Source organism: Kitasatospora sp. McL0602 (assembly GCF_052076145.1).
In the GTDB taxonomy this organism is placed as follows: Bacteria; Actinomycetota; Actinomycetes; order Streptomycetales; family Streptomycetaceae; genus Kitasatospora.
The window spans coordinates 2679437-2735362 of sequence record NZ_CP197246.1 but is presented as its reverse complement, the minus strand read 5'-3'; the positions used below and the strand labels follow the sequence as shown (position 1 = coordinate 2735362).

General features: G+C 71.4%; 52 protein-coding genes and 4 pseudogenes (2 of these 56 only partly in view). 28 read left to right on the top strand and 28 right to left on the bottom strand.

The annotated features are described in order from the left end of the window. From ACR68M_RS12320 to ACR68M_RS12295, 6 genes are all read right to left on the bottom strand, one after another. Positions 1-1410, bottom strand: the 5' portion of a protein-coding gene (locus ACR68M_RS12320; RefSeq protein ID WP_441250503.1) for an AfsR/SARP family transcriptional regulator. 375 nt of this gene lie to the left of the window's left edge; only the first 1410 of its 1785 coding nucleotides appear in the window; it begins with the start codon at positions 1408-1410; its stop codon lies off the left edge, out of view. Positions 1411-1535: 125 nt separating this feature from the next. Further along, complete coding sequence (locus ACR68M_RS12315; RefSeq protein WP_441250502.1) at positions 1536-2531, bottom strand: helix-turn-helix transcriptional regulator; 996 nt, start codon at positions 2529-2531, stop codon at positions 1536-1538. A 68-nt stretch (positions 2532-2599) separates the two neighbouring features. Then, positions 2600-3007: a hypothetical protein gene (locus tag ACR68M_RS12310; RefSeq protein WP_441250501.1), complete on the bottom strand. Its 408-nt coding sequence runs from the start codon at positions 3005-3007 to the stop codon at positions 2600-2602. A gap of 178 nt (positions 3008-3185) precedes the next feature. Further along, a complete protein-coding gene (locus ACR68M_RS12305; protein ID WP_441250500.1) occupies positions 3186-9806 on the bottom strand; it encodes an RHS repeat-associated core domain-containing protein in 6621 nt (2206 codons plus the stop codon). Positions 9807-9915: 109 nt separating this feature from the next. Beyond that, positions 9916-10089, bottom strand: coding sequence for a hypothetical protein (locus ACR68M_RS12300; RefSeq protein ID WP_441250499.1), 174 nt, complete (start codon positions 10087-10089; stop codon positions 9916-9918). 107 nt (positions 10090-10196) lie between these two features. After that, positions 10197-10523 (bottom strand): hypothetical protein, encoded by a 327-nt coding sequence (locus tag ACR68M_RS12295; RefSeq protein WP_441250498.1) that lies wholly within the window; start codon positions 10521-10523, stop codon positions 10197-10199. Between the two features lie 216 nt (positions 10524-10739). Between ACR68M_RS12295 and ACR68M_RS12290 the strand changes: the two genes are divergently transcribed. Beyond that, the gene (locus ACR68M_RS12290; RefSeq protein WP_441250497.1) at positions 10740-11045 is read left to right on the top strand and encodes a copper chaperone; all 306 of its coding nucleotides are present in this window, start codon (positions 10740-10742) and stop codon (positions 11043-11045) included. On the opposite strand, the gene ACR68M_RS12285 is transcribed toward ACR68M_RS12290, so the two are convergent. Genes ACR68M_RS12285 through ACR68M_RS12270 form a run of 4 tightly spaced genes read right to left on the bottom strand, consistent with a single transcriptional unit; the run spans position 11015 to position 13636 of the window. Continuing rightward, positions 11015-11176, bottom strand: coding sequence for a hypothetical protein (locus ACR68M_RS12285; RefSeq protein WP_441250496.1), 162 nt, complete (start codon positions 11174-11176; stop codon positions 11015-11017). The genes ACR68M_RS12290 and ACR68M_RS12285 overlap by 31 nt on opposite strands. Before the next feature lie 32 nt (positions 11177-11208). Then, positions 11209-12132 carry an ABC transporter ATP-binding protein gene (locus ACR68M_RS12280; protein WP_441250495.1) on the bottom strand — a complete coding sequence of 308 codons (924 nt, stop codon included), beginning with the start codon at positions 12130-12132 and terminating at the stop codon, positions 11209-11211. Further along, positions 12129-12941 carry a hypothetical protein gene (locus tag ACR68M_RS12275; RefSeq protein WP_441250494.1) on the bottom strand — a complete coding sequence of 271 codons (813 nt, stop codon included), beginning with the start codon at positions 12939-12941 and terminating at the stop codon, positions 12129-12131. Before ACR68M_RS12275 ends, ACR68M_RS12280 begins: the two co-directional genes overlap by 4 nt. Next, complete coding sequence (locus tag ACR68M_RS12270) at positions 12938-13636, bottom strand: hypothetical protein (protein WP_441250493.1); 699 nt, start codon at positions 13634-13636, stop codon at positions 12938-12940. Before ACR68M_RS12270 ends, ACR68M_RS12275 begins: the two co-directional genes overlap by 4 nt. 190 nt (positions 13637-13826) lie before the next feature. On the opposite strand from ACR68M_RS12270, the gene ACR68M_RS12265 reads away from it, so the two are divergent. Next, positions 13827-14969 carry a sensor histidine kinase gene (locus ACR68M_RS12265; RefSeq protein ID WP_441251593.1) on the top strand — a complete coding sequence of 381 codons (1143 nt, stop codon included), beginning with the start codon at positions 13827-13829 and terminating at the stop codon, positions 14967-14969. Continuing rightward, complete coding sequence (locus ACR68M_RS12260; RefSeq protein ID WP_441250492.1) at positions 14966-15646, top strand: response regulator transcription factor; 681 nt, start codon at positions 14966-14968, stop codon at positions 15644-15646. Before ACR68M_RS12265 ends, ACR68M_RS12260 begins: the two co-directional genes overlap by 4 nt. 42 nt (positions 15647-15688) lie before the next feature. Here ACR68M_RS12260 and ACR68M_RS12255 read toward each other — a convergent pair whose 3' ends face one another. After that, a complete protein-coding gene (locus ACR68M_RS12255) occupies positions 15689-16039 on the bottom strand; it encodes a DoxX family protein (protein WP_441250491.1) in 351 nt (116 codons plus the stop codon). A 101-nt stretch (positions 16040-16140) separates the two neighbouring features. Here ACR68M_RS12255 and ACR68M_RS12250 point away from each other — a divergent pair, with 101 nt between their 5' ends. From ACR68M_RS12250 to ACR68M_RS12240, 3 genes are all read left to right on the top strand, one after another. Continuing rightward, positions 16141-17061 carry a LysR family transcriptional regulator gene (locus ACR68M_RS12250; protein WP_441250490.1) on the top strand — a complete coding sequence of 307 codons (921 nt, stop codon included), beginning with the start codon at positions 16141-16143 and terminating at the stop codon, positions 17059-17061. A 71-nt stretch (positions 17062-17132) separates the two neighbouring features. Next, positions 17133-17678, top strand: coding sequence for a Uma2 family endonuclease (locus ACR68M_RS12245; RefSeq protein WP_441250489.1), 546 nt, complete (start codon positions 17133-17135; stop codon positions 17676-17678). Between the two features lie 409 nt (positions 17679-18087). Beyond that, positions 18088-18468 carry a hypothetical protein gene (locus tag ACR68M_RS12240; protein WP_441250488.1) on the top strand — a complete coding sequence of 127 codons (381 nt, stop codon included), beginning with the start codon at positions 18088-18090 and terminating at the stop codon, positions 18466-18468. A gap of 121 nt (positions 18469-18589) precedes the next feature. Here ACR68M_RS12240 and ACR68M_RS12235 read toward each other — a convergent pair whose 3' ends face one another. The 4 genes from ACR68M_RS12235 to ACR68M_RS12220 form a co-directional block, all read right to left on the bottom strand. Next, positions 18590-18985 (bottom strand): DUF2267 domain-containing protein, encoded by a 396-nt coding sequence (locus ACR68M_RS12235; RefSeq protein WP_441250487.1) that lies wholly within the window; start codon positions 18983-18985, stop codon positions 18590-18592. Then, positions 18982-19395, bottom strand: a complete 414-nt coding sequence (locus ACR68M_RS12230) for a DUF2267 domain-containing protein (RefSeq protein ID WP_441250486.1) — start codon at positions 19393-19395, stop codon at positions 18982-18984. Before ACR68M_RS12230 ends, ACR68M_RS12235 begins: the two co-directional genes overlap by 4 nt. An 89-nt stretch (positions 19396-19484) precedes the next feature. Continuing rightward, the gene (locus ACR68M_RS12225) at positions 19485-19802 is read right to left on the bottom strand and encodes an STAS domain-containing protein (RefSeq protein WP_441250485.1); all 318 of its coding nucleotides are present in this window, start codon (positions 19800-19802) and stop codon (positions 19485-19487) included. 101 nt (positions 19803-19903) lie between these two features. After that, complete coding sequence (locus tag ACR68M_RS12220; protein WP_441250484.1) at positions 19904-20341, bottom strand: Hsp20/alpha crystallin family protein; 438 nt, start codon at positions 20339-20341, stop codon at positions 19904-19906. A 113-nt stretch (positions 20342-20454) separates the two neighbouring features. Between ACR68M_RS12220 and ACR68M_RS12215 the strand changes: the two genes are divergently transcribed. Both ACR68M_RS12215 and ACR68M_RS12210 read left to right on the top strand, forming a co-directional pair. Then, on the top strand, positions 20455-21147 hold the full coding sequence (locus ACR68M_RS12215) for a hypothetical protein (RefSeq protein ID WP_441250483.1): 693 nt from the start codon (positions 20455-20457) through the stop codon (positions 21145-21147). Further along, positions 21122-21445 (top strand): hypothetical protein, encoded by a 324-nt coding sequence (locus ACR68M_RS12210; RefSeq protein WP_441250482.1) that lies wholly within the window; start codon positions 21122-21124, stop codon positions 21443-21445. The genes ACR68M_RS12215 and ACR68M_RS12210 overlap by 26 nt, the downstream gene beginning before the upstream one ends. A gap of 392 nt (positions 21446-21837) precedes the next feature. Here ACR68M_RS12210 and ACR68M_RS12205 read toward each other — a convergent pair whose 3' ends face one another. Next, the gene (locus ACR68M_RS12205; protein WP_441250481.1) at positions 21838-22062 is read right to left on the bottom strand and encodes a hypothetical protein; all 225 of its coding nucleotides are present in this window, start codon (positions 22060-22062) and stop codon (positions 21838-21840) included. Positions 22063-23017: 955 nt separating this feature from the next. Here ACR68M_RS12205 and ACR68M_RS12200 point away from each other — a divergent pair. The 3 genes and pseudogenes from ACR68M_RS12200 to ACR68M_RS12190 all read left to right on the top strand — a co-directional run bounded on the left by ACR68M_RS12200 (position 23018) and on the right by ACR68M_RS12190 (position 26640). Further along, positions 23018-23299, top strand: a complete 282-nt coding sequence (locus ACR68M_RS12200) for a helix-turn-helix domain-containing protein (RefSeq protein WP_441251592.1) — start codon at positions 23018-23020, stop codon at positions 23297-23299. A 381-nt stretch (positions 23300-23680) separates the two neighbouring features. Continuing rightward, positions 23681-25746, top strand: a pseudogene (locus tag ACR68M_RS12195) (thioredoxin domain-containing protein). Between the two features lie 51 nt (positions 25747-25797). Next, positions 25798-26640 carry a GNAT family N-acetyltransferase gene (locus ACR68M_RS12190; RefSeq protein ID WP_441250480.1) on the top strand — a complete coding sequence of 281 codons (843 nt, stop codon included), beginning with the start codon at positions 25798-25800 and terminating at the stop codon, positions 26638-26640. A 27-nt stretch (positions 26641-26667) separates the two neighbouring features. Here the strand turns inward: ACR68M_RS12190 and ACR68M_RS12185 are convergent, their stop codons facing one another. Next, positions 26668-27597, bottom strand: a complete 930-nt coding sequence (locus ACR68M_RS12185; protein WP_441250479.1) for a hypothetical protein — start codon at positions 27595-27597, stop codon at positions 26668-26670. A 282-nt stretch (positions 27598-27879) separates the two neighbouring features. Here ACR68M_RS12185 and ACR68M_RS12180 point away from each other — a divergent pair, with 282 nt between their 5' ends. The 3 genes from ACR68M_RS12180 to ACR68M_RS12170 all read left to right on the top strand — a co-directional run bounded on the left by ACR68M_RS12180 (position 27880) and on the right by ACR68M_RS12170 (position 29910). Then, positions 27880-28548, top strand: coding sequence for a papain-like cysteine protease family protein (locus ACR68M_RS12180; RefSeq protein ID WP_441250478.1), 669 nt, complete (start codon positions 27880-27882; stop codon positions 28546-28548). Positions 28549-28558: 10 nt separating this feature from the next. Continuing rightward, positions 28559-29410 carry a hypothetical protein gene (locus ACR68M_RS12175; protein WP_441250477.1) on the top strand — a complete coding sequence of 284 codons (852 nt, stop codon included), beginning with the start codon at positions 28559-28561 and terminating at the stop codon, positions 29408-29410. 206 nt (positions 29411-29616) lie between these two features. After that, positions 29617-29910 (top strand): hypothetical protein, encoded by a 294-nt coding sequence (locus ACR68M_RS12170; protein ID WP_441250476.1) that lies wholly within the window; start codon positions 29617-29619, stop codon positions 29908-29910. Here ACR68M_RS12170 and trhA read toward each other — a convergent pair. Next, complete coding sequence (gene trhA, locus ACR68M_RS12165; RefSeq protein ID WP_441250475.1) at positions 29881-30570, bottom strand: PAQR family membrane homeostasis protein TrhA; 690 nt, start codon at positions 30568-30570, stop codon at positions 29881-29883. The two genes, ACR68M_RS12170 and trhA, sit on opposite strands and share 30 nt — an antisense overlap. 267 nt (positions 30571-30837) lie before the next feature. On the opposite strand from trhA, the gene ACR68M_RS12160 reads away from it, so the two are divergent. Continuing rightward, the gene (locus tag ACR68M_RS12160) at positions 30838-32664 is read left to right on the top strand and encodes a phosphoenolpyruvate carboxykinase (GTP) (protein ID WP_441250474.1); all 1827 of its coding nucleotides are present in this window, start codon (positions 30838-30840) and stop codon (positions 32662-32664) included. A gap of 86 nt (positions 32665-32750) precedes the next feature. Here ACR68M_RS12160 and ACR68M_RS12155 read toward each other — a convergent pair whose 3' ends face one another. Together ACR68M_RS12155 and ACR68M_RS12150 are read right to left on the bottom strand one after the other, a co-directional pair. Beyond that, positions 32751-33965 carry a pyridoxal phosphate-dependent aminotransferase gene (locus tag ACR68M_RS12155; RefSeq protein ID WP_441250473.1) on the bottom strand — a complete coding sequence of 405 codons (1215 nt, stop codon included), beginning with the start codon at positions 33963-33965 and terminating at the stop codon, positions 32751-32753. Between the two features lie 81 nt (positions 33966-34046). Next, entirely contained in the window at positions 34047-34190 is a 144-nt protein-coding gene (locus ACR68M_RS12150) for a hypothetical protein (protein WP_441250472.1), read from the bottom strand. 108 nt (positions 34191-34298) lie between these two features. Between ACR68M_RS12150 and ACR68M_RS12145 the strand changes: the two genes are divergently transcribed. Beyond that, positions 34299-35003, top strand: a complete 705-nt coding sequence (locus ACR68M_RS12145; protein WP_441250471.1) for a prepilin peptidase — start codon at positions 34299-34301, stop codon at positions 35001-35003. Positions 35004-35015: 12 nt separating this feature from the next. Here the strand turns inward: ACR68M_RS12145 and ACR68M_RS12140 are convergent, their stop codons facing one another. Further along, positions 35016-35630: a TetR/AcrR family transcriptional regulator gene (locus tag ACR68M_RS12140; protein ID WP_441250470.1), complete on the bottom strand. Its 615-nt coding sequence runs from the start codon at positions 35628-35630 to the stop codon at positions 35016-35018. Between the two features lie 37 nt (positions 35631-35667). Here ACR68M_RS12140 and ACR68M_RS12135 point away from each other — a divergent pair, with 37 nt between their 5' ends. Continuing rightward, on the top strand, positions 35668-36009 hold the full coding sequence (locus tag ACR68M_RS12135) for a rhodanese-like domain-containing protein (RefSeq protein WP_441250469.1): 342 nt from the start codon (positions 35668-35670) through the stop codon (positions 36007-36009). A gap of 105 nt (positions 36010-36114) precedes the next feature. Here the strand turns inward: ACR68M_RS12135 and ACR68M_RS12130 are convergent, their stop codons facing one another. Continuing rightward, positions 36115-37740: a chitinase gene (locus ACR68M_RS12130; protein WP_441250468.1), complete on the bottom strand. Its 1626-nt coding sequence runs from the start codon at positions 37738-37740 to the stop codon at positions 36115-36117. Between the two features lie 434 nt (positions 37741-38174). On the opposite strand from ACR68M_RS12130, the gene ACR68M_RS12125 reads away from it, so the two are divergent. The 7 genes and pseudogenes from ACR68M_RS12125 to ACR68M_RS12095 all read left to right on the top strand — a co-directional run bounded on the left by ACR68M_RS12125 (position 38175) and on the right by ACR68M_RS12095 (position 43959). Next, complete coding sequence (locus tag ACR68M_RS12125) at positions 38175-38969, top strand: isoprenyl transferase (RefSeq protein WP_441250467.1); 795 nt, start codon at positions 38175-38177, stop codon at positions 38967-38969. Positions 38970-39071: 102 nt separating this feature from the next. Next, positions 39072-39128 (top strand): annotated as a pseudogene (locus ACR68M_RS12120) (hypothetical protein); the annotation flags it as partial. A gap of 66 nt (positions 39129-39194) precedes the next feature. Beyond that, positions 39195-39287 (top strand): annotated as a pseudogene (locus ACR68M_RS12115) (undecaprenyl diphosphate synthase family protein); the annotation flags it as partial. Positions 39288-39389: 102 nt separating this feature from the next. Then, positions 39390-39446 (top strand): annotated as a pseudogene (locus ACR68M_RS12110) (hypothetical protein); the annotation flags it as partial. A 237-nt stretch (positions 39447-39683) separates the two neighbouring features. Further along, the gene (locus ACR68M_RS12105) at positions 39684-41018 is read left to right on the top strand and encodes a PhoH family protein (protein WP_441250466.1); all 1335 of its coding nucleotides are present in this window, start codon (positions 39684-39686) and stop codon (positions 41016-41018) included. 502 nt (positions 41019-41520) lie between these two features. Continuing rightward, positions 41521-42213, top strand: a complete 693-nt coding sequence (locus ACR68M_RS12100; RefSeq protein WP_441250465.1) for a transglycosylase SLT domain-containing protein — start codon at positions 41521-41523, stop codon at positions 42211-42213. A 414-nt stretch (positions 42214-42627) separates the two neighbouring features. After that, positions 42628-43959 (top strand): AI-2E family transporter, encoded by a 1332-nt coding sequence (locus ACR68M_RS12095; RefSeq protein ID WP_441250464.1) that lies wholly within the window; start codon positions 42628-42630, stop codon positions 43957-43959. Positions 43960-44032: 73 nt separating this feature from the next. Here ACR68M_RS12095 and ACR68M_RS12090 read toward each other — a convergent pair whose 3' ends face one another. Further along, positions 44033-44563, bottom strand: coding sequence for an alkyl hydroperoxide reductase (locus tag ACR68M_RS12090; protein ID WP_441250463.1), 531 nt, complete (start codon positions 44561-44563; stop codon positions 44033-44035). 3 nt (positions 44564-44566) lie between these two features. Next, positions 44567-45118, bottom strand: a complete 552-nt coding sequence (locus tag ACR68M_RS12085; RefSeq protein ID WP_441251591.1) for a peroxiredoxin — start codon at positions 45116-45118, stop codon at positions 44567-44569. 142 nt (positions 45119-45260) lie between these two features. On the opposite strand from ACR68M_RS12085, the gene ACR68M_RS12080 reads away from it, so the two are divergent. The 3 genes from ACR68M_RS12080 to ACR68M_RS12070 are packed head-to-tail and all read left to right on the top strand — an operon-like array spanning position 45261 to position 47933. Then, positions 45261-46226 (top strand): LysR substrate-binding domain-containing protein, encoded by a 966-nt coding sequence (locus tag ACR68M_RS12080; RefSeq protein WP_441251590.1) that lies wholly within the window; start codon positions 45261-45263, stop codon positions 46224-46226. 52 nt (positions 46227-46278) lie between these two features. Further along, the gene (locus ACR68M_RS12075; RefSeq protein ID WP_441250462.1) at positions 46279-47220 is read left to right on the top strand and encodes an AAA family ATPase; all 942 of its coding nucleotides are present in this window, start codon (positions 46279-46281) and stop codon (positions 47218-47220) included. Beyond that, positions 47217-47933 (top strand): hypothetical protein, encoded by a 717-nt coding sequence (locus ACR68M_RS12070; RefSeq protein ID WP_441250461.1) that lies wholly within the window; start codon positions 47217-47219, stop codon positions 47931-47933. Before ACR68M_RS12075 ends, ACR68M_RS12070 begins: the two co-directional genes overlap by 4 nt. A 24-nt stretch (positions 47934-47957) precedes the next feature. On the opposite strand, the gene ACR68M_RS12065 is transcribed toward ACR68M_RS12070, so the two are convergent. The 3 genes from ACR68M_RS12065 to ACR68M_RS12055 form a co-directional block, all read right to left on the bottom strand. Next, complete coding sequence (locus ACR68M_RS12065; RefSeq protein WP_441250460.1) at positions 47958-49802, bottom strand: SpoIIE family protein phosphatase; 1845 nt, start codon at positions 49800-49802, stop codon at positions 47958-47960. Positions 49803-49852: 50 nt separating this feature from the next. After that, the gene (locus ACR68M_RS12060) at positions 49853-50491 is read right to left on the bottom strand and encodes a class I SAM-dependent methyltransferase (RefSeq protein WP_441251589.1); all 639 of its coding nucleotides are present in this window, start codon (positions 50489-50491) and stop codon (positions 49853-49855) included. 587 nt (positions 50492-51078) lie between these two features. Continuing rightward, a complete protein-coding gene (locus ACR68M_RS12055; protein WP_441250459.1) occupies positions 51079-54054 on the bottom strand; it encodes an AfsR/SARP family transcriptional regulator in 2976 nt (991 codons plus the stop codon). A gap of 220 nt (positions 54055-54274) precedes the next feature. On the opposite strand from ACR68M_RS12055, the gene ACR68M_RS12050 reads away from it, so the two are divergent. Continuing rightward, on the top strand, positions 54275-54547 hold the full coding sequence (locus ACR68M_RS12050) for a hypothetical protein (protein WP_441250458.1): 273 nt from the start codon (positions 54275-54277) through the stop codon (positions 54545-54547). Between the two features lie 93 nt (positions 54548-54640). Here ACR68M_RS12050 and ACR68M_RS12045 read toward each other — a convergent pair whose 3' ends face one another. Then, positions 54641-55926, bottom strand: the 3' portion of a protein-coding gene (locus ACR68M_RS12045) for a fumarate hydratase (RefSeq protein WP_441250457.1). It continues 406 nt past the right edge of the window; the window shows 1286 of its 1692 coding nt (coding positions 407-1692); its start codon lies off the right edge, out of view — the gene reads right to left on this strand; the stop codon is at positions 54641-54643.

Genomic DNA, 55926 nt, shown 5'->3' with positions numbered 1-55926 from the left:
CAGCTGCTTCGCGTTGAAGGCGGCGAAGAGCATGGTGCGGTGCCAGTAGGTGTCCACGATGTCGCCCACCATGGTGTACGTGTTCCCTGCGGTGTCCTTCACCGCGACCTGGCCCGCGGTGGTCGCCGTCAGGGTGAGTGCCACCAGGACGACATCACCGCGCCGGGTCCGGGCCAGCACCGGGACGTTGACGCCGCTGGTGGTCAGGATCTGGTCGTCGAAGGCGATCCGCCCCCGGTAGCGCACCTGTCCGTCCGGGGAAGCCGTCCGCAGGCTGACCTGCTGGTCCGCCGGGGCGGCCGAGGTGGCTGGGGTCGTCGGCGAGCTCTTGGCCCCGCTGCCACCGAACGAGACCACCGCGCCGACTGCCAGCGCGCAGGCGAGGACGGACACCAGAGCAGTCCGGACGAACTGCGGGATGCCGCGCCACCGCTTCCGGACGGGCCCTGCGGCCTCCGTACCGGCAACCTCCGTACCGACCGCCTCCGTACCGGCAACCTCCGTGCCGACCGGCTCCGTGCCGACCGGCTGAGGGTCCGTCGGCGCGGGTGAGCCCACCGCCATCGAGAGGGCCGGGGGCTCGATCTGCTCCGGCAGGCCCGCGACCCGGTCCACGGTCGAGGGCTCCCCGGTGACCAGGGAGAGGAGTTGTGCCGTGGCCGCCTGCTGCAGCACCCCCTGCTGCAGCAGGTGCAGCTCCCGGCCCGGTTCGAGACCGAGCTCGTCGGCCAACTGGTCGCGGAAGGACCGGTAGATGCCGAGCGCCTTGGTCTGCTCGCCGCTGCTGCACAGGGCGATGACCTGCTGTGCCACCAGCCGCTCGTGCCAGGGATGCTCGATGCGCAGCCCGTGCACGCGCGCGGCGGCCTCGGCGAAACGGCCCAGGTGCAGGTCGCAGTCGATCTGGAGCTGCTCGGTCTGGAAGCGCAGGGCGACCAGGGCTTCGCAGTGCTCGTGGTGCAGCTGCTCCGAGGGGATGTCCAGCAGCGCGGGCCCGCGCCACAGCGCGAGGGCGGCCCGGGTGTCCTCCCCCGCGACGTGCCAGTCCCGGTCCGCCGTGGCCGACCGGGCGCGGCGGTACAGCCCGATGAAGGTCTCCGTGTCGAGTTCGCCGGGGCGCACCTCGATCAGCAGACCGGGTGCCCGGGTCCGGATCCGCTCGGCCGCGACCGGACCGAGGGCCTTGCGGAGCCGCATGATGTGGTTGTTCAACGCCTGCCGCGGTGCCTCCGGCGGGTTCTCCTCCCACACGACCGACACCAGTGTCTCCACCGACACGACTTGATTGGCCTTCAGCAGCAGCGCGGCCAACAGATTGCGCTGGAGTGCCGACCCGAGAGTCCGCACCTCCCCGCCGACCGTCACCGACAGCGGTCCGAGCACGCCGAATTCAACCCTGTCCGACGCCATGACGTCGTCCCCCCAAGAACGCCCACAACCCCCAGCTCACGGGGTCGTCCCCGGGTGAGCCCCACCGTGATCCCAGTGTGATCGGGATAGTAGCCGATGGTGTCAGGTTGCGCGACGGTGCGTGGTCAGCCTCCGCCGCCCAGCCAGCCGTTCCTGACGGCGTGGACGCCGGCCTGGAACCGGCTCCGGGCACCCAGCCTCTCCAGCAGCTCGGACGCCATCCGGCGGGAGGTGCGCGGGGAGATGCCGAGGCGATTGGCGATGGCCTGGTCGGTGAAGCCCTCGGCGAGGAGGCAGAGCGCGACCCGGTACTGCGAGCTGAGGCCGTCCTTGTCCAGGGTGCGCGGCTCGCCCAGCGGGTGACCGGTGGCCCAGACGCTCTCGAACAGGGCGCACAGGGCGGTCAGCGTGCCGTGCCCCGTCAGCACGACCGCACCCTGGGAGCTGTCCTCCCCGTTGGCGGCGATGACGGCGGTGGCGCGGTCGACGATGATCATCCGGGTGGGCAGCGCGGGGACGGTGCGGATCTCGCCGCCGCGCTCCGCCAGCCAGCGGGCGTACTCGACGGTCGCCGGGTCGTTGGCGACGCTGTCGAGGTAGACCGTGCGCATCCCCACGCCCCGGTCGAGGAGCCGCTGGTTGAGCGGTTGGGAGGCCCGCATGTTCTCCCTCGTCTGCGGCCCGCCGGGCGCGAAGGAGAGCACCTCCTCCTGCACCTGCTCGGTCAGCAGCGCCAGGCGGTCCCGGACCTCGCTCAGGCCGATGATCTGCTCGGCCCCGGCATGGCCGGCCCGCGGGTGCAGCGTGGCGTACTCGGAGATCAGGGCTGCGGCAGCGGCTCTGGACGCTTCGACGCGCTGCTGTTGCGCGGCCAGCTCCGACTGCTGACGGGTCAGCAGCAACTCCAGGCCGACCTGCGGGTTGACCGCCTCGGGCAGCGCGTCGGGATCGGCGGACGGGCGGACCAGGGCCAGCTCGCTGAGAGCTTCCAGCGCGTGTCGTACCTGCTGTTCGGTGAGCCCGAGGTGGTGTCCCAGGAGCGCCACCCCGGCTTTCGGGTAGGCCAGCATCCCTCGGTACACGGCCTCGGCAACCTGGTCCAGACCCAGGACGTCCAACATGTGTGGCCTTCCGCGGAGTTCCATGGCTCAGGGGGTCGGTTGCGGCAGCCGGGGCTGCCGCGCCACTGTCATCCCAGGTAGTCGGGGGACACCGGGTCGGTGCCGTAGGTGGCGGAACCGACGGTGGCGTACGTGGAGACCGGGTGGCCGGCCGTGTTGTGGAAGACGATGGCGGAGGTACAGGCTCCCGGGCTCAGGGTCACCCGGTTCGTCGGGTAGTTGACATTGGTGGTCCGGTCCCGCAGCCAGTAGCTGAAGGTGCTCGTGGACCCGCCCGAGTTGCAGATGTGGTACGTCCCGGTGGGGATGGAGTTCGGGTCCGCCGCGGCCACGGCGTAGTTGTTGACGCACATGATGACGCCGTGGGTGTTCCAGCAGTCGTTCCCCGTGGCCGCGGAGGCGGGGGCGGCCAGGGCCAGCAGGGAGCCGAGTGCCGTGGCGGCGAGTACGGCTGCCGTGGTCGGAGTTCTGCGCATGGTGTTCCTTCCGGAGGGTGGAGCGGTGGGCCGAGAATGTCGATCGGCGATCCCACCCGGATCGCAGGGGGATCACACTGCCGGTGACCTGCGGAATCCCCGAGAACGGCGACCGGCCCCACCCGCTGGAGCGGGTGGGGCCGGTCGCGTCGTGGGCTACCAGTGGGCTACCGGTGGGCTACCAGTAGACGTTGGTGCTCGCGTAGTAGAAGTACGGCTGGGGGATCCAGTAGTGCCAGGCGACTCCGTAGCGGAAGTTCACCCAGATCGTCCGGGGCAGCCACCCCCGGGGGATCGCTCGCTGGACCGCGCTGGCCATGAGCTTGCCCGCGTAGGAGCAGATCGGCCTGGCCAGCCCGTCGGTGAAGTAGTTGCAGGCCTGGGTGTAGATGGCGCCGGCCCCCTTGGCCAGGATGTTGATCATCTGCTGCCGGCTCATGCCGACCGAGATTCCGCCGCCGCCGCCGCAGAAGCTGGCGTACGCCTGGATGGTGTAGCACCAGGCCCCGGTGGTGTCGGCGTTGGTGAGCGGGTTCTGGTCGCCGTAGTCGTACGCGTTCGCGCTGCCGCCCGTGACGGGGTCGGTCTGCTGGAAGCGGCCGGTGTTGGGGTTGTAGTTGCGCACGCCCATCAGCAGCGTGCCGCCCAGGCCGGAGGCCGAGCGCTGGGCTCCGCCGAGCCAGCCGTAGCGCCCGGGGGTGCCGGTCTCCACGGCGCCGAACTCGCCGTAGGTGAACGAGGCCGTGGGGGCGGCCGCACCGGTGGGTGCGGTGGTGGCCATGACGTCGCCGTGCAGGTTGGTCAGGTAGAGGGTGTTGCCCGCCGAGGCGAAGGAGCCCGCCAGCTGTCCGTCGATGCCCGGCACGTAGCGGGTCCAGCCGCCACTGCTGTCACCCGTCCAGCTCGGGCTGTCCGAGCCGTCGGTGTAGTGGTTGGTGGTGGTGACCCCGGAGACGCTGTCGGCCGTGGTGCGGAACCGGTTCAGCTGGGGGTCGAGCGTGAAGGTGCGCAGGTCCGAGCCCTGGGTCTGGCTGGCGGTCAGGTCGGTGGAGAAGTAGGTCGCGGTGACGTCGCCGGTGTTCGCGGCGTCCGCCGAGGGGGTGGTGGTGGTCCGCCCGAGGGCGTCGTAGGCGTAGCCGGTGTTGGTCAGCCGGTCCGCGCCGTCGTAGCTGTTGGTGACGGTGGTCGCGGTGGCCGTCTGGCAGGCGCCGGTGCCGGTGGGCGCGGCGGTCTTCACCGAGGTGCGGTTGCTGTTGGCGTCGTAGGTGTAGTTGCGGGTGGTGCACTGGTTGGCCTGGGTGTCCGCGACGCCGGCCAGCCGGTCGGCCGCGTCGTAGCCGAAGGTCTGGGTGCTGTTGAGGGTGGCGCGGGTGGCCCAGTTGCCGTGCACGGTCGGCACGACCGAGTCGACCAGGGAACCGGACCAGTTGGCGTTGCCGTAGCCGAGCTGTACGGCCTGCCCGGTCGCGTCGTAGCTGTGCGTGCCGGTGGTGGCGTCCGGGTAGACCTCGCCGGTCAGTTGGCCGTCCGCGTTGTAACTGCCGCTGAAGGTGCCGGCCTGGGTGTCGTTCTCGCCGGTCGGCAGCCCGCGGCGCTCGTTGCCGCCGTTGTAGGTGAGGGTGGTGGTGCCCTTGCCGTCCGAGCGGGTGACGATCCGGCCCGCCACGTCGTACCCGGTGGCGGAGACCACGCCGTCGGCATCCGTGTAGGAGGTGCCCTGGCCCCACTCGTCGTAGCCGGCCTTGGTGTCGGCGATGACGTTGTTGCCCGCGTCGACCGTCTGGAGGTCGGTGACCTGGCCGGTCGCGGGGGAGTAGACGGTGACCTGGTCCGGCAGCGCGACGCTGCTGTCGCCGGTGGTGCGGACCGAGACCCGTGCCTGGCGGCCGGCGGCGTCGTAGCCGGTCTGCGTGGTGCGGACGACCGAGCCGGAGGTCTCCGTCTTGGTGAGCGGCTGCAGGTAGAGGTTGTAGGTGTACTGGGTCACCCGCAGGGCCGGCAGGCCCGTCGAGCCCGGCTGGGCGGCGGGGGAGACCTTGCAGACCAGGTTGGCCCAGTTCGGCTGGTTGCCGCAGGCCGCGTCCGCGGTGTTGGCCCCTGCGGTGTAGTAGACCGTGTTGGTGGTGCCGGCACCGGTGCCGGCGGTGTCGGTGGGCAGCGAGGCCGAGACGGCCAGCGGCTCACCTCCGTACAGGCCGGTGTCGGTGTTGTAGCGGGTGGTGCGGGTGATGCCGAGCCCGGAGGGGTCGGTGACCGTCTGGAGCGGGCTGCGCAGCGTCCAGCCGGAGGCGTCGGAGCCGATGGTGTAGACGTTCTTGGTGGTGCGGGTGTCGGTGTCCGTCGCGGCCGGGACCGCCGCGCCGAGGCCGGCCGATTCGGTCTTGGTGGTCACCAGGCGGAACGGGGTGCCGTTGGCGTCCTTGCCGCCGCCCGGCGCGCCCTCGTCGTAGGCGTTGTGGGTGTGCGTGCGCGCCTGCTGCGGGGTGCTGTAGCCGGCCACGGAGACCGAGCGCATCGGGCCGTAGCTGTCCAGCAGCTCGGTGCCGTCCGCGGAGTAGACGTTCTCCGTGTCCAACTGCCGGGCGATCGCCGCCGAGTTGACGCCGGAGCGGAAGGTGGCGACCGCGGCCAGCCAGGAGTGGGTGGCGGTGGCCGTCGCCGCGTACGCGCCGGTGGCGGACGTGGTCTTGTAGGCGGTGCCGAGCTGGTCGCCGGAGACGAGCAGGGTCGGGAGCGCGGTGAAGCCGCCCGTCCAGGAGGTGGCGGCGCCGCCCTGGATGCCGGAGGTGCCGAAGACGAGCTCGTTGGCCGTCGCGGTGGTCGGCGTGTTGCCGGTGTTGACGTTGGTGCCCGAGGCGCCGGTCGCCGAGGAGCTGACGTCGAGGCCGCTGGCGCCGGCGATCTCGTCGACCGCCACGTGGTACTCACTGGTGGAGGGGAAGTGCAGGGTGACGGTGTCGGAGGTGGACAGCGCGTGGACGCCGAAGGCGGCCAGCATCAGCGTGCGGTCCTTGGCGGAGCCGTCGTTGACGTCGGAGACGACCTGGAAGGTGTCGCCCTGGCTGTCGGTGGCCGTGACGTTGCCCGCGACGCTGTTGCTGACCGAGTTGGTCAGCATCGTGGACAGGACCAGCGCGTCGCCGGCCTTGACCGCCGCGGTGACCGGGACGGTGACGGAGGTCAGCCCGGTGCCGGTGCCGGTCTTGGAGCCGCTGCGGCCGACGTACGTCGGCGCGGTGGCGGACGGGCCGGAGGCCAGCGCCGCCTCGCGGTTGGCCGCGGTCAGGTTGCGCACCACGTTGCCGTTGGTGTCGTACTCGGTGGTGGTGACGTGCCAGCCGTTGCCGTAGCTGGCGGTGTTGGTCTCGTTGCCGGCCGCGTCGTAGTAGTGCAGCGTGGCCCAGGTGTAGTCCGGGGTCGAGCCGGGCTGGTGGTCGGCCGGGAACTCGGCTACCACGGAGACCGGTACGTCGGACTGGCCCCAGGTGGCCACCGTCGCGGCGTCCAGGTCCAGCGGGCCGCCCGCCGCCTTGGTGACCGGCACGTGGTAGAGCACCGACTGCACCGCGGAAGTCCCGTCGCCGTGCGCGCGGGTGACGTTGAGCAGCTTGCCGTAGTCGACGTCACCGGCGGTGTTGTCGTAGCTGAAGGTCCACGGCTTGAGGTTGCCGGTGGCCGGGTCCTGCGCCGGGGTGACCGAGGCGAGCCGGCCGCTGCCGTCGTAGCCGTACTGGTTCTTCAGCGCGGGGCTGATCCGCGGGTCCCACTCGGCGGTCAGCCGGCCGTTGCCGTCGTAGGCGTAGTCGGCGACGGGGATCTTCTGGAAGCCGTTGGTGTTGTCGACGGCCACGAAGTCGACCTCGGCGAGGTTGCCGGTGGCCGAGTCGTAGCTGAGCGCCAGGCCCCGGCAGCCGGCGGCCCAGGAGGACGCGGCGACCGGGTAGGCGCACGCCGCAGTGGTGGCGGCGTTGTCGGCCGCGGCCGGGTCGGGCGCGGTGATCAGGACCAGCTTGCCACCGGCGTAGGTGTAGCCGGTCGAGCGGTTGGTGCCCGGCTGGGTGACCAGCGAGGGCGCGTAGACGGACGGCTTGCTGGCGTCCGGCACCGCGAAGTCGACCTTCGTCCCGGCGGCGTCCACCAGGTGGAAGCCGGTCGAGGACTTGGTCAGCACCAGACCGGAGGTGGCGGTGGTGCCCTGGCCGTTGTACGCGGTCACGCCGCCGGCCGTGCTGCCGGCCAGGAAGGTGCGCACCGAGCCGTCGGCCGCGGTCAACTGTGCATAGCTGCCACCGTCGACCAGCGCTGACCAGGACGCCGAGGTGCCGAGCACCGGCAGCGACGCGGTCCAGCCGGGGCCGAAGATGGACGGGGTGGCCGGGGCGAGGGAGTTGAAGGTGCGCGAGACGCCCAGGCCCGCCCGGTAGGAGGCGACCGAGACGTCGGTGGCCGCCAGAGAGGCGTTGCCCGACTGCAGGCCGACCGAGACCGGGCCCAGCGAGGTCGAGGCGAAGTCCGAGCCGACTCCGTTGCGCTGCAGCGTGACGGTCACCGCCGGGGTGGTGGAGCCGCCCGCGAAGACCGCCTGGATCTGCAGCGGGCCGTCGCCGGCCAGGGTCTTGGACGCCTTCCAGACCAGCTCGGGCGAGGAGGTGCCGCCGGTGACCGCCGTGGTGGCGACCGGCCAACCGGTGAGCGCCGTACCCGCGTTGGTGACGTCGCCGGCCGGGATGGTGGTGTAGCTGCCGCTGGTGCCGACGCGGTACTGGAAGGTCACCCCGGTGGCGCCGCTGGGCGCGGCGGCCTTGAGGTTGAAGGTCGAGGAGCCGGTCGAGCCGTCGGCGGGCTCGGCGATGCCGGAGCTGCCGACGCCGAAGGTGTAGGAGGTGATGCCGGAGCGGTTCCCGGAGCTGTTCTGGGCCTGCACGTACAGGGTGTGGAGGCCGGGCCCGGGGTTCAGGGTCACCGAGGAGCCGGTGGTGAAGGCCGAGGGTGGGTTCTGGTCCAGGCCGTAGACGTAGCCGGTGACGTCCGAAGAGGTGTCCGCGAAGGTGAAGGACCCGCCGCCGGACGCCTGTGCGGTCCACGCGCCCGCCGGGTAGGCCGTCGAGGAGACGGTCGGCGCGGCGTCGATGTTCGCGTTGACGGTGAACGCCTGCGCGGCCGACCACGACCCGTTGTCGGTGCCGTCGTTGGCCCGCACCTGCCAGGTGTAGGCGCCGTTGGCCAGCGAGGGGGTGGTCCAGGAGGCGGTGCCGCCGGAGGAGACGCCGGAGGCGGTGCCGGTCGCCACCACGGTGGAGCCGGAGAGCACCTGGAACGAGTAGGTCAGGCTCCCGCCGTCGGCATCGGTGTCGGTGGCCGACAGCGTCGGCGTCGGGGTGTTGCTGTAGAGCGTGCCCCCGGTGGTGACGGACGGGCTGACGGCCTGTGCCGCAGGGGAACCCGGATAGGAGTTGTAGGTCACCGAGACCGACGGGTTGTTGTCGAACCACTTCCACTGCGTGGAGTCGGTCTCGCTGGTGGCCCGCAGGGCCATCGTCCCCACGGCGGCGTTGGTGGCCGCCCACCCCTGCACCTCGCCGGTGACGTCCCAGGCGACGTTCGCGGCCGGGCAGGAGGAGGAGTAGCCGTTCGCGACGGTCTGGGTGCCCAGCTTGGAGTTCCAGGCGGGCTGGTTGGACCAGTTGGACGCAGAGGTGAACGAACCGGTGTCCCACAGCTCGACCGGAGAGGCTGTGCAGGTCCACGAGTGCGTCTCGTTGGTGTTCAGCGTCGCGCTCAGGACGTGCTTGCCCCAGACCGCGGAGGGGTCGAAGGAGAAGAACGACCGGTAGGCGTGCGTACCGCCGTCCGGGGTGCCGACGTCGGCGTTGTTGTCCGAGTCGAAGTAGGTGCGGCTCGGCTCGTAGGCGGAGGCGAGCAGCCAGTGGTTGCGGCCCAGCGAGGTGGCCGGGTCGACGGTCACCGGGTAGGAGGCGGTCGCCAGGAAGGACCTGTCGGCCGTGTAGGTGAGGTAGACCACCCCGTCCTTGGTGGTGGTGGACAGGGCCACCGGCGCGGTGTGCGAGGGCTGACCCGTGTGCGGGTCGACCGCGCTGTCCCACATGGTCGGAGCCGGCATCGAGCCGACGACCTTGCCCTTGGCGTCGTGGAAGTCCACGCCCCCGGCCTTGTTCACGCCCGCCGTCAGGCCGTGGGCGCGCAGCGGCAGGGTGAAGGAGAGGGAGTTGTCGGGCCTGGCCCGCAGCACCAGGAAGGTCTCGAAGCCGGTGCGGGTGGCCTGGATCTTGAGGTCCACGCCCGGCAGCGCGTTCGGGTAGGTGGCGGTGGAGCCGGACAGCGTGGGCTTGGCCAGCTTGCCGTGCCAGGAGAGCGTCACCGCCGAGCTGCCGTCGCCCAGGGTCACCAGGGTCTGCTCGTTGTCCTGGGTGGAGCCGCCGGACAGCCGGAGCCCGCCCGGGTGGGCGACGGGGGAGACACTGCCGTCGGGGTTGGCGGCGAGCTTCGTGTCGACCGGGACCCAGCCGGTGGCGGTCTTGACCCGGACCGGCTGCTCCGACTGCTCCATGGTGAAGGTGCCGTCGGCGTTGGCGTAGGTCGTCGAGGTCTCGGTGCGGTCGTTGGTCACCTCCACCCGGTGGTGCTGCTTCCTGGCGGCCATCGCTGCGGAGAAGGCGTCCGGGCGCTCGGTGATCGACGCCAGGCTCTTGCCCGCCACCGGGGTCGCAGCCGCCGCCCCCACACTGAACGGTCCGGCGCCGATGCTGGTGGCCGTGATGCCCGCCAGGGCGAGCGTCACGGCATGCCGCAGAAGTGATCGGCGGCGTCTGCCCCCGAGTGGAGTTGATGTCACGTCAGTACCTCTGTCTCGATCTGGCTGGGGTGGTGGTGCTGCCGGTGAAGTCAGTTCAGGAGGCCCGGAGGGCAAGGCCGTGCGTCTGCCAGCCCATGTCGGCGGGCGAGGGCGCGGACGCAGGGGCGGCCGCAGCGGCGAGCGCGACGCGCGCCGAGGAGTGGGCATGGGCCGGGACGGCGCACGCGAGGATGAGGGCCGCCGACGCGGCGAGCAGGAACCGGCGCATGGCAGGGGTCCTTCCTTGAACTGGGGGCTGGGGTGCGGTCGATAGCTTTGTCGCGCCCCCGGCGTGGAACAAGGCGCAGCGGATGGACTGAAGCGGCCTTGGCATAATCAGTCCAGCGCTTCGTGCGGAGCCCCCGGCCAGGACAACACCATTGGCAGCAAAGGGACTTGGGCGGCAGCCGGAGTCCAGTCACGCAGCGCAGGTTCGGTTGCCACGGCGCGGGCGACGACCGCTCGCGCGGTCCGCCTGGCGGCGTCCGGGCCGCCGGCGCGCAGGAAGATGCCGATGACCGGCAGCGGCTGGGCCCCGGCGTGCACCGCGACATGCTCGACCGCTTCGTCCGGCGCGGCATTGCGGACCACCAAGGTTGCTGTCTCCGGAGGGAGTTCGAGGGCCGGAGTGTGCGGCTTGAGGTGGATATGGACCAGATGCATGCTCCGAACCTGCCACCGCCTCGCAGCACTTGGCGGTGCACGAAGGTGGACTCTTCCGGCCTTGGCCCTAAGCGGCCTGGTCCGGCGACGTGAGGATGCGGCACTGCCGCAGCCCGATGGCCCAGCTGATGCACTACGCCACATACCGGCCACCTGCCCGGGACCTGCGGGTGGCTGCACCACGGCGCGTACTGCCTGGGCTGCTGCTGGGCGCTGATGGTGGTGCTGATCCCGCTCGGGGTCATGAACATCGCGGCGATGGCCGGGCTGGCGGTGCTGATCTTCCTGGAGAAGCTCTGGTACCGAGGCACTCAGCCGGCCCGCGTCATGGGCGCACCCGCGCACTGGCGGGCTCCGACATCGCCTGCCCCCCGGTCGACCGAGCGGTCCTCGACCGCTACCTCGCCTGCTTCACCGGAACGGGACACCTGCCCCGCCCTCCCCGGATTCGGCAGCGCCGGTAGCGCACAGCCCGTGTGCCGAGGCGGTGCTCAACGATCTTTGCGGCGGTTGCGCACCTGACGGACGACGTAGATGGGAGTGCCGATGATGGCGCCGATGACGACGGCCCACTCCACGAAGAAGGCGAGGCCGGGGTGGAAGCCGGTGGTGTCGGCGGCGGCCAGGACGGCGGTGAACGGCTGCTGGGGCATCTGTTGCTCCTTGGGTGTTGACGCGGGCGGGGTCAGACGGCGCGGAGGTCGGGGCCGGGGTCCTGGGCCCGCTCAGGGGCGGTGTGGTGCATCAGGGCGATGTAGCCGTCCTCGACGGTGGCGCTGACGCGCTCCGCGTCCGGGGCGGGGGTGCCGGAACTGATGACCCGATAGGTGGTGCCGGTCATGCCGGGGGTGACGTTGACGGTGGGCAGGTCGGGCGGCGGGGCGGTGGCCGGCTGGGTGACGTGCCACGCCAGGCCCTCGGCGCGGGTGGCGAGGTCGCCGACGGCGCCCTGGAAGGCGACGTGCCCGCGCTCGATCACCACGACGTTCGGGCAGGTCTGCACGATGTCGTCGACGATGTGGGTGGAGAGCAGCACCGTCCGGTCGCCGGCCAGCCTGGCGAGCAGGCTGCGGAACCGCAGCCGCTCCTCGGGGTCCAGCCCCACGGTGGGTTCGTCGACGATCAGCAGCCGGGGGTCGTTCAGGATCGCCTGGGCGATGCCGACGCGGCGCTTCATGCCGCCCGAGTAGCCCTTCACCTTCCGGTTGGCGACATCGCTGAGCGAGACCAGTTCGAGGACCTCCTGGACGCGGGCGCGGCGGGCGCGCCGGTCGGTGATGCCCTTGAGCAGCGCCATGTAGTCGAGGAACTGGCCAGCCGTCAGATCCGGGTACAGGCCGAGCTCCTGGGGGAGGTAGCCGGTGCCGGCCTTGACCTCTCGGCGCCGGCTGCGCGACGTCAGGTCGGTGCCGTCCACCGCGACGGTGCCCGAGGTCGGCAGCAGCACCCCGGTCAGGACCCGCATGAAGGTGGTCTTGCCGGCTCCGTTGGGGCCGAGCAGACCGACCATGCCCGTGGGCAGGCGGAGATTGATGCCGTCGAGCGCGCGGACCTCGCCGCGCCGGAAGGTGACGGTCAGATCGGTGATGGTCACGTTGGGCGCGGTCATGACGGGCTCCTCCTGGTGAGCACGAGCTGGGTAATCACGAGGGCGGCGAGCGCCGCGAGGAGCAGGAAGGCGATGCTGAGGACGGCCTCGCTGCCGGTCGGGGTGATTCCCCGCTGCTTGGCGTCGAACATGACGCCGTGGAACCAGGCACCGGACGGGTACTCACCGATGGCTTCGAAGGGCGTTCCGGCGGGGGTGGGGATCCCGTAGCGCGGGCCGACCATGTTGCTCCAGATCCAGTAGCCGAACACACCGAGCCGGTACAGCACGGGCCCGGTCAGGTACGGGACGGTGACCGAGCAGGCCACGACGAGGACCAGCCCGGGAAGGATGATGGCGGCGAACGCCGCGAGGCCGACCGGGATCACCCCGGCCCCGCGCTGGGCGGTCAGGTGGCCGAGCAGGCCCACCCAGGCGACGGCGACCGGTGTGATGGTCGCCGCGCCGGCGCCGATGGCCTTGCCCCACAGGCGCGGGCCGATGCCGGTGGGCGTCGAGGTCAGGAGGTCGCTCAGCCCCAGCCGGGACTCCCGCCGGACGCGGTCGGCCAGGACGGCGCCGACGCCGATCGGGCACAGCATGATGAAGTTGAACGCCCAGTCGGCGACCAGCGTGGCCTGGTCCGTGGTGCTGGTGAAACCGGGCGGGAAGGGCGCTGCGCAGCGCAGCGCGATCAGCCCGATCACGACCAGCCAGACCGCCGGGCGGCGCACCTGCATCAGGTACTCGTAGCGGGCGGCCGCGACGGTCTTCGCCCACCAGCCCTGAGCTGTCGTCGGCGGAGCGGTTCGCTGAAGGACGGTGGTCATGCGGTGTCGCTCCCCACAAATCGTTCGGGACGCCCCAGCAGCAGGCCGGCCGCGATCACGGCGACGATGCCGACGGCGGGCAGGGCGATCCGGTTGACGGTCCATTCGTGCGCCGGGACCTTGGCGGCGACGCCCATGAACATGTACTGCGCCCGCAGCACCGGGTTGTCCCGGATGGCGGGCCCCATCAGGTACTGGGCCAGCCACAGGCCCCCGACCAGGCCGCTTGCGGCGGCCGGGCTGCGCAGGCCGATCGCGATGAGCACCGCCAGTGCGACCAGCCAGAGCATCGGCGCGGCCCACACCAGGACGTAACCGCCGGTGCCCTGCCCCACGGGCCATGCGTTCAAGGCGCGGAACACGACGGCGTCCAACAGCGTGACCAGGGCCGCTGGGGCCACCACCAGGCCGACACGAAGGAACAGCACCCGGCGGTAGACCGTGGTGGTCATGACCAGCTCGGCGCCGGGATCACGCCCCACGATCGAGGAGGCCGCGACGGCGGTGCCGAGCGGAGCGAAGCCCGCCAGGACCGCGCCGGCGGCGAGGTCGAGGTGCTCCGCATCGGCTCCGGTGGCATGCATGACGATCACCAGGATCGCGCCGCCCAGCGTTGCCGCCAGTGCCGTGACCGGCGGGGCGATGCCGATGACCCGCAGCTCCAATCGGAGGCGGGCCCAGATGGACCGGTTCACGTCCACCTGCCGGCTCGGGCAGCCCCCGCGTCGCCGCAGGGTGTGTCGAGGTCTCGTTGCATGCCGTCAAGCCTGCTCACGCCGACCGTGGCTCGGACCGGCCAAAAGTACTGATCGGGCGGATCGGAGCAGTCCTTTTGGCCGGTACGGCGGCCGCGACCGGTTCCGTAGCCTGAGCACCGTGAGTGTGATGGAACGGCTGGCCGCACTGGCCGCACTGGCCGCCAGACGAACCAACGTCCTGCTCGGGCTTGCCTTCGCGGCAGTGCTGGCGGCGACGGCCTACCGGCATGCCGATGCCGGCCGCCAGGGCTGGTTGCTCGACTGCGGTACCGGTGCGGTGGTGTGTGTCGCGGCGCTGCTCCGGGAGCGCAATCGGCTGGTCGCCGTGGCCGTGGGCCTCTCCGTCGCCGCTGCCGCCGTCCTCGCCTCCGGCGTGGGGTATCTGACCGACCAGCCCGGCGTTGCCGCGTCCCTGGCGCTGGCCGTCCTCGCCGGTTCCGTGGTCCGGGTCCTGCCGCTCCGGCGAGCGGCCGTGGTCGCCGCGGCCGGGTTCGCGGTCGTGGCATTCGGCTGGCTCGCGACCGCCTCACATGCCGCCGCCCATTTCCACATGGGCGTCCAGGGCTGGTTGGCCGGCCTCGGCACGGGGCTCGTCCTGCGCTTTCTGGAGCATCGCCGCCGGACCGCCGTCGAGGCGGTGCGACGGGACGAACGCCTGGCCCTGGCCCGGGAGTTGCACGATGTCGTGGCCCACCACGTCTCCGGAATAGTGATGCACACCCATGCCGCCCAGATCATGCTCCGCACGCAGTCCGACCAGCTCGGCGCAGCCCTGGCGGACATCACACGCTCGGGCACCGAAGCCATGGACGCCATGCGGTCGGTGGTCGCCCTGCTCCGCGACGCGGAGGACGGTGTTGCAGTCACCACGGGACCGGAGCAACTCATCGACCTGGTCCGCCGCTTCGAAGAGCACGGACCGGCCGTCGACCTCCGGCTGCCCACCGGGGCGCCGACCTGGCCACCCGTGGTCACCACCACCGTGTACCGGGTCGTCCAGGAATCCCTGACCAACATCGCCCGCCATGCCCGTGGCGCCCGCGCGGCCACTGTCACCATCTCCCAGGACAGCACGGACATCACCGTCGAGATCGGCGACGATGCTCCGTCGCACCCCCCGATCCGTGCCTCCCCGCTCGGCGGTTACGGCCTGGTCGGCATGCGCGAGCGCATCGAGGCACTGGGCGGTACGCTCGACGCCGGTCCGCTGCCCGGCACCGGCTGGTCGGTACGGGCCACCGTGCCCCTGCAAGCCGGAGACCGCCGATGAGCATCAGCGTGCTGGTCGCCGACGACCAGGCCATGATCCGCACCAGCCTGCGCCTCATCCTGGAGGACGAGCCCGACATCACCGTCGTCGCGGAAGCGCGCGACGGTGCCGAGGCCGTCGCCCTCGCCCGCCAACTGCGGCCCGACGTCTGCCTTGTCGACATCCGGATGCCCCGCCTCGACGGCATCGACGTCACCCGCGCACTCGCCGGCCCAGGCATCGCCGACCCGCTCCGGGTCGTCATCGTCACCACCTTCGGACTCGACGAATACGTCTACGGCGCCCTCCAGGCCGGAGCTCTCGGGTTCGTCCTCAAGGACGGCGACCCCACCCTGTTCACCGCCGCTGTGCGGGCCGCCAGCGTCGGGGACGCCCTGATCTCCCCGTCGATCACCCGGCGGCTGCTCCGTGACCTCGCCCCCGGTAGAACCTCCCCCGCCCTCCAGCCCAACCCCCCGCTCACCGACCGGGAGACCGACGTCGTCCGCGCCGTCGCCCGGGGCCGCACCAACCAGGAGATCGCTGCCACCCTCTTCATCTCCGTCAGCACCGTGAAGGGACACCTCACCGCGATCCAGAACAAACTCGGAGCCCGCAACCGCAGCGAGATCACCGCCTGGGCCTGGGAATCCCACCTCATGCCGGGCAGCGCAGATCAACGGAACAGCAGCCGGTAGCACGGACGCCGCAGCGGCTCACCGCACGGTCCGCCGCACGGCTCAGTGCAGGGCAGCAAGGACCAGGGAGCCCGCGGCGAGCGCCAGGTAGCCACCGGGGAAGGCGATGTTGTGGAAGACCCGCTCGCGGAGGTGGACGACGACGGCCCCGAGGAAGAACACGACCAGCCCGGCCGCTGCGGCGACGCCGAGAGACCGGACGCCCAGCAGGCCGGTCAGCAACCCGCCCGCGCCCGCGAGTTTGAGTGCCGCGAGCGCCGGCAGCGCGGAGCGTGACACACCGACCTCGGCCGAGTTGGCCAGGACGAAATGCGCCCCGGCGACGTCGGCCACGGCCATGCCGGCGTTCGCCGCGATCGTCAGGACGGTGACAAGCAGGTAGGCAGTGAACACGTAGCGCCCTCCGCATCGGATCGGCGGCCGTTCCGCCGGTGTCCTCAGCCTCGTTGAGGGTGGCCCGAGTCGGCCAATACCTGCGTCCATAACCTGGGGGCATGGATGTCGACACGCGATTGCTCCGCTACTTCGTCGCCGTCGCGCAGGAGGGAACCCTGAGCCGGGCCGCGCAGCGGCTGTTCGTCTCCCAGCCGGCGCTGACCAGACAGGTCAGACAACTCGAGGCCGTCCTCGGCGTCACGCTGTTCACCCGTTCCCGGACCGGCATGACCCTCACCGACGCGGGCCGGGCCCTGCTCGCGCGTGCGCCGGCGGTACTGGCCGACTGGGAGCATGCGGCGCGGGACGCCAGGAGTGCCGCGAGTCGCGCGGCCCGGGTGCTGCGGGTCGGCTTCATGGACGCCGGGGCGGCCCAGGCGGCCCCGAGCATCGTCGCGGAGTTCGGCCGCCGCCGACCCGGCTGGCGGATCGACATGCGGCAGGCAGCCTGGTCCGACCCGACCGGCGGTCTCGCCGAGGGTGAGGCCGACGTCGCCCTGGTCCGGCTGCCCGTCCCCGGACAGGCAGCGCTACGCATGGAGCTGCTGTTCACCGAGCCGCGCTGGGTCGTGCTCCCGCAGACGCACCCCCTGGCGGAGCGCCCGGTGATCGCCTTTCAGGACCTCTGGGACGAACCGTTCGTCGCCGCCCCGGCACAGGCGCAGGCCTGGCGCAACCACTGGCTGGCTGCCGACGAACGCGGCGGCACCCCGGTCCGGATCGGCGCCGTCACCGACCAGCCGGACGACTGGCTCAGCGCGATCGCCAACGGCTACGGCATCGCCCTGGCCCCGGAGTCGGCCGCCCGCTTCTACGCCCGCCCCGGGATCACCTACCGCCCCGTCACCGGCGTCAGCCCCAGCCAGGTAGCCGTCGCCTGGACGCCCACCGAAGCCGCCGACCCCGTGGTCCGGGACTTCGTCCAGTGCTGCCTGGATCACCACCCCCAGCGGGACCAGCTGGCCGGGACGCCCGACTGACCCTCTTCGTGGCCGCCCTCGTGCGGGGAGTCGGGGGCCATATGCTGAGGGACGACGGGAAGGAGCTGTTGATGAGCGTCGACGCGGTCATGCACACCGAGTTCCCCACGGGGTACGTGGTCTTCTTCGGTACCGAAGGGAAGGTGGTCATGACCCCGCAGAGCGAGGAGCACTCCAGCACCATCAGGTCGATGCAGATCGACTCCCTTGCCCTCGGTCGGCACGCGAAGGTCATCTCCGACGTGTACATCGACTTCCCGGCCGACGAGAACTCGGCCCCCGACTTCGCGATTCTGCGGGAGGACGCGCAGCGGCAGGGCAAGCGCTACGGCTTCGAGGACGTGCTGCTGATCGCCGAGGTGGTGTCGATCTCCTCCGCGCGCAAGGACTACGACGACTGCACCGCGAAGTACGGCCGCTACGGCATCCCGGTCTACGTGGTGGTGGACCCGTACGCTGCGGAGGTCGTCGTCCACACCCAGCCCACCGGTACTGGCTACATCGCGGCACACACTCATAAGTACGGCTCGGGCAAGCTGCCCATCGAGCTGGCCGACGGACGCACCTACACCCTCGATCTTGACGAACTGCCCCGGCCCGAGGCAGACGTTCGCTGACCGCACCGGTTCGCTGTCCGGTCTGTCGAGCTTCGTGGCTTGACGGTAGTGGCTAGCGTCGAGGAAGTCGGAAGTTACTTCCATTTCTGGTCGGCCGAGGCGGGTGATAACGGCCACCAATGCTGCGAACGCGCTGTCCGCCGGACGGGTCTCTGGCGTTGCTTCCTGGCGCTGACTCTTCCCAGTCACTCCGCTGCCTCTCCGCACCAGGCGTGGAGCGACACGGTCATCAGCTCGGCGGTGATGCCGGGTTCGGATCGCCCTCGTACGGTGTTTTTCCACGCCGTGATCACAGTTGGCGGAGATGCTGTGTCCCGGCGCGGCCGGTGGCGCTGCGGCCGCGCCGCGGGCCGGTCCCGCCCCGGGGTGTCCGTGCGGACGGGGACGGAGGGCACTATCCTCTGGTGGCATGTCGAACCCTGATGGGCTGCTCGTCGACATCGCCGCGATGGTGGAGTCCGAGCACAGTAACCAGATGCCCCTGACCGTCGTCGTCCCGGGAGCGGTCATCACCGGCCGGCTCGCGCCGCAGAGCCTGTGGAACGAGCGGGTCGCCGAAGTCCTCATGGCCTCGGACCACCTGAAGCCGTTCGCCGTGCTGTTCACCGCGCCCGGCGCGGACGGCGAAGGTGTGGCAGCGCCCGCCGTGCGGCCGACACATCTGCACCTGCACGTCGCCCGCATTCTGCAGGGCAGTTACGGCCTTCCGCACACCGGTGGCATGTACCGCATCGCCATCGCCGACGTGAGCAGCTGGTCGGTGGGAGACCTCAGCTACTCCGACCAGTGACACCGGCCGGGGCGGTGTCAGACCCGGGGCCGGTGACTGCGGGCGGCTGAGGTGGTCGGCCCCGGGACGGTGGTGGCGCGGGTGTCGGGCCGCGCTGGCCAGGTGGGCGCTGCGGGTGCTGTCAGGCTGCGGTGGCCAGTTGGGCGCGGCCGAACAGGAGTGCGTAGCCGTGGGGCAGTTGGGTTATGAGGCGGTCGGTGAGGCCCGGGTCGGCCAGGTCGGCGAGGGCGGTCAGGACGGTGGATGTGTCCCAGCGGGCGGTGGGGATGGTGGTGGCCAGTCGGCCGGCGACTGCTTCGACGAAGGTGGGTGCGCTCAGGGGCTGGGTGAGCGGGATCTGGCGGGTCATGAGGGTGCGGGCTTGGGTGGGGAGGGCGGCGGCGAGGTCGCACCGCTCGTCGCCGACGAGTTGGGCGCCGAGGACGGCCAGGACCGCGATCAGGGCACGCTCGGCCTGCCGGTCGTCCTGGTAGCGGCCCAGGACGCGGACGTGGTGGAGGAGTTCGTGCCAGGTCATGGCTGGGGTGGCCTTTCTACGGGGTCGGGCCGGCCGAAGAGGAGGTCGTAGCCCGGGGGGAGTTGGAGCAGGACACGGTGGGTGAGGTCCTCGCCCGCGGCGTCGGTGACGACGCTGAGGACGGCGCCGACGTCCCAGAGGGCGGTGGCCTCGCTCGCGCCGGGGATCCAGGCGGCGGTGGCCCGCACGAACCTTTCCGGGTCAAGTGGCTGGGCGGCCTGCAGGGGGTTGAGGAGGATCAGGGCGAAGGTTTCCGGAAGTCGTGCCGCCAGCTCGGCCCGGTCGCGGCCGGCGACATGGGCGCCGAGCAGGGCCAGGACAACGCGGGCGGCCTGCTCGGCATCGCTGGGGGTGGGGTACTCGCCGCGTTCCTGGACCTGAGTGAGGAACGCCTCGTGTCGAAGAGTCATCGGTTTGCCTCCCCGGATGGGTGGGCCGGTGGGCGGGGGCGGGGTGCTGTCGTGTCCGCCCGGCGGCGGCGCTGTGCCGCGCGGTGGTGTCAGGGTTCGCCGGTCAGGCGCCGTCTGAGGCCGGTGAGCTTCATGATCCGGGTGACCGGGGTGCTGGGGGCGCGTAGGACGAGTCGGTGGCCGGTGGCCTGGGCGTGGTTGCGGGCGGCGGCGAGGGCGGCGAGCCCCGAGCAGTCCATGAAGCTCACCTGGGACAGGTCGACGACGACGTGGGGGTGGCCGTGGACGGCGGTGAGGAGTCGGCGTCGAAGGGGTGGGGCGCTCGCGAGGTCGAGGCTGCCGTGGACCGCCACCACGAGGGGGCGTTCGCGGTAGCGGTGATGGCTTTTGCGCGGTTTCCTCGGCACGGGTCAAGCCTTCCACGGCTGGTGCCCTGGGCGGGCGCCGGAGGGGGTGCCGCCCTGCGCGACCCGAGGGGTTGGTTACGCAGGGCGGCAGCCCCAGGGGGTTAGGCGCGGATCTGCTTGCGGTCCGCACCTTGGGCGGTGACGGAGATCTTGCGGGGCTTGGCCTTCTCCGCGACCGGGATGCGCAGGGTCAGCACTCCGGCGTCGTAGTCCGCGCTGATGCCCTCCGGGTCGAGGGTGTCGGAGAGCATCACCTGACGGGAGAACACCCCCAGCGGCCGCTCCGAGAGCTCCATCCGAGCGCCCTCGGCCTCCGGGCGCGGACGCCGCTCGGCCTTGACGGTCAGCATGTTCCGCTCCACGTCGATGTCGATCGCCGCCGGGGCCACCCCGGGCAGATCGAACGCGATGACGTACTCGTCGCCGACCCGGTAGGCGTCCAGCGGCATCGGGGCGGGCCGGCTCCAGGTCCCGCTCTGGGCGAGGAACTGCTGGGTCAGACGGTCCAGCTCGCGGAAGGAATCAGTGCGCATCAACATCGCGAAACACCTCCAGTGGTCCAGGCAACAAGTGCCAATGCGCTTCACCTGGCACCGTTGTAGCATGTCATCCATTCGATGACAAACGCCGAGGTCTCCGAAAGAGTGACACCGTGAGAGAACGCCCCGACCCCACCGCCCCAGACGCCGCACAACCCGGTGAACCAGCCTCCCTCCCCGCCGCCGCAGCCGCCCTCGCCGCCATCGACACCGCCGTCCGCACCGCCCAGAACCCCCCGCCCCCCGGACCCGAGCAGGCACCGCCCGCCCCCGGCGAAAGCCCCGAACGAGCCCTGGCCGCCTTGCTGCTCCTACGTGAACTGCGCACCCAACTCGCCGCATGGGAGAGCCCCCTGGTCGAAACCGCCCGCACCGCCGGCGCCACCTGGGCCGACCTCGCCCACCCCATGGGCGTCGCCAGCCGCCAAGCCGCCGAAAACCGCTACCTCCGCCTGCGCCCCACCACCGCCGCCTCGACCACCGGCGCCCAGCGCGTCAAGGACATCCGCGACCGCCGCGCGGCCGATCGCGCCATCACCGCCTGGGCCCGCGACAACGCCACCGAACTGCGCATCCTCGCCGCCCAGATCACCGCCCTCACCGACCTCCCCGCCACCGCCCACCCTCACCTCGACGTCCTGCGCACCGCCCTCGGACACAACGACCCCGCCCAACTCCTCACCCCCCTCACCGACATCCGCCCGTATCTCGCCACCGGCCACCACCACGACGTCGCCACCCGCCTCGACACCCTCACCACCCACACCGACCGACTCCGCGATGACAGCAACCACCACCGCTCCTGACGGCAGCCGGTGCGACGCGCACCAGCCCGCCCCCGCGCTGCGCGACCTTCCGGGCGAGGCCGGCGCGAGCAACGTGCTGAACCACCCGGCCCTCGAAGCCGCCACCTACGCCGCCGACCGCAGGCAGCACCTGGAAGACCAGCTCGCCCGAACCCGGGCCCGCCTGCGCGCCGAAACCGGGGTGGCGATGAGCGATATCGACACGTGCCTGGCCAGGCTCCAGGCCATCCGGCAGGCCCTGGCCCACCAACGCGTCAGTGTGATGCCAAACCAGCCGGAAACGAGGGCCGCACCGTAGGCGCCCGCCGGCGCGACAGGAAGCCGCAGGGCCGCGTCGGTGGCTCCCGGCAAGGTCAGCCGCCCCTGGTCAGGAGCCGCCAGGCCAGCTTGGCTCGGGTCCCTCCCGAGCGCCGTCGACGTTGAGCCCGCCCCTGGACGTCGATCAAGAGGCGAAGCACATCCGGTTTGCGAGAATCCGGTCCACGACGGTCCGCCCTCGTTGGAACAACCTGCAGGCGGGCGACAAGACCCCCAGCCGAGCGAAGGGGCAGTCCCGCAGCGCACACCCGACCGTGCGCTGGCGCATCCAACGACATGACACTTCGCTCGAGGCGGCCGAAGCGGCCCCCTGGTCTGGTGATCGCACTGTCCGCGCGTGGCACCCGAGTAACGCGCCCGGTGCAGATGCGGCTAGCGGGGAGCCGACGGCCGGCCGAGACGACAGCGGGCGAGATCGAGAGCGTCACGCAGGGCTGGAAGGTCGGCGATGGCAGCCTGCTCGGCGAAGCGGGCCAGCAGCCTGCGCAGGCCCCGCTCGTCCCGGTCCCGGACCGCTTCGGCGATGGCCGCCACCAGCAACGCCTGGGTATTGGGGGCGGGGGCGCGCACCTGCGGCGCGGCCTGCGGCTCTTCCACCGCTCCCCTCCCATCCACTGTGTCCTGAGCCGCTGGGCGCGACGTTGTCCGACCTGGGCGCGGGTGCGGCGATCGGCGGCCCCCGCGTCGGGCGAAGACTACCTCTCCGACAGGCACCGAAAAATCTATGCTGACTGAAGTAGACATTGCCCGGCGCCGTGGTTAGTGTTTCTCTCGTAGACGCAGTCAAGCGGTACTCGCCAGACACGAACTGGCGGGCAGCAGTACAGAAGTTTGCAGGTCGGCACGGTTGCAGGGTCTTGAAGCCAGGGATGGTGCAGTAAGGCGACAGGACCGGTGGCCGGGCCGGGCGGCCCGCAGGTATCAGGGGCCGCCGCTGAGCGGTACCGCAGTTCAGCAAGTGCATGACCAGCAGGTGAAGTTGAGTTGGGCAGTGCCAGCAGTCGCAGGACGCGGTATCCCAGTGAAGGCGCCAGGACTGCGGGCGCGCGTGCTGGGAGGTCCGGGCAGTGGGGTTCCAAGCCGAGCAGTTGAGCAGGACGGGCGACGGGGCTGGCTGCCGGACCCGGCGGACCACCAGGACCGCCACAGCAGTACCGAGAAGTACCCGTGTGAGCAGTACCGAGCAGTTCGCAGTAATCGGTCAGTACAGAGGATGAACGGAGGGACAGAGCGCCATCAGGATCGCCCGGCCCGTGAGGCATTCACCCGGGCGGACTCCGTAGACCCCAAGGCAAGGACGGTGGTTTCCGGTCACGCATACGCGATCCCCGCAGGCCCCCTCACCCGGGGCGACGCGGATACAAGGAACCCGGCCCAAGGGCCGGTAGATGGTGTTAAACCCTTCGGGGCCCCGGTAGCCGCAACGGCACCGGGGCCCCTCAGCGCGTCCCCGGACACAATAAGAAGAGGTGCAGTGACCACGGCAACCATCCGACCCCATACTCCCGACGCCGCCAGCAACTTCGACGACGACGACTACCCCGCCTACACCATGGGCCGCGCAGCCGAGATGACCGGCACCACCGCCGGCTTCCTACGATCCCTCGGCGACCAGGGCCTCATCACCCCACTGCGCTCAGAGGGCGGCCACCGCCGCTACTCCCGCTACCAACTGCGCATCGCGATGCGCGTGCGCGACCTCGTCGACCAGGGCACCGCCATCGACGCCGCCTGCCGCATCGTCATCCTCGAAGACCAACTCGAAGAAGCCCTGCGCATCAACGACCAGCTCCGCCGCTCCCAGCACGGCCAGAGCCCCGACGCCGATACCTGACCCACCCGCCCCGCCCGGCCGACGAGACCGGCCCGCGGAACGCGGGCCGGCCCCCGCGATCGCGGCGGCCCGAGGCTTCCCCACATGCGGAGACCTGTCGAGCGCTGACCACTACGACGGTTTCGCTGCCATCCCCCGGTTCACGCCCAGCGCGTTCATCTACTTGTACGACCGTGTCCCGGCCGACTCCTTGCACGTTGACGGAGACGCAGGGCTGCTCGACCTGCTCCGTGCCTGGGAGCCGGAGGAGTATCGATATGACGAGCCAGCGCGTGAGTGGCCGGCACCTGGGCCCTGAGTGGCGAGTTCGAGGGGTAGCGCTCCTGGTCCGACTCGCGGAAGCTGCGGGCTGGGCGGTCCGGCTCGTGGGACGATGCCGGTATGAATCGACTCGCGAACGCGACGTCGCCGTACCTGCTCCAGCATGCTTCCAATCCGGTGGATTGGTGGCCATGGGGAGAGGAGGCGATGAATGAAGCTAAGCGGCGGGACGTGCCCATCCTCTTGAGTGTGGGCTATGCGTCCTGCCACTTATGCTTCTACTAATTCACTGGTGCCATGTGATGGCCCATGAGTCCTTCGAGGACGAGGCGATCGCCGCGTACGCCAACGAGCACTTCGTCGCGGTGAAGGTCGACCGCGAGGAGCGGCCGGATGTGGATGCGGTGTACATGGAGGCGGTGCAGGCGGCCACCGGCCAAGGTGGGTGGCCGATGACGGTCTTCCTGACGCCGGGGAAGGACCCGTTCTACTTCGGGACGTACTTCCCGCCCGAGCCACGGCACGGGATGCCCGCCTTCCGGCAGGTGCTGGAGGGGGTGTCGGCGGCCTGGCGGGACCGGCGGGACGAGGTCGGGGAGGTCGCCGGGCGGCTGCGGGCCGAGCTCGCCGAGCGGGCCGAGGTGTACGGGAAGGGCGCGTACCACCCGCCCGCGGAGGCGGACCTGCGGCAGGCCGTCGCCGGGCTCGCCCGGAGCTTCGACGAGAAGCGCGGCGGCTTCGGCGGCGCGCCGAAGTTCCCGCCGTCCATGGCGATCGAGTTCCTGCTCCGCCACCACGCCCGGACGGGCTCCGCCGTCGCGCTGGAGATGGCCGAGCGGACCTGCGACGCGATGGCGCGCGGCGGCATCTACGACCAACTCGGTGGCGGCTTCGCCCGGTACTCCGTGGACGCCGACTGGATCGTGCCGCACTTCGAGAAGATGCTCTACGACAACGCCCTGCTGCTCCGCGTCTACCTGCACCTCTGGCGCGCCACCGGCAGTGACCAGGCCCGCCGGATCACCCTGGAGACCGCCGACTTCCTGCTGCGTGAACTCGGCACCCCCGAGGGTGGGTTCGCCTCCGCCCTGGATGCCGACAGCCTCGACCCGGCCACCGGGAAGTCCGTCGAGGGCGCCTACTACGCCTGGACGCCCGAGCAGCTCACCGCCGTGCTGGGGGCCGCGGACGCCGCCGTCGCCGTCCAACTCTTCGATGTGACGGGCACCTTCGAGCACGGCAGCTCGGTGCTCCAACTCCCCGTCGACCCGGCGGACCCGGAGGACATGGCGGCGTACGAGCGCATCCGCGCCGCGCTGCTCGCGGCCCGCGCCGAGCGACCCGCCCCCGCACGGGACGACAAGGTCGTCGCCGCCTGGAACGGCCTGGCGATCGCCGCGCTCGCCGAGGCCGGCGCCCTGCTCGGCCGCCCCGAGCTCGTCACCGCCGCCGTCCGGGCGGCCGACCTGCTGCTCGCCGTCCACCTCACCGAGGACGGGCGGCTGCTGCGCACCTCCCGCGACGGCCGGGCCGGGGCCAACGCGGGTGTGCTGGAGGACTACGCCGACACGGCCGAGGGCTTCCTCGCGCTGTACGCCGTCACCGGTGACGCCGAGTGGCTCGGGTTGGCGGGCGGGCTGCTCGACACCGTCCTGCTGCACTTCACCGACCCGGAGTCGGGCGCCCTCTACGACACCGCCGACGATGCCGAGCAGTTGATCCGTCGCCCGCAGGACCCGACCGACAACGCCACCCCCTCCGGCTGGACGGCTGCCGCAGCTGCCCTGCTCACGTACGCCGCCTGTACCGGCTCCGAGCTGCACCGCACCGCCGCCGAACGTGCTCTCGGCGTCGTCGGGGCCCTCGCCGCCCAGGCCCCCCGCTTCATCGGCTGGGGCCTGGCCGCCGCGGAGGCCCTGGCGGACGGCCCCCGCGAGATCGCCGTCGTCGGCCCCGCCGGTGACCCGGCCACCGCGGACCTGCACCGGATCGCGCTGCTCGCCACCGCCCCCGGCGCGGTCGTCGCCCTCGGCGAACCCGGCAGCACGGAGGTGCCGCTGCTGGCCGACCGTCCGCTGCTGGACGGCCGCCCGGCGGCGTACGTCTGCCGGCACTTCGCCTGCGACGCACCGACCGCCGACCCGGCCGTGCTGGCCGAACGGCTGGGGGCCCTGCGCTGGAGTTGACCACCCCGTAATTCGCGCGCGTCAGGGCCGGGCGGCCGGGCACGATGGGGCATGACCTGGACTTTGAGCTCCTCCCTGGACGAATTCGATGCCGAGGCCGGTTCGTTCCTCGCGGCGCACCCGGCGCAGAACACCGTGCTGCTGACACTCACCCACAACCTCCGGCAGGACGGGCTGCACGCCTACGGCGAGCAGCTGCCCGTCTTCGGGTGGTGGCGGGCCGGGCCGGGGAAGCCCGTGGCGGGGGCGTTCGCGCGGACGCCGCCGCACCCGGTGCGGCTGGGGATGATGCCGCCGGAGGCCGCGGGCGAGCTGGCCCGGCTGCTGAGCGGGGCGGGCCAGGAGCTGCCAGGGGTCGGCGGCGGGGAGCACCAGGCGCGGGCCTTCGTCGACGGGTGGCCGGGGGAGAGCTCGGTGCAGGTCGAGGAACGGCTTTACCGGCTGGGTGAGTTGGTGATCCCCACCCCGGCGCCGCAGGGGCGGGCCAGGCTTGCGACCGCAGCCGACCGGGAGGTCCTGATCGGGTGGCACGAGGACTTCGTTGCGGAGGCGGAGGTGGGGGCCCCGATGAGGGACTTCGGGCCCCAGGTCGACAGCCGGATTGCGGCGGGTGTGCTGCACGTCTGGGAGGTCGACGGGCGGCTGGTCTCGTTCGCCGGGGTCAGCCCGGTGCTGGCGGGGATGTCGCGGGTCGGGCCGGTGTTCACACCGAAGGAGCTGCGGGGGCACGGCTACGCGAGCGCGCTGACGGCAGCGGGCTCGGCGCACGCCGTCGCGCAGGGTGCGGCCGAGGTGCTGCTCTACACCGACCTCGCCAACCCGACCAGCAACTCGATCTACCAGAAGATCGGCTACCGCCCGGTCGAGGACTGCCTGGTGGTCGACTTCCGGTAGGCGCGCATCGAATCCCTCAGGGGCCGGTCACTCCCAGTCCCAGCGGATGCCGAGCAGGCAGGGCCGTAGGCTGCTCGCCACCAGGTGGACGCAATGGTGCCCGTCGATGGTCAACTCCTCGGTCTCGTACGGTGGTTGGCCCGGCGAGTGGCTGGCGAAGCGGTGGCAGCGGACGGGCAGCGCGTCGGGGTGGAAGGTCACCTGGAGGACGTACTGCCCGGCGCCGGAGTTGAAGCCCCGGACGTACTCGCAGCTGGGGGCGGGTGCGGGGGCGTCGTCGAAGCCGTAGCCGAGCAGGTGGGTGTCACCGGCCCGCAGGCGGCGGTCGAGGAGGAGTTCAGCGAGCAGCAGGTTGGCGGCCGGGTCGCGGCGGACCCGGCCGGGGCGGCAGTTCTCCTCGCCCCGGACGGTGACGCGGGTGATGTCGCAGCCGGGGTCGCCCTGGTAGAGGGCGAGGTAGCGGTCGATGCCGTCGCGGTGGGCGCGCAGGGCGTGTTGCGAGTCCCGGCGCAGGAGTTGGCGGTCGGCGCCGACCCGGATGCGTTCGATGTGGGTGATGGTGTGCAGGCCGGTGTCGCGCGGCCCGGAGATGGTGGCGAGCAGGTCGTCGACGGCTGCGGCGGGCGCGATCAGGTCCCGGTAGGGCCTGGTGGCGGGGGAGTTGGCCTCGGCCGGTGACTGGCGCGGCCCGAGCAGCCTGGTCAGCGAGTGCGCGGGGAGGTCGAGCACCTCCTCCAACACCCGTACCGCGCGCAGGGATTCGGCGCGCTCGGGCCGTCGTCTGCCCTGCTGCCAGTAGCTGAGGCTGGTGACGCCCACGTGCACCCCGCGCTGGGCCAGGTGCTGCTGCACGCGGTGCAGGGCGAGCCCGCGCGCGGTGATGGCGGCCCGGAGCGCGAGGTGGAAGGGGCCGGTGCGTAGCACGGCCGCCAGATCGGGCTGGACGCTGTGCGGCATGGGCCCCTCGTTCCTGACGGTCTACCTGTCGGCTGCGCTGCCTGGTTGACCGTGAATATTCACACGTGGGCGGTGCATTGTCACCAGCCTGGGCGGCATACGTCCTGCGGACGGGCCGTTGACAGCAGCCGCGTTCACACCTCGACGGCCCGGTTCACAGCGCCCTGAGGGCTGCTCCGGGATCCGTTGACCGTGCTCCGTCGTGGGTCGATGCTCTGCCGTAACGCGTCCGGACGCGTCCCCCACACCCCCTCTCCTGCGGACTCGCAAGGAGGAGAACTCATGTCAGCTACCCGGATACCCCTGCGCAGAGCGGTCGCCGCTCTCGCCCTCGGCGTCCTCGCTCCCGTCCTCACCGTAGCCACCACGACTCCAGCCCAGGCTCAGGCCACCCCACAGGCCCAGGCCGGCACGCTGCAGCAGGCCCAGCAGCAACAGCAGCCCCGCACCGCGACGGCCTCCGCCGCCGCGACCTGGCGCAAGCTCAACATCACCATGCAGGCGCAGCAGCAGGACGAGTGGTGCTGGGCGGGCAGTGGCAACACCATCGCCACGTACTACGGCTACACCTACAGCCAGAACCAGTTCTGCAACGCCGCGTTCGGCCGCGCGATCAACTCGACCTGCCCCAACAGCCAGGCCGCGCTGGACGACGTGCAGAACGCGCTGCGCTGGATCGGCATCAACCCGGGCTCGTACGTGAACGGGTACCTGCGCTACACCACGGTGCAGAGCGAGATCGACGCCAACCGGCCGGTCGAGACCCGCATCCAGTGGAGCTCGGGCGGCGGGCACATGGAGGTGCTGTACGGCTACGACGTCAGCAACAACTGGGTGTACTGGGGTGACCCGTGGCCCTCGGACAACCGGTACAACTGGGCCGACTACTGGTACTACGTCAGCAACAACTCGTTCTCCTGGACCCACTCCCTGTACCGGATCGGCGCGTGAGGAGACGACCATGACCGACATCCGTAGCCTCACCCGCCGCGCCGCCGTCACCGCCGCGCTCGCCACCACCCTGGGCCTGGCCGTCGCCCCGCTCGCCCAGGCGGCCGACGGTGTCACCCCGGCAGCCCCGAGCGCGGCCGAGCTGGCCGCCGCCCGGAGCGCGGCCACCGCCCCGGCCACCCTCGGGCAGCTCGGGCACTTCTTCGCCCGCAAGGGCGTGCCGCCCACCCAGCCGCTGGCGATCAGCCCGGCGGACGAAGCACGGGCGGCGAGCCAGTCAGCCCCGAGGCTGACCGGCGCGACCGTGCCGGTCTACACCCTGGACGCTGGGTTCGTCGCCGGTCAGGCGGGCGCGCCCGTCGCCCGGCCGGATTTCGTGGCCAGCGAGGCCGTCGCGGCCGACGGGCAGCGGGCCTCCGTGTGGACGGTCGAGGACGGCGCCTCGTGGCGGGTGGTCAACATCGCCTCCGGCGCCGACGAGACGGACTACGCGGCGCGGGCGGCGAGCACCGGCGGCGGCACGGCCTTCCGTGAGCCGCAGCTGAACGCCTGGTACGTGCTGCGCGGTGGCCGGGTGCTGCCGCTGGACGACGAGGCCCGCCGCTCGGTCGGCGCGGGCGGGGTCACGCTGCCCGCGTACCAGAAGCTGGTGCACCAGCGGTACGGCGACAAGCTGCCCGGTTCGGCGTACGACAAGGCGGGCAAGGGCGGTGGCTTCCAGCTCGACGCGGCGCCGGCTGGCGACCGGGCCGTCACCGACGGGAGCACCACGCTGCCGCTGCTGACCGGGGCGGCCGCTCTGGGTGTGACCGTACTGGCGGGGGCGGGGCTGGCGCTGCGGCGCAGGACCGCCAAGAGCTAGCGGCACAAGGAAAGGGAGGGGCGCGCGACCCAGGCTGATCACCTGGGCCGCGCGCCCCTTACGTATGCGTCCGACCCTTGATCGGTAAGGGATTTCCCAGAATTGATGAAGCGTTGATCCCCTGTTCGCCCACCGCGCCGGTGGGCCGTGTCACGCTCGGTGCAATGATTGCGGCACTCGGCGCACGGCCGGGAGGGGGTAGCGCGGTGGCGGGCAAGGTGGCTCACGACGCCCAGTTCTGGGCGTCGGCTGCGGGGGTGACGGCGGCGCTGGCCGTGGTCGCGGCCTATCTGGCGGGCGGCCCCCGGTACGTCTGGGCGGTCGCGACCGTCGAGGTGCTGCTGGTGATGGCCCACGTCGGGCGGCGCTTCCGCGTCCGCGCGCACGTCCGGACGCCGGCCCGTGGCCACGACGCGGTGCACTGCGAGCGCTGCCGTCGGACGCTGGAGCGCCTGGACGGTCAGGCGGGCTCAGCCGGTCGCGCTGTAGGCGATGAGTGAGACGCCGACGTACTGCACGATGAACGCGCCGAGGGTGAAAGCGTGGAACACCTCGTGGAAGCCGAACCAGCGCGGTGAGGGGTTCGGCCGCTTCAGGCCGTAGATCACGCCGCCCGCGCTGTAGAGCAGACCGCCGACGATCATCAGGGTGATCACGGCGGCGCCGCCGGTCCGGAGGAAGTCGGGCAGGAAGAAGACGGCGGCCCAGCCGAGCGCGAGGTAGCAGGGCGTGTAGAGCCAGCGCGGCGCGCCGACCCAGAAGACCCGGAAGGCGATGCCTGCGAGCGCGCCGCCCCAGACCAGCCCGAGCAGGATGTCCCGGCTGCCGCCGTCGAGCAGCAGGATGGCGAACGGCGTGTACGACCCCGCGATGATCAGGAAGATGTTCGCGTGGTCGAGCCGGCGCAGCACCGCGTCGCCGCGCGGCCCCCAGTCGAAGCGGTGGTAGACCGCGCTGACGCCGAAGAGCAGCCAGGCGGTGACCGAGTAGACGGTGCAGGCGATCGTGGCGGGCGTCGAGTCGGCCAGGCAGATCAGCACGATCCCCGCGGCGACGGAGGCCGGGAACATCCCCGCGTGCAGCCATCCGCGCCACTTCGGCTTGAGGGGGGTCTCGGTCACTTCCAGGGCCGTGCCCTCGTCCGCAGTCATGGGCATCATGCTACCTACGCGAGCGTAGGTTACCGATAAGTAGGAAGTGGGCCTCATCACTTTTAGACGTTCTGGAGTGTTCGACTATGTCAATCGAGGGTCTCGACCGGGACCTGGGCGCCTTGTTACTCGTGAGTAATAGGACGGAGAGGAGTAAAAGATGCGTCAAAACCGCCAAGGTGCCGTGTTCTGGGCCAGGTGCCGGAGCTACGCTGCAATCACCCTCAACCCCCGCGACGCCGTCTCCTAGCCGAGATGGCGTGAAACGGAGCGATCGTGTCGTACGAGAACTCTGCTCTCAGCGCATCCGCGCCCACCCGCCACAAGCGTCTGCTGGCCTGGGTGAGCGAGATCGCGGAGCTGACCCAGCCGGACCGTATCGAGTGGTGCGACGGCTCGGACGAGGAGTACCAGCGCCTCGCCGACCTGCTCGTGGCCCAGGGCACCTTCAAGAAGCTCAACGAAGAGAAGCGCCCCAACTCCTACTACGCCGCCTCGGACCCCACGGACGTGGCACGCGTCGAGGACCGCACCTACATCTGCTCCGAGCAGGAGAAGGACGCCGGCCCGACCAACAACTGGAAGGCCCCCGCCGAGATGCGGGAGCTGTTCAGCGGTGAGAGCGGCCTGTTCAAGGGCGCGATGAAGGGCCGCACGATGTACGTCGTGCCCTTCTCCATGGGCCCCGTCGGCTCCCCGCTGGCCGCGTACGGCGTCGAGATCACCGACTCCGCCTACGTCGCCGTCTCGATGCGCGTCATGACCCGGATGGGCCAGGCCGTCATCGACCAGCTCGGCGAGGACGGCGAGTTCGTCAAGGCCGTGCACACCGTCGGCGCCCCGCTCGCCGAGGGCCAGGCGGACGTGCCGTGGCCGTGCAACAGCACCAAGTACATCTCGCACTTCCCCGAGACCCGCGAGATCTGGTCCTTCGGCTCCGGCTACGGCGGCAACGCCCTGCTCGGCAAGAAGTGCTACGCGCTGCGGATCGCCTCCACGATGGCCCGGGACGAGGGCTGGCTGGCCGAGCACATGCTCGTCCTCAAGCTCACCCCGCCGTCCGGCGAGGTCAAGTACGTCACCGCCGCCTTCCCGAGCGCCTGCGGCAAGACCAACCTCGCGATGCTCCAGCCCACCATCCCGGGCTGGAAGGTCGAGACGATCGGCGACGACATCGCCTGGATGCGCTTCGGCGCCGACGGCCGCCTCTACGCCATCAACCCCGAGGCCGGCTTCTTCGGCGTCGCCCCCGGCACCGGCGTGGACACCAACGCCAACGCCATCGACACCCTGCACAGCAACACGGTCTTCACCAACGTCGCGCTGACCGACGACGGTGACGTCTGGTGGGAGGGCCTGACCGACGAGGCCCCCGCGCACCTGACCGACTGGCGCGGCAACGACTGGACGCCGGACAGCGACACCCCGGCCGCCCACCCGAACGCCCGCTTCGCCGTCCCGGCCGCGCAGTGCCCGACCATCGCCCCCGAGTGGGAGGACCCGGCGGGTGTGCCGATCTCGGCCATCCTCTTCGGCGGCCGCCGCGCCACCGCCGTCCCGCTGGTGACGGAGTCCTTCAACTGGCAGCACGGCGTCTTCCTGGGCTCCAACATCGCCTCGGAGAAGACCGCCGCCGCCGAGGGCACCGTCGGCGAGCTGCGCCGCGACCCGTTCGCGATGCTGCCCTTCTGCGGCTACAACATGGGCGACTACTTCGACCACTGGCTGAAGCTGGGCGCCTCGGCCGACGCGTCGAAGCTGCCGAAGATCTACTACGTGAACTGGTTCCGCAAGAACACCGAGGGCAAGTTCGTCTGGCCCGGGTACGGCGAGAACAGCCGCGTGCTCAAGTGGATCGTCGACCGCCTGGAGGGCACCGCCGCCGGTGTCGAGACCCCGATCGGCGTGCTCCCCGAGCAGTCCGCGCTCGACCTCGACGGCCTGGAGCTCTCGCAGGAGGACCTCGACCTGCTGCTCACCGTCGACGCCGACATCTGGCGCCAGGAGGCGGCTCTGGTGCCCGCCCACCTGGAGCTGTTCGGCGAGCACACCCCCACCGAGCTGTGGGACGAGTACCGCGAGCTGGTCAAGCGCCTCGGCTAGGCACGACCAGGCACGACAGCTGAACGACCTACGGCCGGAGCGGAAGCTCCGGCCGTAGGTCGTTGTCGTTGTCGTCGTAGGTCCGGTTACGGCTGCACGTACCCGCTGAGGAAGTCCCCGATCCGGGTCACCGCGTCCGTGATGTCCTCCGGCCGGGGCAGCGTGACCAGCCGGAAGTGGTCCGGCTCGGGCCAGTTGAAGCCGGTGCCCTGGACGATCAGGATGCGCTGCGCCCGGAGCAGGTCCAGCACCATCTGGGCGTCGTCCTTGATCTTGTACACCTGCGGGTCGAGCCGGGGGAAGGCGTACAGCGCGCCCTTCGGCTTCACGCAGCTCACGCCGGGGATCTCGTTGAGCAGCTTGTACGCCGCGTCGCGGGACTCCAGCAGGCGCCCGCCCGGCAGCACCAGGTCCTTGATCGACTGCCGGCCGCCGAGCGCGGCGGCGACGGCGTGCTGGGCCGGCATGTTGGCGCAGAGCCGCATCGAGGCGAGCACCGTGAGGCCCTCGATGTAGCAGCGGGCCCGGTGCCGGTCACCGGACAGCACCATCCAGCCGGAGCGGAAGCCCGCCACCCGGTAGGACTTGGACATGCCGTTGAACGTCACGCAGAACAGGTCGGGGGCGAGCGTCGCCAGCGGGATGTGCTCGGCGTCGTCGTAGAGGATCTTGTCGTAGATCTCGTCGGCGTAGACGACCAGCTTGTGGCGGCGGGCGATCTCCACGATGCCTTCGAGGATCTCGCGCGGGTAGACCGCCCCGGTGGGGTTGTTCGGGTTGATCACCACGATCGCGCGGGTCCGGTCGGTGACCTTGGCCTCGATGTCCGCGAGATCCGGGTACCACTCGGACTGCTCGTCGCAGCGGTAGTGCACCGCGTTGCCGCCGGAGAGGCTGACGGACGCCGTCCAGAGCGGGTAGTCCGGCGCCGGGACGAGCACCTCGTCGCCGTCGTCCAGCAAGGCCATCATGGCGAGCTGGATCAGCTCGGAGACGCCGTTGCCGAGGAAGACGTCCTCGACCGTGAGGCCGTGCAGGCCGCGCTCCTCGTACTGCATGACGATGGCGCGGCGCGCCGAGAGCAGCCCCTTGGAGTCACCGTAACCGTGCGCGGTGGAGAGGTTCTTCAGGATGTCCTGAAGGATCTCGGGGGGCGCTTCGAAGCCGAACGCGGCGGGGTTGCCGGTGTTCAGCTTGAGGATGCGATGCCCCTGGTCCTCCAGACGCATCGCCTCGTCGAGCACCGGTCCGCGGATGTCGTAGCAGACATTGGCGAGCTTGCTGGACTGAATCACCTGCATGTCGGGCAACTCTACGGCGCCGGATCGTTGATCACCTCGTGCCTTTCCACACATTCGGAAGTCGGTGGTCCGGCCGACGGCTCAGCCCGTGGGCAGCGCGTACGTCCGGATGCCGAGCCGGGCGAAGGCGACACTGCCGTCGGTGCTCAGATGCCAGTCGTTGTAGGAACCGGGGTCGGAGTCGTCGTGGAACGTCCACTTCAGGGTGCCCGAGCGGGCGCTCACGGCGGGCATCCCCTCGCTGGTCCCACGGCGCTGGTGAGCGAGGGGCCCAGGGCGCCCGGAGGATGGTACGGGCCGTAGGCTCGGTTCGATCGGGCGGAGGGGGGCACCATGATCAGTGCGTGGGCGGGTGCGGCGGTCGGGCTGCTGACGGCGCCGGTGCTGCGGGCCGCCGTCGTCCGGTACGCCGTGCCGTACGGCGAACCGCTGCGGCTCTGCTGCCCGCACGGGCGCTACTGGCGGCTGCCGCACGGGGGTTGCCCCGGCTGCGGCGAGCGCGGCGGGCCGCCCCCCGGGCTGGTCGAGCTGGCTGCGGCGGCGGTCGGTGCGTCCGTCGGTGCGTCCGTCGGTGCGGCGATCGGGGTATCGGCCGGGTGGCCGGCGGTGCTGCTGCTCGCCTGGGCCGGGCTGTTCGGGGTGGTCCTCGGGTTCGTCGACGCCGCCGTGCACCGCCTCCCCGACGCCCTCACCCTCCCGCTGGCCGTCGGCACCGCTGCGCTGCTCCTGCTGACGGAGCATCACGGCCCGGTGCTGCTCCGCTGCCTGTACGCGGCGCTGGCCTTCGGTGCCGTCTACGGCGCGTTCGCACTGCTCGCCCCGATGGGCCTCGGCGACGCCAAGCTCGCCCCCTCGCTCGGCGCGATCCTCGGCTGGTACGGCTGGCAGACGGTCTTCGCGGGCTTCTGCGCCGGCTTCCTGCTCGCCGGAGCATGGGGGTTGGCGCTGCTCCTGGCGGGCCGTTCGAAGCGCGATGACTCGCTCGCCTTCGGGCCCGCGATGCTGCTCGGCGCGCTGCTGGCGGTCCTGAACGCCTGACCTGCGAGGGGGTCACATCGCCTGGCGGCCCAGGCGGCGTAGACCTGCGCGCATCCGCTGCTCGCCGAGCTCCGGCAGCAGCGCCGCGACGTGGTCGGCGGCCAGCGGGGCGAGCAGGGCGTGGGCGGTGTGCTCCGGGTCCGGCGCGGTGCTGAGCAGGATCGCCAGATGGCGGTGCCAGAACCGGTAGGCCCCGATCCGGTAGCGGGCGCCGGGCGTGGCGGTCTCCGACATCCGGACCAGCGGCAGGTGCTCCAGCAGGTAGTCGAAGTAGGCATCGAGGAAGGCGGCGATGCGCTCCTCGGCGGGGACGCCGGGCCCGAGCGGGGGCGGCCCGTGCAGGACGGCCTCCTGGAGGACGCGCTCGCGGGCGTCCAGCAGCGCGACGGCCAGCCCGGACTTGTCACCGAACCGGCGGAACAGCGTGCCCTTGCCGACGCCGGCGGCCGCGGCCACCTGGTCCATGGACACCGCCTCGACTCCGTGCTCGGCGAACAGCCGGGCGGCCGCCTCCAGGACGGCGGCCCGGTTGCGCGCTGCGTCCGACCGCTCCTTGGGGGGCGGAGTGCGCAGCAGCTCCAAGGGGATTGCCGAACCGGACTGCGGTCCGTTAATGTCCTGAGTCACAAGAGGACTATAGTCCGATTTCCTGGAGGGCAGTGGCATGACCGCACTCATCACCCGCGACGACCTGGCCGTGGCGATCGACGCCGGCACCGTGACCGTCGTCGACACGCTCGGCGGCGCCTACTACGACCAGCAGCACCTGCCCGGCGCCCTCGCGCTCACCCCGGCCGACGTCGACGCCCAGGCGTTCGGCCTGCTGCCCGACCGCGAGGCCGCGATCGTGACCTACTGCTCCAACCCGGCCTGCTCCAACAGTGGACAGGTCGCCGACCGGCTCACCGCCCTCGGCTACACCGACGTCCGCAAGTACCGCGAGGGCATCCAGGACTGGGTCGAGGCCGGTCTGCCCACGGAGACCGTCCGGTCCGAATCGGTCTGAGGCCCGGCTGACTCCCGACATGCCGGAGGCCCGTCGCGCCCCAGGCGGTACGACGGGCCTCCGGTGGTCCGGCCCCCACCCTCAAGGGGAGCCGGCCCGGGGGAGTTACGGCATGGCGTGGACGTGGGCGCCCACGGTGTTGGAGAAGTCGTTGGCGTTGGCCGCGTCCCAGTTGGTCGACCAGGTCATCGCGCCGCGGATGGTCGGCCACTTGGCCGGCGGGACGAAGGTGCCGCAGTGGGTGCCGGTGGCCAGGCAGTCGAGAGCGTTGTCGACGACCGCCGGGGAGACGTAGCCGCTGCCCGCGCCCTTGGCGGACGCCGGGACGCCGATGCCGACCTGGTCGGGCCGCAGCCCGCCCTGGATGTGGGTGCAGACCTGGCTGGTGATGAAGTCGACCGTGCCCTGCGAGTAGACGTTGCCGTCGCAGCCGTTCATCGAACCCGAGTTGTAGAACTGGGTGTTGACGACGGTCAGGATGTCCTTGGTGTTGAGCGCGAGCTGGAAGTACGCACCGGCGGTGCTGTACATCCCGATCGTCTCGGGGGCCATCGTCAGCACGAAGCCGGAGCCGACCTTGCCTGCCAGGGTGTGCAGCGACTGCGCCATGTAGGTCGCGTCGACGCCGTTCTCCAGGTCGATGTCGACACCGTCGAAGCCGTACTGCTGGATCAGGGCGTACGCGCTGTTGGCGAAGTTGGCGGCGGCGGTGGCGTTGCCGACGCTGATCGCGCCGTTCTGCCCGCCGACCGACAGGACGACCTTCTTGCCCGCCGCGTGCTTGGCGGCGATGTCGGCCTTGAAGTCGGCGTCGGTGTAACCGCCGAGGGCGGTCGCCAGCTTCGGGTCGAGGGTGAAGGTGATGCCGCCGGCCTTGGTCGCGTCCGCGTCGGCGAAGGAGACCGCGATGATGTCGTACGCGCTCTGGACGTCCTTGAGTTTCTGGACGGTCGCGCCGTTGTCGAAGTTCTGCCAGTAGCCGGTCAGCACGTGCTTGGGCAGGCCGGTGGCCGGCGGCGGCGTGGTCGTGCCGGTCGGCGACGGGCTGGATGACGGGCTGCTGCTCGGCGACGAGCTGGGGCTGGAGCTGGGGGACGAGCTGGGGGACGAGCTCGGGCTGCTGCTCGGCGACGAGCTGGGGCTGGAGCTGGGCGACGAGCTGGCGGAGGCCGTCGGGCTCGGCGAGGAGGTGCCGCCGGGGCCGGTCAAGGTGATGTCGTCCGCGTTGTAGCCGCTCTGGCCGTACCAGCCGTGCACGTAGAGGGTGACGCTGGTGGTCTTGGCGCCGGTGGTGAAGGTGCTGCCGAGCTGGTTCCAGCTGCTCTGGCTGGACCACGAACTCGGGTCGGTGCCGCCGGTGCCGGTCGCACCGAGGTAGACGTACGGGCCCTGCACCCAGCCGCTCAGCGTGTAGCTGGTGTTCGGCAGCACGCTGACGGTCTGCGTGCACTGCGCGGTGTCGGAGCTGCTCGGGGTCGCGCTCAGCGCGTACGAGCCGGAGTGCGCCGGGCTGCCGACGGCGCTCGCGGTGCCGGCACAGCTCCAGCCGGAGAGATTTCCGGCCTCGAAGCCGCCGTTCGCGACGAGATTGCCGACCGCCGCGCTGGCGCCGCCCGCGAAGAGGGCGAGGCCGGTGCCCGCGAGGGCGAGGGCGGTGGTGCCGGCCGCGAGTGCGGCGGGGACGCTCGTGCGGCGGCGCCGGTGGGACGGCTGCTGCAGGGTACGGGCCATGAGGCACTCCGTTGGGGGAGGAGGAGGACCGCCGCGGTGGGGGTCGCGGCGGCCCCGTGTGGGGGAGGGGAGGACCGCAGGTGACGCTTCGGAGAGAAAGGAGAGCAAGGAGAGCAAGGAGAGCAAGGAGAGAAAGGAGAGGAGAGCGAGGGGACCGGCCGGTGGGGGCGGCCGGTGTGCCCTCGGTCACAAACTGGACTAGACCAATGGCGAGCGTCAAGCATCCGACGGACGGCTTACGGGTTTTTTAAGGAACCGGATACCGTTCCGTGTCCGAAAGGGATGTGACGGTCACCACATGCGACCGGGTGGCTGCGGGAGGTGTCCGTGACACTGTCGATACCTGCGGCTTTCCTCAGGTGCACCAGGCCGGAGTAGGCTTCGCCGGGGGCATTTCGCACGTGGGGGACTGAGCACGGAGGGGCCGTAACGTCATGGGTCTGCGCGATGTTGTGGAGCGCACGCCGGGTCTCCGCACCCTGCTGGAGAACGCCTACCGGCTCTACGGTCGCCGGGTCGAGGTGCACCTCGCCGAGACACCGCACCACATCGGGGTGATCCTCGACGGGAACCGCCGCTGGGCCAAGGCCACCGGCGGCACCACCGCCTACGGTCACCAGCGCGGCGCCGACAAGATCAGCGAGTTCCTGGGCTGGTGCGACGAGACGCACGTCCAGGTGGTCACGCTCTGGATGCTCTCCACCGACAACCTCTCCCGGCCCGCCGACGAACTCGTCCCGCTGCTCGGGATCATCGAGGACACCGTCAGGCGCCTGGCTGCCGACGGCCGCTGGAAGGTCCACCCCGTCGGCGCGCTCGACCTGCTGCCGCAGCACACGGCCGACGTCCTGAAGGCGGCCGCCCAGGCGACCGCCCACATCCAGGGCATCACCGTCAACGTCGCCGTCGGCTACGGCGGCCGCCACGAGATCGCCGACGCCGTCCGCTCCCTCCTCCAGGAGCACGCCGGCCGAGGCACCTCGATCGAGGAGCTCGCCGAGATCCTCGACGTCGAGCACATCGCCGAACACCTCTACACCAAGGGCCAGCCCGACCCCGACCTCGTCATCCGCACCTCCGGCGAACAGCGCCTCTCCGGCTTCCTCCTCTGGCAGAGCGCCCACAGCGAGTTCTACTTCTGCGAGGCCTACTGGCCCGCCTTCCGCAGGGTCGACTTCCTCCGTGCCCTGAGGGACTACCAGCAGCGGCACCGCCGGCTGGGTCTCTGAGGTCGGTCAGCCCGCGCGGGGTCGGCTGGGGGTGCGGGGGTCGTCCCCCGCAGTGAGGCAGCCTGCTTCTGCGAGGCCTACTGGCCCGCCTTCCGCAGGGTCGACTTCCTCCGCGCACTGAGGGACTACCAGCAGCGGCACCGCCGGCTGGGTCTCTGAGGTCGGTCAGCCCGCGCGGGGTCGGCTGGGGGTGCGGGGGTCGTCCCCCGCAGTGAGGCAGCCTGCTTCTGCGAGGCCTACTGGCCCGCCTTCCGCAGGGTCGACTTCCTCCGCGCACTGAGGGACTACCAGCAGCGGCACCGCCGGCTGGGTCTCTGAGGTCGGTCAGCCCGCGCGGGGTCGGCTGGGGGTGCGGGGGTCGTCCCCCGCAGTGAGGCAGCCTGCTTCTGCGAGGCCTACTGGCCCGCCTTCCGCAGGGTCGACTTCCTCCGTGCCCTGAGGGACTACCAGCAGCGGCACCGCCGGCTGGGCCTCTGAGGTCGGTCCTGTGAGGCCGGGCAGCCGGGGCGTCTGTCCCACCTGGAGTGGGGTTGTAGTCCTGAGTTTGACGATCAATCCGGTGCCGGTCAGGTAAACGTTCATCGACATTCGCCCGAGTGCGAATGGCGGGTGGTTCGCCTGGGAATACCGAAGGCAGACCGGTACTCCGGCCAACCGGGGTCGCGGGGACCGGCATGCCGCGGGTGACGCAGGGTCATCCGCTCTGGAGGCCTAGTGGTCAGTACCAAGAGCCGCCGGACACCAGACCGGCGCACGTACGTTCTCGACACCAGCGTGCTCCTGGCGGACCCGCTCGCGCTGACGCGCTTCGAGGAGCACGAGGTCGTCCTCCCGGTGGTGGTCGTCACCGAGCTGGAGGCCAAACGGCACCACCCTGAACTCGGGTACTTCGCCCGGCAGGCGCTCCGCCTGCTGGACGACTACCGGGTCAGGTACGGGCGGCTGGACGAGCCGATCCCGGTGGGGGAGGTCGGCGGCTCCATCCGGGTGGAGCTCAACCACTCCGACACCTCGGTGCTGCCGGCCGGGTACCGCCTCGGCGGAGGTGAGGCGGACACCCGCATCCTGGCGGTGGCCAGGAATCTGCAGGCGGAGGGGTACGACGTCACGGTCGTCTCCAAGGACCTGCCGATGCGGATCAAGGCCAGCGCCGTCGGGCTGCTCGCCGAGGAGTACCGGGCCGAGCTGGCGATCACCTCGGGCTGGACGGGCATGGCCGAGCTGCACGTCGGCGGTGACCAGGTGGACGCGCTCTTCGGGGCCGGCCACGACGCCGCAGTGGAGATCGACGGCGCGGACGAGCTGCCGGTCCACACCGGGCTGGTGCTCAGCTCCGAGCGGGGCCGTGCCCTCGGCCGGGTCACGCACGACGGCCGGGTCCGGCTGGTGCGCGGTGACCGCGAGGCGTTCGGGCTGCGGGGACGCAGCGCCGAGCAGCGGGTCGCCCTGGAGCTGCTGCTCGACCCGGAGGTCGGCATCGTCTCGATGGGCGGCCGGGCGGGCACCGGCAAGTCGGCCCTCGCGCTCTGCGCCGGGCTGGAGGCCGTGCTGGAGCGCCAGCAGCACCGCAAGGTGATGGTCTTCCGCCCGCTGTACGCGGTCGGCGGGCAGGAGTTGGGCTACCTGCCCGGCTCGGAGTCGGAGAAGATGAGCCCGTGGGCGCAGGCCGTCTTCGACACCCTCTCCGCCGTCACCACCCCGGACGTGATCGAGGAGGTGATCTCGCGCGGGATGCTGGAGGTCCTGCCACTCACCCACATCCGGGGGCGTTCGCTGCACGACGCCTTCGTGATCGTGGACGAGGCGCAGTCCCTGGAGCGGAACGTGCTGCTCACCGTGCTGTCCCGGATCGGCCAGGGGTCGCGGGTCGTGCTGACCCACGACGTCGCGCAGCGTGACAATCTGAGGGTCGGTCGGTACGACGGAGTGGTGGCGGTGGTGGAGAAGCTGAAGGGTCATCCACTCTTCGCACACATCACCCTCACGCGTTCCGAGCGTTCGCCGATCGCGGCCCTGGTCACCGAGATGTTGGAGGACATCCAGCTCTGACCAGGTCAGGGGGCTCGGGCTGACGGTCCGTGACGGCATGACATTTCGGGCATAGCAGGGCGAATCACCGGGCTGGGATGCACCGTTGAGCGGTGCATCCCAGCTTTCGCATCACATCTGACAGTCATTTGTCAGCCGAATCGGCAAACCCCCTGCTCGCCGAGATTGTGAGATGCGCCACGCAACCGGGAATTGCGTCGGCACGTCCCGGTGCGGCATGGTGAGGTTTCTGTCAGGCCCCGCGTACGGCGTGACAGGGCTCCCGCAAGAGGGCCCGCGCCACCGAAAGGTGACGGTGTGTACGAATCGCCCGGCGGCCTCGGCCGGCGGGTGGACAACTGAAGACCGCCGAGCCGTACGCCGCCCGATCAAAACGCTGTGCCGACGCGAGTCGGTCCGGCGCCGGGCCAGTGCCTTCCGTGACCAGCATGCATGGAGGCCAGAGCCAAGGGGCATGTTGCGCCCGTACGGTCACGCGTGGGCGATGCTGGAAGGAAACCATGTGACTCGGATCTCGGTCCGGGGAGTTGCTGTGGCCTCCGCCACCGCCGTCACCGCTGTCGGTGCCGTCGTGGGTGTGGCCTCGGGCAGCGAGGGCCCCAAGGTCTCGACGGTGGACGTCGCCGGTGCGACGCTGCTCGCCGACGTGCCGACGGGGGCGCACGCGCAGACCGTCAGCGAGAACCTCGGTCGTCAGGCCAACGCGCAGCAGGTCTCTGCCGACGCCGCCGCCAAGAAGGCCGCGGAGGAGGCAGCCCGTCAGAAGGCTGCCGCAGACGCTCAGGCCAAGGCGGACGCCGAGAAGGCGGCCAAGGCCGCCGACGAGAAGCGCAAGGCCGACGAGGAGGCCGCGAACCGCGCCAAGGCGCGCTCCGCACTGGTCGCCGACACGACGTCGTACAGCGCCGGCTCCGTCCAGGGCCTCGCCGCGTCGATCATCGGTGACGACTCGCAGTTCCAGTGCTTCAGCCAGATCGTGAAGCGCGAGAGCGGCTGGGACTACACGGCCACCAACTCCGGCTCCGGCGCGTACGGCCTCGTCCAGGCCCTGCCCGGCTCGAAGATGTCCTCGGCCGGCTCCGACTGGCGCACCAACCCCGCGACGCAGATCAAGTGGGGCGTGAACTACATGAACGACCGCTACGGCTCGCCGTGCGGTGCGTGGTCCTTCTGGCAGTCGCACCACTGGTACTAGCCACCACTGGTACTGGAACGACTCCGACGACGAGGCCCCGATCCCGCTGGATCGAGGGCCTCTTTGTCGTACCCGCCCCGCCCAGGCGGCTGCGGGCGGGCCACGCCGCCCGGCACGCGCTGACCTGCCGTGCGCGGGCGGTGCAGCCCTGGGTGCGGACGCGGGGCGCCGGAGAGGGTCCTGTCGTCCCGGCACCGGCCGGTCCGCCGACAGTTGGTTCGGTGGCACCGGTCTCCTCCCCGCTCTCCGCTGTCTGAAACCAGCCAAATCCTGATGTTTTACCCCGATTTGATCCTCCGCGGGCTTACGGACCGGCCTACGGCCTCGCCGTACGGCCGGGTAGCGTCGTCCCCGGACGGCTGCGGCGGGGACCTGCGGCCGCAGCGAGCCGGACGGGGAGCGGTGGTGTCGGGGATGCGAGCAGGACGTGTGCTGTCCTGGGCCGGGGTGCTGGCGACCAGGACACTGGCCACGATCGAGCACCGGCGCCGGGCGGCCGGGCAGGAGGAGGTCGAGCCGGTGCGCGAGAGCGTCGACGCGAAGCACGAGGCGCCGGCGGCGCTGCCGCACGGACCGGCCGTGGAGCCGGGCTGGGTGCCGTCCGCCTCGTACGGCAGGGACCACCACCGGCCGGGCCGGCCGGCCAACCCGGCGGAGGCGGTGCCGTGGAGCCTGCGGGTGGCCGCCGAGTCGACCTGGCGGCTGCTGCTGCTGGCCGGAGCGCTCTACCTGCTCTTCCGGGTGGTCGACATGCTGCGGCTGGTCGCCTTCGCGGTGCTGGCGGCGCTGCTGGTCTCGGCGCTGCTGGAGCCGACGGTCTCCTGGCTGCGGCGGCGCGGAGTGCCGCGCTGGCTGGCCGCCGCCGGGACGTTCCTGAGCGGGCTGGCGGGCATCTTCGGCGTGGGCTGGTTCGTGGTCTGGCAGGTGACCACCAAGATCAGCTCGGTCGCGGACAAGGTGCAGGACGGCGTCAACAAGCTGCGCGACTGGCTGACCACCGGGCCGCTGCACCTGACGCAGCAGCAGATCACCGAGTTCGCCAAGCAGATCTCGACGGCCGTCGGCACCAACTCGGAACAGATCACCTCGGCGGGCTTCACCGGGGTGACGATCGCGATCGAGGTGCTCACCGGCCTCCTGCTGGCGGCCTTCACGACGTACTTCCTGCTCTACGACGGGGCCAGGATCTGGAGCTGGGTGCTGCGTGCGCTGCCCCGGCAGTCCCGCTACGCGATGGCGGGCGCAGGGCCGAAGGCCTGGGCGACGCTCACGGCGTACGTCCGGGGCACGGTCTGCGTGGCCTTCATCGACGCGCTCTGCATCGGCGTCGGCATCCAGCTGCTGGGAGTCCAGCTCGCGCTGCCGCTGGCCGTGATCATCTTCCTCGGGGCCTTCGTGCCGCTGGTCGGCGCACTCGTGACCGGCACGATAGCGGTGCTGATCGCCATCGTGACGCAGGGGCCGTTCACGGCGCTGATGGTGCTGGTGATCCTGGTCGCCGTCCAGCAGATCGAGGGTCACCTGCTCCAGCCACTGATCCTCGGCCGTGCCGTCCGGGTCCACCCGCTCGGGGTCGTCCTCGGCGTCGCGGCCGGGTCGATCGTCGGCGGCATCGCCGGCGCGATCGTCGCCGTCCCGCTGATCGCCGTCACCAACACCGTCGTCTCGCACCTGCGGCGCCGCAACGCAGCGGGCCAGGAGGTCTTCGACGCCCTCGAGGCGGCGCGCCTTACGCACCCCGGCTAACCACGACAGGGGCGCGGGGAACTGCTCAGTTGATCGAGCAGTTCCCCGCGCCCCTGTGGGCTGACCGGATGTGTCAGGCGAGCGCTGCCTCGGCGTCGAGCACCGAGGCGACAGCCTGAAGGATGGCGGCGATCTTCACCGACGCCTGGATGACCTCGCGGTCGACGCCCGCCTTGCGCAGGACACCCTCGTGGGAGTCCAGGCACTGGCCGCAGCCGTTGATCGCGGAGACCGCGAAGCACCACAGCTCGAAGTCGGCCTTCTCGACGCCCGGGGTGCCGATGATGTTCATCCGCAGACCGGCCCGCATGGTGCTGTACTCCTTGTCGGAGAGCAGATGCGTGGTCCGGTAGTAGACGTTGTTCATCCCCATGATCGCCGCGGCGCCCTTGGCGGCGGTGTACGCCTCCGGCTTCAGGTTCGCCTTGGCCTCGGGCTCCAGCTCACGCAGCACCGCCGGCGAGCGGGTCGCCATGGCGCAGGCGAGCACGGTGCCCCAGAGCTGCTGGGCGGGGAGGTCGGAGTTGCCGATCACCGCGCTCAGGTTGAGCTTGAGGTCCTTCGCGTAGTCGGGGAGGGCCGACTTCAGCTCGTCGAGTGCCATCGGTCAGCCGGCCAGCAGCTGCTCGGCGTCGAGGGTCTCGTCGCCCTTGTTCCAGTTGCAGGGGCACAGCTCGTCGGTCTGCAGGGCGTCGAGCACCCGCAGTACCTCCTTGGGGTTACGGCCGACGGAACCGGCGGTCACCATGACGAACTGGATCTCGTTGTTCGGGTCCACGATGAAGACGGCGCGCTGGGCGGTGCCGTCGGCGGCCTCGACGCCACAGGCGCGCATCAGGTCGTGCTTGACGTCGGCCAGCATCGGGAAGGGCAGGTCGCGGAGGTCCTTGTGGTCCTTGCGCCAGGCGTGGTGCACGAACTCGCTGTCGCCGGAGACGCCGAGGATCTGCGCGTCGCGGTCGGCGAACTCCTCGTTCAGCTTGCCGAACGCGGCGATCTCGGTGGGGCAGACGAACGTGAAGTCCATCGGCCAGAAGAAGACGATCTTCCACTTGCCCTCGTAGGACTTGTGGTTGATCTCGGCGAACGCGTTCGCGGCGTCGAGGTCGACACAGGCGTTGAGTTCGAACTCGGGGAACTTGTCACCGATCGTGAGCACGTTCACGTCTCCTGGGTTAGGAAGATGAGGGATTATGTCCGGATTGCCTATGGTTCGGCAGTATCTGGACGTGATCCACAGTGACACAGTCCGGACTGATCGGGGAAATAGTTAGACTCGATACATCTGATCGGAGATAGCTATCAGTACGTCCAGCACCACCCCCGGCAGGCCCCGAAGCCCCCGCACCCCGACCGTCGCCCAGCTCCGGGCATTCACGGCTGTCGCCGAACACCGGCACTTCCGGGACGCCGCCGCCGCCATCGGTACCAGCCAGCCCGCCCTCTCGGGTGCGGTGGCTGCCCTGGAGGAGACGCTCGGCGCGCAGCTCGTCGAGCGTACGACGCGCCGCGTCATCATCACCCCACTGGGGGAGCGCGTAGCCGCACACGCGCGCCGCGTGCTCGCCTCGCTGCACGACCTCACCGAGGAGGTCGAGGCCGCCCGGCGCCCCTTCACCGGGCCGCTCCACCTCGGCGTCATCCCCACCGTCGCGCCCTACCTGCTGCCCGCCGTGCTCCGGCTGGTCCGCGGCAGCTACCCCGAGCTGGAGCTGCACGTCCACGAGGAGCGGACGCCCTCGCTGCTGGAGGGCCTCGCCGCCGGGCGGCTGGACGTCCTGCTGCTCGCGCTCCCGGCCGGAGGCAGCTCGCCCACCCGGGACATCCCGCTCTTCGACGAGGACTTTGTGCTCGTCACTCCGCCCGAGCACGAACTCGCCTGGCGCACCGACGTCCCCCGGGACGTGCTGCTCGACCTCGACGTGCTGCTGCTCGAAGAGGGCCACTGCCTCCGCGACCAGACCCTCGACATCTGCCGAGAGGTCGGCGCCGAGCCGCCCGGCGGCTCCACCCGCGCCGCCGGGCTCTCCACCCTCGTCCAGCTCGTCGCCGGCGGCCTCGGCGTCACGCTGCTCCCCGCCACCGCGCTGGAGGTCGAGGCCGGGCGCACCGACCGCCTCGCCACCGTCCACTTCGCCGACCCCGCCCCCGGCCGCCGGATCGGCCTCGCCACCCGGCCCGGCTCCGCCCGCACCGAGGAGTACGACCGCTTCGCCGCCTCGCTCCGCGAAGCACTCGCCGAACTTCCGGTCCGAATCGTGGAGTGACCCGAAAACGGGTACCTAACCTGGACGCAGTCGGCGTGCGAAGAGGGTGGGCATGTACGTCTCCAGGATCAGGATCGACAACAGCACGTGCTTCCGGGGCGAGCGGGCGGTCGACCTCGACCTGACCCGCCCCGACGGCACCCACTCCGGCTGGACGGTCCTCGCCGGGCCGAACGGATCGGGCAAGACCACCCTGCTGGAGGCAGTCGCCCGGCAGGTCGGCGAGACGGACGGCTTCTGCGCGAGCTTCGGCCCGGCCCGGGGCACCGAGCCCGGCGACTGCGCCGACCTGCCGCGTGAGGCGCTCGCGCTGCTGGACGACGGCCTGCTCCCCGACGGCTACCGCGCCACCCGGGCCGACACGGGCGGCCTCCGGGTCGAACTGGACGGCGCCGAACACCCGCTCGGCGCCCTCGGCAGCGGCTGCGCGGCCGTCGTCTCCCTGGTCGTCGGACTCCTCCGGCAGGCCCGGCAGTTCGAACCGGACGAGGAGCTGATCGTCGGCGGCCCGGACACCACCCCGGTCGCCCCGATCGCCGGCGTCGTCCTGATCGACGACGCCGAGGCGCACCTCCACCTCGGCTGGCAGCAGCGGCTCGGCGACTGGCTCGTCGCGCACTTCCCCAACGTCCAGTTCATCGTCGCCACCCACAGCCCCTATATCTGCCAGTCCGCCGACCCCGGCGGCCTGGTCCGGCTGGCCGGGCCCACCGAGGCCGCGCCGCCGCGCGTGCTGGACGAGGAGCTGCACCAGCGCATCGTCTACGGCAGCGGCGACGACGCCGCGCTCTCCGAACTCTTCGGCCTGCCCAGCGCCTACTCCCCGCAGGCGGAGGCCGAGCGGCGGCTGCTCATCGACCTCGAACGCAAGCTCTACGCCGGTCAGGCCACCAGCTCCGAGATCGCCGAGTACGAGGTGCTCGGGGCCAAGCTCAACAGCTCGCTCACCGCCCGGGTGGAGGAGTTCCGCGACCGGCTGTCGGGGGAGCGATGATCCCCGTCCAACGCCTGCCGCTGCAACCGCAGTTGGCGGACGACCTGGCCCGTCGCACCGAGGCCGTCCGGCGGGCCGGGCCGACCACCGCCACCGGCCGGGCGGCCTGGCGCACCGCCCGCGAACCCAAGGCCCGGCTACGGCAGTTGCTGCACCGGATGGCCCCCGGCCTGGCCCGCTGCATGTACTGCGGCGACAACCTCGGCACCGACATCGACCACTTCGAGCCGATCGCCCGCGCACCGCTGCGCACCTTCGACTGGCACAACCACCTGCTCGCCTGCGCCTTCTGCAACAGCAACCGCAAGCGCGACCAGTTCCCCTGCGACCCGGTCACCGGCGCCCACCTGCTCATCGACCCCGCCCGGGAGGACCCGGCCGACCACCTCCAGCTCTACCTCTCCTCCGGTTCCTACCAGGCACTCACCCCCAAGGGCCGCGCCACCATCGAGGTCTTCGCCCTCAACGACCGCGCCGAGCTGGTCCGCGCCCGCCGCCTGGCCTTCACCGTCATCCGCGCCATGCTCGACGAGTGGCACACCCGCCACACCACCGGCGACCACCCCGGAGCCCTGGAGATCGCCGAAGCCCTGGACAGCCTCTGGCAGGCCGACGTCCTGCGCGCCGTCCTCCGCCTCACCCACACCCCACCCCTGGCCCGAGCCGTCCTCGGTGAACGCGCCTACGCAGCAGCCGACTTGCTGGGGCGCTGACCCCCGCGCACCTGGGGGCCGGCCCTACGGCAGCCGCTGCTCGAACCAGACCACCTTGCCGGCGCCGAGCCGCGTCGCGCCCCAGCGCTCCGCGCAGCGGGCCACTATCTGCAACCCCCGCCCCCGCTCGTCCTCCGGCCCGGCCCGCCGTGTGCGCGGCAGCAGCGCGCTGTCGTCGCCCACCTCGCACCGCAGCACCGAGGTCCGCACCAGCCGCAGCGTCACCGGCCGGGTGGCGTGCTGGATGGCGTTGGTGACCAGCTCGCTCACCATCAACTCGGTGTTCTCGGCGAGCGGTTCGAGGCCCCAGCGGCGCAGCGCGTGCCCGGCGAGGCGGCGGGCCCGGCCGGGTGTCTCGTGCCGGGGCTGGAGGTACCAGTACGCGACGTCCTCGGCCGGGATGCCGTCGAAGGCGGCGGCCAGCAGCGCGATGTCGTCGGCCCGGTCGCCGGGCGGGAGGACCCGCAGGGCCTCCTGGCAGAGGTGCTCGGGCGAGTGCCGGTGGGCGGTGCTGATCCGGCTGCGCAGCAGTTCGAGCCCGGTGGTGAGCGAGCGCCGCCGGGATTCGACCAGGCCGTCGGTGAAGAGCAGCAGGGCGGAGCCCGGCGGTGCGGGCAGTTCGGTGGAGGTGAAGTCGACGCCGCCGACGCCGATCGGGGCGCCCGGGGGCAGGTCGAGCAGTTCGGTGCGGCCGTCCGGCTGGACGAGTACGGGCGGTACGTGTCCGGCGTTGGCGATCACCACCCGGTTGGCGATCGGGTCGTAGACCGCGTACACGCAGGTCGCCAAGTGCTGTTCCCGTCCCAGGCGTTGGGCCTGTTCGTCGAGGTGGTAGAGCACCTCGTGCGGGGGCAGGTCGAGGGCGGCGAGGGTCTGGGCGCTGGTCCGCAGCTGGCCCATGATGGCGGCGGAGGTGAGGGAGTGGCCCATCACGTCGCCGACGATCAGGGCGACGCGGTTGCCGGGCAGCGGTACGGAGTCGTACCAGTCGCCGCCGACCTGGGCGCCGCTCTCGCTGGGCAGGTAGCGGTGGGCGAGCCGTACGCCGTGCCGCTGCGGGAGGTGGGTCGGCAGCATGCTGCGCTGGAGCTGGTCGGCGATCTCCCGCTCGCGGGAGTAGCGCAGTGCGGTGTCGACGGCGAGCCCGGCCTTGGTCGCCAGGTGGGCGGCGGTGGCGCTGTCGGTCGCGTCGAAGGCGGAGGCCAGGTCGAAGGCCGAGGTCAGCTCGAAGGCGGAGGGCCGGGCGGTGGCGGGCGGCCGCCCGAACGGCGTGACAGCGGCGTCGGTGGCGGTGGCGGCGTCGGTGGCCGCCTTTCCCGGACGGCGGATCAGCACCAGCAGCCCGAGTACGGCCTTGCGGCCGCGTAGCGGCAGCGCGAGAAGCGCCGTCCCGGTGGCGAGCCGGCCCAGCGCGCGGGCGCCGTACAACTCCTCCAGCAGTGGGCGGAGCCGGGCTGCCGAGGGGGTGCCGAGCACCACCGGGCCGGCGGGCAGCTGCTGGCCGAGGGCCTGGGCGAGCGCGCCGCCGGGGCGGACGGCGCGGGTGCGGGTGCGGTGGCCGAGCTTGGTGCCGTGGGAGTGGTGCAGCCGCAGGGCGGTCGGGTGGCCCGGGTCGCGTTCGATGTTGGGCAGCGGTTCGCGCAGGTGCACGACGGCGGCGTCGGCGAGGGCCGGCACCAGCACCTTGCCGAGGTTGCGCAGGGTGGCCGCGAGGTCGAGAGAGCTGTTGATCCGGCGGGAGGCGCTGTCCAGGACCGCCAACCGCTCGGCCGTCCGGGGCGCCTGCGGGGCAGGGGTCGCCGGCGGTGGTCGGCGCTGGGCCGGTACGGCGGGCGGCTGCCCGGTCTGCGGGTTGCGGGGGTCGCGCACGGGCTTCCCGTTCTGGGAGGTCGGGGGGAGTCGAGGTGGCCGGTGGGTGGTCAGTCCGTCCGTCGACAGCACACGAAGAGCTGCTCCTCCGGGGGGAGGGTGGTGCTGGCGGGGGCGTACGGGTGGCCGGAGGCGGCCTCGACGGTGTACCCGGCCCTGGAGAGCGTCTGGTGCAGTTCCTCCCGGAGGTATCCGCTGATCCGTATCTCGTGGCCGAGGAAGGGCAGCGAGGCGTGGTCGAGATCCGCCTCGACCATGCCGAGCGCCAGCAGGCCGCCGGGGCGCAGCAGTTGGCGCACCCGCCCGAGCACGATCGAGATCTCGCCCTGCGGCAGCAGGATGAGCGAGAAGAAGGCCGTCGCGGCGGCGAACCCGCCGGCCCCCTGCGGCCCCAACTCAGGTGCCCCCCAGGCTCGTTCGGCGCGCGGGGTGAAGAGGTCGTACATGTCCATCCGGTGGTACGCGGCGGCCTCGGGCGCGGTGCGCCGGGCCAGCTGCAGCATGCCGTCGGAGAGGTCGACCCCGGTGACGCGCAGCCCGCCCGCGCCGAGCTGACGGATCGTCGGGTCGCCGGTGCCGCAGCCGATGTCGAGCACCCGTGCGCCCGGCTCCAGCTCGCGCAGCAGCCACTCCCCGCAGGCCAGTTGTCCGGCCTTGGCGGGGAAGACCTCGCTGTAGCGGTCACCGATGGTGTCGAAGGCGACCGCCTGGAGGGCGCGCTCCGCGCGGCGGCGGCAGAGGTAGGCGTCCGCGGTGACGGGCCCGTGGCCCCGAGCAGGATCGGATATCTGTCCGGTCGTCACGATTGAGAGGCACCTTCCACCCTGGCCGCAGGTCAGCGGTGCCGGGTGGCCGTCCGGCCGCCGACCCACCTCCTGCTGCGGTCCGCCACGCTCCCCGCGTCCCTGTTCCGTCCGTACCGCCCGTGCCGCACTCCCGTGCACCGGCGCTGGCCTCCGAGAATAGGCGTGATCACTTCGCCGTGGGGGTCCTTTCCGGTCAACTCGTGCCGACCCGGACGAATATGGCCGGGAACGCGGGAGTGCTCGGGGGTGCCCAAGGGTGGTGGAAACGGCCGTACACGCCGGATGGCGCGCCGGGGTGGCGCACTCACACCCCTGCTGACCTGCGCAGACGCCAGATTGCGCGGCGTTTATCGAACGTCAATCGGGCCCTGTCACAGTTGCTTCAGCGCCGGGGAAGCGTCAAGAACGTTCCCGCAGCCGGGGGGCTGCGGGGGCGTTCGACGCAACGGGGGACCTGTCGGGGGACGGGTTTACGGCGCGGGGGGTACGAGGGACTCGGTGTGCTGCTGGTCGATGAGGTCCTGAACGGGGAGGGCCTCGGGCACACCGAGTCGGGTGAGGATCACGTGAGCCTCCTGGAGACAGGCCAGTCCGCGCGCGGGCTGGCCGAGCTCCAGGAGGGCCTCACCCAGGGCGGCGTTCGCGAGCCCCTGGCAGTACGCGGCGTCCAGCTCCTGGGCGAGCGCCAACGACTCGTCGGCCGCCTCGGCGGCCTCCGACTGCTGACCGTCGCTCAGCAGGCAGGCCGAGAGCCGGGCGAGGGTGTACGCCTCGCGCAGGCGGTTCTGCTGCGCCTGGTACAGCTCGCGAGCCTCCCGCAGGTGGGTGGCCGCGCCGGCCGGTGATCCGGTCGAGGAGAGTACGACGCCCAGCTGGTACACGGTGTCGGCGAGGCACGGCGCGTTGTCCGAGGCGCGCGCCGTCGCGACCGCCTGGTGCACCGCCGCCACCGCCGCTTCGGGATTGCCGATGCTGAGCTGGACGCGGGCGATGTTGCCGAGCAGCCGGGCCTCGCTGCCGGGGTTGCCGAGGGTGCGGCTGATCGACAGGGCCTCCTCGAAGAACGGCAGGCCCTCGGCCGCCCGGTCCCCGAGGTACAGCATCATGCCCAGCAGGTTGGTCACGGTGCCGCGCAGCAGCCTGCTGCCGGTCGGGTCCTGAAGGTTGAGACTCTCCCGCAGCGACACCTCGGCGCCCTGGAAGTCGCTGGTCACGTACTGCAGGAAGCCGAACGTGAACTGGACCCGGGCGAGCGCCGGCCGGTCCTCGCGGGAGCGGAAGTTGGCCTCGGCGTGCTGGAGGATCTGCCGGATGCGGGCACCGTGGGTCGGGTCCTCGACCATGGTGTTCAGCACGATCAGCAGGTCGACCGCGGGCCGGGCCAGCTCCGAGGAGCCGTCGGCGGCGGACTCGACCGTGCTCAGCAGCAGCGCCGTCTCCGTCCGCAGCCAGTCCTGGGCGGTCTGACTGGTGGCCAGCGGGAGCCCGGCGACGCGGAGGTCGTTCAGCGGTTCCAGCGGCAGGTCGTCGGGTTCGATCGCCCGAGCGGCGTTCCCCGTGGTCGCGAGCAGCAGCTCCAGCAGCCGCAGCCGGGCGGCGTCCTGTTCGGCGGTGTCCTTGAGCTTCTCGTTCCGGTGCTGCGCGTAGAGCCGGAGCAGGTCGTGGTACCGGTAGCGGCCGGGAGTGAAGCACTCCAGCATGTTGGCCTCGACCAGGGCCTCGGCGAGCGCCTCCGCCCGGTCCTCCTCGAGGCCGAGCAGTGCCGTCACCGCACTGAGCGGCAGATCGGGGGAGTCCACCAGGGAGAGCAGCCGGAAGGCCCGTGCCTCGTCCGCGCTGAGCTGGCCGTAGCCGAGCCCGATCGTGGTCTCGACCGCGAGGTTGCCCAGCTGCAGCTCGGCGAGCCGACGCCGCTGGTCCGCTAACCGACGGGCCAGATCGGAGACGCTCCAGCGCGGACGGCTGGCCAGCCGGGCGGCGGCGATCCGGACGGCGAGCGGGAGGAAGCCACAGGCCGTCACCACGGCGAGCGCCGCCTCGCGCTCGGCGGCGACGCGCTGCTCCCCGACGATGGCCGAGAAGAGCGCCAGCGCCTCCGCCGGGGTCAGCTCCTCGACGTCGACCAGGTGACCCCCGGGGATGCCGGCCAGCCGGGAGCGGCTGGTGACGAGCACCGCGCAGCCGGAGACCCCCGGGATGAGCGGGGTCAGCTGGTTCACGTCCTGGGCGTTGTCGAGCAGGATCAGCATCCGGCGGTTGGCCAGCAGCGAACGGTAGAGAGCGGCTCGCTGCTCCAGGGAGTCGGGGGTCTCGGTGGCGCCGAGCGCGTGCAGGAAGTCACCGAGTACGACGGCCGGATCGGCGGGTGAGGCACCCGCACCTCGCAGGTCCACGTACAACTGCCCATCGGGGAATTCCGAGCGGACACTGTGTGCGACATGCACGGCAAGTGTGGTTTTACCGACCCCCCCGATCCCGGCCAGTGAAGTAACCACCACGGCCTGCCCGGACGCATTCCCGAGGACATCCCGGAGTTCAGCGACAAGTGTCGCGCGACCGCTGAAATCGGACACGTCGGCGGGAAGTTGCGCGGGGGGAGTGAACGGGGGCGCGGGCTCCCGGTCAGCGCCGGACTGAGGCAGTGCGGGGGCGGGGATCAGGGTCGGATCGGCCGCGAGAATGCGGGAGTGCATGGAGGCCAGGGCGCTGCCCGGCTCCACGCCCAGCTCGTCGATCAGCAGCCGCCGGGTGTCCGCGTAGACACCCAGCGACTCGGCCTGGCGGCCGCAGCGGTAGAGCGCGAGCATCAGCAGTTCGCGGATGCGCTCGCGCAGCGGGTGCTCGGCGGCGAGGGTGCTCAGCTCGGCGACCACCTCGGCGTGCAGGCCGATGTCCAGGGCGGTCGTGCAGCGTTCCTCCCAGACGGTGACCTGACGCTCGGACAGCCGCAGCCGCTGGGCCTCGGCATAGGGCCCGGGGATGCCGGCGAGCGGGCGTCCGCTCCACAGCGAGAGGGCGGAGACCAACAACCGGTGGGATTCCTGGGCGTCACCGGCGCTCCGCGCGGTCGCGGCCTCGGCGGAGGTGCGGTCGAAGACCGAGAGGTCGAGCGCCTCGGCGGGCACCCGCAGCGCGTAGCCGTCACTGACCGACACCAGCAGCTCGGCCGGTGCCCGCACCTCGCGGTTCGGCTCGATGACGGTGCGCAGCCGGGAGACGTACGTCCGCAGCGCCGCTACGGCCTGCGGCGGCGGGCGGTCGCCCCAGAGGCCGTCGACCAGGTCCTGCGTCGTCACCGGCCTGCCGTGGTGCAGAAGGAGGGCGGTGAGCACCGCCTGTTGTTGCGGGGAGCCGAGCGAGAGCGCCTGCTCTCCCCGCCATGCCTGGACCGGTCCGAGCACCTGGAAGCGCAGCGCAGAAGAGTGCGGCGTTTCCCGAAGCTCCATAAGATCCCCCGATGGCCTGTGGTGATGCTTCCCGAGCGCGACGCTCGATGATCCGCCGCGACGCGCCAGCCTAAGCGGAAGCGCGCAAACGTTGGAGAAGAGGACAGGCGGCGGGACGTTTATAGGACATTTATCGGTGCCTACGATACTGTCCCCGGCGCCCCGGTCGGTCCAGTGGGGCACGAAGATATTCTGACAACCCGAAAGGCGGCCCATTTTCATGGCCGAAAACCAGCCCACGACCACGGCGCCGACGACGCCTCAGGCCCCGGTCCAGGCTCCGGCCGTGGTAGCGCCGGTCGAGCAGACCCTCTCCGGTGGTGACAGCCAGTCGATCATCGACATGCTGACCCACGTCGCGAACGAGAACCCCGAGGACGCGGAGGGCTCCCGGACGCCCGCAGCGCCGGTCGCCCCGGTCTCCGCCCCGGCGGCGTCGAGGCCGGGCACGGGCCCCCACGAGCCGACCGGCCTCACCACCAGCCTGCCGTAGCTCCGGCCGTGAACCGCGGATTACCACCGCTCACCGCTGCACGCCCCGCACCACCACCCGGTGGTACGGGGCGTTCGCCGTTCCGGGTCGGTGTTACTCCGCCGAGCGGACGCGGAGGTTGGTGATCAGCGGGCCGTCGGTGACCTCGGCGAAGAAGTCGTTGCCCTTGTCGTCCACGACGATGAACGCGGGGAAGTCCTCGACCTCGATCCGCCAGACCGCCTCCATGCCCAGCTCGGCGTACTCCAGCACCTCGACCTTCTTGATGCAGTCCTGCGCGAGCCGGGCCGCCGGGCCGCCGATCGAGCCGAGGTAGAAGCCGCCGTGCTCGGCGCAGGCCTTGGTGACCTGCTTGGAGCGGTTGCCCTTGGCGAGCATCACCATCGAGCCACCGGCCGCCTGGAACTGGTCGACGTAGGAGTCCATCCGCCCGGCCGTGGTCGGGCCGAAGGAGCCGGAGGCGTAGCCCGCAGGGGTCTTGGCCGGGCCGGCGTAGTAGACCGGGTGGTCCTTCATGTACTGGGGCATGCCCTCGCCCGCATCCAGCCGCTCCTTGATCTTGGCGTGCGCGATGTCGCGCGCGACGACCAGCGTGCCGCTGAGCGAGAGCCGGGTCTTCACCGGGTACTTGGCGAGCTGCGCCCGGATCTCCGCCATCGGCTGGTCGAGGTCGATCCGGACAAAGTGATCATCGACGGCTTCGCCGCGGGCATCGTTCAGGTGCTCGTCCGTCGTCTCCGGCAGGTACTTCGCCGGGTCGGTCTCCAGCTGCTCCAGGAAGACGCCCTCGGCGGTGATCTTGCCGAGCGCCTGCCGGTCGGCCGAGCAGGAGACGGCCATCGCGACGGGCAGCGAGGCGCCGTGGCGCGGCAGGCGGATGACGCGGACGTCGTGGCAGAAGTACTTGCCGCCGAACTGCGCGCCGATGCCGATCTTCTGGGTCAGCTCGGTGACCTTGGCCTCCAGCTCCAGGTCACGGAAGCCGTGGCCGGTGGCGGCGTCGCCGCTGGTCGGCAGCTCGTCCAGGTAGTGCGCGGAGGCGTACTTGGCGGTCTTCAGCGCGAACTCGGCGCTGGTGCCGCCGACCACGATCGCCAGGTGGTAGGGCGGGCAGGCCGCCGTGCCCAGCGAACGGATCTTCTGCTCCAGGAAGTTGAGCATCGACGCCTCGTTGAGGATCGCCTTGGTCTCCTGGTACAGGTACGACTTGTTGGCCGAACCGCCACCCTTGGCCATGAAGAGGAACTTGTACGCGCCACCGTCGGTCGCGTAGAGCTCGATCTGCGCCGGCAGGTTGTTGCCGGTGTTCTTCTCGTCCCACATCGTCACCGGCGCCATCTGCGAGTACCGCAGGTTGAGCTTGGTGTAGGCGTCGAAGA

Excerpts from the sequence above, each read along its gene's own strand:
- ACR68M_RS12310 (WP_441250501.1), bottom strand. The coding sequence starts at position 3,007 with ATGCGCAGAACTCCGACCACGGCAGCCGTACTCGCCGCCACGGCACTC.
- ACR68M_RS12265 (WP_441251593.1), top strand. The coding sequence starts at position 13,827 with ATGGAACGGCTGGCCGCACTGGCCGCACTGGCCGCCAGACGAACCAAC.
- ACR68M_RS12250 (WP_441250490.1), top strand. The coding sequence starts at position 16,141 with ATGGATGTCGACACGCGATTGCTCCGCTACTTCGTCGCCGTCGCGCAG.
- ACR68M_RS12245 (WP_441250489.1), top strand. The coding sequence starts at position 17,133 with ATGAGCGTCGACGCGGTCATGCACACCGAGTTCCCCACGGGGTACGTG.
- ACR68M_RS12180 (WP_441250478.1), top strand. The coding sequence starts at position 27,880 with ATGTCAGCTACCCGGATACCCCTGCGCAGAGCGGTCGCCGCTCTCGCC.
- ACR68M_RS12230 (WP_441250486.1), bottom strand. The coding sequence starts at position 19,395 with ATGACTCTTCGACACGAGGCGTTCCTCACTCAGGTCCAGGAACGCGGC.
- ACR68M_RS12290 (WP_441250497.1), top strand. The coding sequence starts at position 10,740 with ATGGTGGTGCTGATCCCGCTCGGGGTCATGAACATCGCGGCGATGGCC.
- ACR68M_RS12185 (WP_441250479.1), bottom strand. The coding sequence starts at position 27,597 with ATGCCGCACAGCGTCCAGCCCGATCTGGCGGCCGTGCTACGCACCGGC.
- ACR68M_RS12285 (WP_441250496.1), bottom strand. The coding sequence starts at position 11,176 with ATGCCCCAGCAGCCGTTCACCGCCGTCCTGGCCGCCGCCGACACCACC.
- ACR68M_RS12050 (WP_441250458.1), top strand. The coding sequence starts at position 54,275 with ATGGCCGAAAACCAGCCCACGACCACGGCGCCGACGACGCCTCAGGCC.
- ACR68M_RS12190 (WP_441250480.1), top strand. The coding sequence starts at position 25,798 with ATGACCTGGACTTTGAGCTCCTCCCTGGACGAATTCGATGCCGAGGCC.
- ACR68M_RS12210 (WP_441250482.1), top strand. The coding sequence starts at position 21,122 with ATGACAGCAACCACCACCGCTCCTGACGGCAGCCGGTGCGACGCGCAC.
- ACR68M_RS12315 (WP_441250502.1), bottom strand. The coding sequence starts at position 2,531 with ATGTTGGACGTCCTGGGTCTGGACCAGGTTGCCGAGGCCGTGTACCGA.
- ACR68M_RS12175 (WP_441250477.1), top strand. The coding sequence starts at position 28,559 with ATGACCGACATCCGTAGCCTCACCCGCCGCGCCGCCGTCACCGCCGCG.
- ACR68M_RS12125 (WP_441250467.1), top strand. The coding sequence starts at position 38,175 with ATGGGTCTGCGCGATGTTGTGGAGCGCACGCCGGGTCTCCGCACCCTG.
- ACR68M_RS12135 (WP_441250469.1), top strand. The coding sequence starts at position 35,668 with ATGACCGCACTCATCACCCGCGACGACCTGGCCGTGGCGATCGACGCC.
- ACR68M_RS12235 (WP_441250487.1), bottom strand. The coding sequence starts at position 18,985 with ATGACCTGGCACGAACTCCTCCACCACGTCCGCGTCCTGGGCCGCTAC.
- ACR68M_RS12145 (WP_441250471.1), top strand. The coding sequence starts at position 34,299 with ATGATCAGTGCGTGGGCGGGTGCGGCGGTCGGGCTGCTGACGGCGCCG.
- ACR68M_RS12240 (WP_441250488.1), top strand. The coding sequence starts at position 18,088 with ATGTCGAACCCTGATGGGCTGCTCGTCGACATCGCCGCGATGGTGGAG.
- ACR68M_RS12300 (WP_441250499.1), bottom strand. The coding sequence starts at position 10,089 with ATGCGCCGGTTCCTGCTCGCCGCGTCGGCGGCCCTCATCCTCGCGTGC.
- ACR68M_RS12070 (WP_441250461.1), top strand. The coding sequence starts at position 47,217 with ATGATCCCCGTCCAACGCCTGCCGCTGCAACCGCAGTTGGCGGACGAC.
- ACR68M_RS12095 (WP_441250464.1), top strand. The coding sequence starts at position 42,628 with ATGCGAGCAGGACGTGTGCTGTCCTGGGCCGGGGTGCTGGCGACCAGG.
- trhA (WP_441250475.1), bottom strand. The coding sequence starts at position 30,570 with ATGATGCCCATGACTGCGGACGAGGGCACGGCCCTGGAAGTGACCGAG.
- ACR68M_RS12295 (WP_441250498.1), bottom strand. The coding sequence starts at position 10,523 with ATGCATCTGGTCCATATCCACCTCAAGCCGCACACTCCGGCCCTCGAA.
- ACR68M_RS12130 (WP_441250468.1), bottom strand. The coding sequence starts at position 37,740 with ATGGCCCGTACCCTGCAGCAGCCGTCCCACCGGCGCCGCCGCACGAGC.
- ACR68M_RS12200 (WP_441251592.1), top strand. The coding sequence starts at position 23,018 with ATGGGCCGCGCAGCCGAGATGACCGGCACCACCGCCGGCTTCCTACGA.
- ACR68M_RS12090 (WP_441250463.1), bottom strand. The coding sequence starts at position 44,563 with ATGGCACTCGACGAGCTGAAGTCGGCCCTCCCCGACTACGCGAAGGAC.
- ACR68M_RS12275 (WP_441250494.1), bottom strand. The coding sequence starts at position 12,941 with ATGACCACCGTCCTTCAGCGAACCGCTCCGCCGACGACAGCTCAGGGC.
- ACR68M_RS12260 (WP_441250492.1), top strand. The coding sequence starts at position 14,966 with ATGAGCATCAGCGTGCTGGTCGCCGACGACCAGGCCATGATCCGCACC.
- ACR68M_RS12280 (WP_441250495.1), bottom strand. The coding sequence starts at position 12,132 with ATGACCGCGCCCAACGTGACCATCACCGATCTGACCGTCACCTTCCGG.
- ACR68M_RS12055 (WP_441250459.1), bottom strand. The coding sequence starts at position 54,054 with ATGGAGCTTCGGGAAACGCCGCACTCTTCTGCGCTGCGCTTCCAGGTG.
- ACR68M_RS12220 (WP_441250484.1), bottom strand. The coding sequence starts at position 20,341 with ATGTTGATGCGCACTGATTCCTTCCGCGAGCTGGACCGTCTGACCCAG.
- ACR68M_RS12075 (WP_441250462.1), top strand. The coding sequence starts at position 46,279 with ATGTACGTCTCCAGGATCAGGATCGACAACAGCACGTGCTTCCGGGGC.
- ACR68M_RS12155 (WP_441250473.1), bottom strand. The coding sequence starts at position 33,965 with ATGCAGGTGATTCAGTCCAGCAAGCTCGCCAATGTCTGCTACGACATC.